This window comes from Oscillibacter valericigenes, from assembly GCF_021531435.1.
GTDB classification, from domain to species: Bacteria; Bacillota; Clostridia; order Oscillospirales; family Oscillospiraceae; genus Oscillibacter; species Oscillibacter valericigenes_B.
This window is the reverse complement of the sequence record NZ_JAFBIS010000014.1, coordinates 1-56,354: the sequence shown is the minus strand read 5'-3', so window position 1 is coordinate 56,354 and position 56,354 is coordinate 1. Positions and strand designations below refer to the sequence as shown.

At 59.2% G+C, this 56,354-nt stretch carries 57 protein-coding genes, 1 tRNA gene and 1 other annotated feature (1 of these 59 running past the window's edge); of the genes, 48 read left to right on the top strand and 10 right to left on the bottom strand.

From position 1 onward, the window contains the following. The 6 genes from JQM68_RS09170 to JQM68_RS09145 all read left to right on the top strand — a co-directional run. Positions 1–799, top strand: the 3' portion of a protein-coding gene (locus tag JQM68_RS09170; protein ID WP_235222709.1) for a phosphatidate cytidylyltransferase. 8 nt of this gene lie to the left of the window's left edge; the window shows 799 of its 807 coding nt (coding positions 9–807); the start codon falls outside the window, past its left edge; its stop codon occupies positions 797–799. A 9-nt stretch (positions 800–808) separates the two neighbouring features. After that, entirely contained in the window at positions 809–1,951 is a 1,143-nt protein-coding gene (locus JQM68_RS09165) for a 1-deoxy-D-xylulose-5-phosphate reductoisomerase (RefSeq protein WP_235222708.1), read from the top strand. Positions 1,952–1,969: 18 nt separating this feature from the next. After that, complete coding sequence (locus JQM68_RS09160) at positions 1,970–3,043, top strand: M50 family metallopeptidase (protein WP_235222707.1); 1,074 nt, start codon at positions 1,970–1,972, stop codon at positions 3,041–3,043. Between the two features lie 12 nt (positions 3,044–3,055). Further along, positions 3,056–4,093, top strand: a complete 1,038-nt coding sequence (gene ispG, locus JQM68_RS09155; RefSeq protein ID WP_235222706.1) for a flavodoxin-dependent (E)-4-hydroxy-3-methylbut-2-enyl-diphosphate synthase — start codon at positions 3,056–3,058, stop codon at positions 4,091–4,093. Between the two features lie 69 nt (positions 4,094–4,162). Continuing rightward, positions 4,163–8,161: a PolC-type DNA polymerase III gene (locus tag JQM68_RS09150; RefSeq protein ID WP_235222705.1), complete on the top strand. Its 3,999-nt coding sequence runs from the start codon at positions 4,163–4,165 to the stop codon at positions 8,159–8,161. 103 nt (positions 8,162–8,264) lie between these two features. Then, a complete protein-coding gene (locus tag JQM68_RS09145) occupies positions 8,265–8,777 on the top strand; it encodes a ferritin (RefSeq protein ID WP_235222704.1) in 513 nt (170 codons plus the stop codon). 58 nt (positions 8,778–8,835) lie between these two features. Here the strand turns inward: JQM68_RS09145 and JQM68_RS09140 are convergent, their stop codons facing one another. The 6 genes from JQM68_RS09140 to JQM68_RS09115 all read right to left on the bottom strand — a co-directional run bounded on the left by JQM68_RS09140 (position 8,836) and on the right by JQM68_RS09115 (position 14,494). Continuing rightward, positions 8,836–9,231 (bottom strand): thioesterase family protein, encoded by a 396-nt coding sequence (locus JQM68_RS09140; protein ID WP_235222703.1) that lies wholly within the window; start codon positions 9,229–9,231, stop codon positions 8,836–8,838. A gap of 98 nt (positions 9,232–9,329) precedes the next feature. Further along, positions 9,330–10,418, bottom strand: a complete 1,089-nt coding sequence (locus JQM68_RS09135; protein WP_235222702.1) for an ABC transporter substrate-binding protein — start codon at positions 10,416–10,418, stop codon at positions 9,330–9,332. A 65-nt stretch (positions 10,419–10,483) separates the two neighbouring features. Next, positions 10,484–11,353: an ABC transporter permease gene (locus JQM68_RS09130; protein WP_412758465.1), complete on the bottom strand. Its 870-nt coding sequence runs from the start codon at positions 11,351–11,353 to the stop codon at positions 10,484–10,486. Further along, a complete protein-coding gene (locus JQM68_RS09125) occupies positions 11,350–12,204 on the bottom strand; it encodes an ABC transporter permease (protein WP_235222701.1) in 855 nt (284 codons plus the stop codon). The genes JQM68_RS09130 and JQM68_RS09125 overlap by 4 nt, the downstream gene beginning before the upstream one ends. Next, a complete protein-coding gene (locus tag JQM68_RS09120; RefSeq protein WP_235222700.1) occupies positions 12,194–13,378 on the bottom strand; it encodes an ABC transporter ATP-binding protein in 1,185 nt (394 codons plus the stop codon). Before JQM68_RS09120 ends, JQM68_RS09125 begins: the two co-directional genes overlap by 11 nt. Positions 13,379–13,519: 141 nt before the next feature. Continuing rightward, positions 13,520–14,494 carry an RluA family pseudouridine synthase gene (locus JQM68_RS09115; RefSeq protein WP_235222699.1) on the bottom strand — a complete coding sequence of 325 codons (975 nt, stop codon included), beginning with the start codon at positions 14,492–14,494 and terminating at the stop codon, positions 13,520–13,522. A 99-nt stretch (positions 14,495–14,593) separates the two neighbouring features. Here JQM68_RS09115 and JQM68_RS09110 point away from each other — a divergent pair, with 99 nt between their 5' ends. The 8 genes from JQM68_RS09110 to JQM68_RS09075 all read left to right on the top strand — a co-directional run bounded on the left by JQM68_RS09110 (position 14,594) and on the right by JQM68_RS09075 (position 20,223). Beyond that, on the top strand, positions 14,594–14,917 hold the full coding sequence (locus tag JQM68_RS09110) for a hypothetical protein (RefSeq protein WP_235222698.1): 324 nt from the start codon (positions 14,594–14,596) through the stop codon (positions 14,915–14,917). After that, positions 14,914–15,387, top strand: a complete 474-nt coding sequence (locus JQM68_RS09105) for a hypothetical protein (protein ID WP_235222697.1) — start codon at positions 14,914–14,916, stop codon at positions 15,385–15,387. The genes JQM68_RS09110 and JQM68_RS09105 overlap by 4 nt, the downstream gene beginning before the upstream one ends. Positions 15,388–15,469: 82 nt before the next feature. Further along, positions 15,470–15,964, top strand: a complete 495-nt coding sequence (locus tag JQM68_RS09100) for a YceD family protein (RefSeq protein WP_235222696.1) — start codon at positions 15,470–15,472, stop codon at positions 15,962–15,964. 57 nt (positions 15,965–16,021) lie between these two features. Next, a complete protein-coding gene (rpmF, locus tag JQM68_RS09095; RefSeq protein ID WP_235222695.1) occupies positions 16,022–16,216 on the top strand; it encodes a 50S ribosomal protein L32 in 195 nt (64 codons plus the stop codon). Between the two features lie 120 nt (positions 16,217–16,336). After that, a complete protein-coding gene (gene der / locus JQM68_RS09090; RefSeq protein WP_235222694.1) occupies positions 16,337–17,662 on the top strand; it encodes a ribosome biogenesis GTPase Der in 1,326 nt (441 codons plus the stop codon). Between the two features lie 3 nt (positions 17,663–17,665). Further along, the gene (gene plsY, locus JQM68_RS09085) at positions 17,666–18,304 is read left to right on the top strand and encodes a glycerol-3-phosphate 1-O-acyltransferase PlsY (RefSeq protein ID WP_235222693.1); all 639 of its coding nucleotides are present in this window, start codon (positions 17,666–17,668) and stop codon (positions 18,302–18,304) included. Between the two features lie 11 nt (positions 18,305–18,315). Continuing rightward, positions 18,316–19,320 carry an NAD(P)H-dependent glycerol-3-phosphate dehydrogenase gene (locus tag JQM68_RS09080; protein WP_235222692.1) on the top strand — a complete coding sequence of 335 codons (1,005 nt, stop codon included), beginning with the start codon at positions 18,316–18,318 and terminating at the stop codon, positions 19,318–19,320. 21 nt (positions 19,321–19,341) lie between these two features. Next, entirely contained in the window at positions 19,342–20,223 is an 882-nt protein-coding gene (locus JQM68_RS09075; RefSeq protein WP_235222691.1) for a hypothetical protein, read from the top strand. A gap of 88 nt (positions 20,224–20,311) precedes the next feature. On the opposite strand, the gene rpmB is transcribed toward JQM68_RS09075, so the two are convergent. Next, complete coding sequence (gene rpmB / locus JQM68_RS09070) at positions 20,312–20,500, bottom strand: 50S ribosomal protein L28 (RefSeq protein WP_091130221.1); 189 nt, start codon at positions 20,498–20,500, stop codon at positions 20,312–20,314. 289 nt (positions 20,501–20,789) lie between these two features. Here rpmB and hprK point away from each other — a divergent pair, with 289 nt between their 5' ends. The 8 genes from hprK (at position 20,790) to JQM68_RS09030 (ending at position 30,697) form a co-directional block, all read left to right on the top strand. After that, complete coding sequence (gene hprK / locus JQM68_RS09065; RefSeq protein ID WP_235222690.1) at positions 20,790–21,728, top strand: HPr(Ser) kinase/phosphatase; 939 nt, start codon at positions 20,790–20,792, stop codon at positions 21,726–21,728. 21 nt (positions 21,729–21,749) lie between these two features. Continuing rightward, positions 21,750–22,688, top strand: a complete 939-nt coding sequence (locus JQM68_RS09060; protein ID WP_235222689.1) for an ROK family protein — start codon at positions 21,750–21,752, stop codon at positions 22,686–22,688. A 20-nt stretch (positions 22,689–22,708) separates the two neighbouring features. Next, positions 22,709–23,629 (top strand): UDP-N-acetylmuramate dehydrogenase, encoded by a 921-nt coding sequence (murB, locus tag JQM68_RS09055; protein WP_235222688.1) that lies wholly within the window; start codon positions 22,709–22,711, stop codon positions 23,627–23,629. 14 nt (positions 23,630–23,643) lie between these two features. Continuing rightward, complete coding sequence (gene rapZ / locus JQM68_RS09050) at positions 23,644–24,507, top strand: RNase adapter RapZ (RefSeq protein ID WP_235222687.1); 864 nt, start codon at positions 23,644–23,646, stop codon at positions 24,505–24,507. A gap of 15 nt (positions 24,508–24,522) precedes the next feature. After that, a complete protein-coding gene (locus JQM68_RS09045; protein ID WP_235222686.1) occupies positions 24,523–25,575 on the top strand; it encodes a gluconeogenesis factor YvcK family protein in 1,053 nt (350 codons plus the stop codon). A 13-nt stretch (positions 25,576–25,588) separates the two neighbouring features. Then, the gene (gene whiA, locus JQM68_RS09040) at positions 25,589–26,488 is read left to right on the top strand and encodes a DNA-binding protein WhiA (RefSeq protein ID WP_235222685.1); all 900 of its coding nucleotides are present in this window, start codon (positions 25,589–25,591) and stop codon (positions 26,486–26,488) included. 132 nt (positions 26,489–26,620) lie between these two features. After that, positions 26,621–27,067, top strand: coding sequence for a C-GCAxxG-C-C family protein (locus JQM68_RS09035; RefSeq protein ID WP_235222684.1), 447 nt, complete (start codon positions 26,621–26,623; stop codon positions 27,065–27,067). 138 nt (positions 27,068–27,205) lie between these two features. Beyond that, positions 27,206–30,697 (top strand): DNA polymerase III subunit alpha, encoded by a 3,492-nt coding sequence (locus JQM68_RS09030; RefSeq protein ID WP_235222683.1) that lies wholly within the window; start codon positions 27,206–27,208, stop codon positions 30,695–30,697. 44 nt (positions 30,698–30,741) lie between these two features. Here JQM68_RS09030 and JQM68_RS09025 read toward each other — a convergent pair whose 3' ends face one another. Beyond that, the gene (locus JQM68_RS09025) at positions 30,742–31,275 is read right to left on the bottom strand and encodes a DUF4364 family protein (protein ID WP_235222682.1); all 534 of its coding nucleotides are present in this window, start codon (positions 31,273–31,275) and stop codon (positions 30,742–30,744) included. 156 nt (positions 31,276–31,431) lie between these two features. On the opposite strand from JQM68_RS09025, the gene JQM68_RS09020 reads away from it, so the two are divergent. After that, entirely contained in the window at positions 31,432–32,526 is a 1,095-nt protein-coding gene (locus JQM68_RS09020; RefSeq protein WP_235222681.1) for a DUF3048 domain-containing protein, read from the top strand. Positions 32,527–32,642: 116 nt separating this feature from the next. Further along, positions 32,643–33,482, top strand: a complete 840-nt coding sequence (locus JQM68_RS09015; RefSeq protein WP_235222680.1) for a hypothetical protein — start codon at positions 32,643–32,645, stop codon at positions 33,480–33,482. A 44-nt stretch (positions 33,483–33,526) separates the two neighbouring features. Here the strand turns inward: JQM68_RS09015 and JQM68_RS09010 are convergent, their stop codons facing one another. Next, complete coding sequence (locus JQM68_RS09010) at positions 33,527–34,417, bottom strand: LysR family transcriptional regulator (RefSeq protein WP_235222679.1); 891 nt, start codon at positions 34,415–34,417, stop codon at positions 33,527–33,529. A 113-nt stretch (positions 34,418–34,530) separates the two neighbouring features. On the opposite strand from JQM68_RS09010, the gene JQM68_RS09005 reads away from it, so the two are divergent. From JQM68_RS09005 to JQM68_RS08895, 23 genes are all read left to right on the top strand, one after another. After that, positions 34,531–35,517, top strand: a complete 987-nt coding sequence (locus JQM68_RS09005) for a D-isomer specific 2-hydroxyacid dehydrogenase family protein (protein WP_235222678.1) — start codon at positions 34,531–34,533, stop codon at positions 35,515–35,517. Positions 35,518–35,618: 101 nt separating this feature from the next. Continuing rightward, positions 35,619–36,533, top strand: a complete 915-nt coding sequence (locus JQM68_RS09000) for a stage III sporulation protein AA (RefSeq protein ID WP_235222677.1) — start codon at positions 35,619–35,621, stop codon at positions 36,531–36,533. After that, positions 36,527–37,024: a stage III sporulation protein AB gene (locus JQM68_RS08995; RefSeq protein ID WP_235222676.1), complete on the top strand. Its 498-nt coding sequence runs from the start codon at positions 36,527–36,529 to the stop codon at positions 37,022–37,024. Before JQM68_RS09000 ends, JQM68_RS08995 begins: the two co-directional genes overlap by 7 nt. Positions 37,025–37,034: 10 nt before the next feature. Next, positions 37,035–37,229: a stage III sporulation protein AC gene (spoIIIAC, locus tag JQM68_RS08990; protein ID WP_235222675.1), complete on the top strand. Its 195-nt coding sequence runs from the start codon at positions 37,035–37,037 to the stop codon at positions 37,227–37,229. Positions 37,230–37,231: 2 nt separating this feature from the next. Then, positions 37,232–37,621 carry a stage III sporulation AC/AD family protein gene (locus tag JQM68_RS08985; RefSeq protein WP_235222674.1) on the top strand — a complete coding sequence of 130 codons (390 nt, stop codon included), beginning with the start codon at positions 37,232–37,234 and terminating at the stop codon, positions 37,619–37,621. After that, positions 37,618–38,697 (top strand): stage III sporulation protein AE, encoded by a 1,080-nt coding sequence (locus JQM68_RS08980; RefSeq protein WP_235222673.1) that lies wholly within the window; start codon positions 37,618–37,620, stop codon positions 38,695–38,697. Before JQM68_RS08985 ends, JQM68_RS08980 begins: the two co-directional genes overlap by 4 nt. After that, a complete protein-coding gene (locus JQM68_RS08975; protein ID WP_235222672.1) occupies positions 38,694–39,173 on the top strand; it encodes a stage III sporulation protein AF in 480 nt (159 codons plus the stop codon). Before JQM68_RS08980 ends, JQM68_RS08975 begins: the two co-directional genes overlap by 4 nt. A 4-nt stretch (positions 39,174–39,177) precedes the next feature. Next, positions 39,178–39,666, top strand: coding sequence for a hypothetical protein (locus JQM68_RS08970; RefSeq protein WP_235222671.1), 489 nt, complete (start codon positions 39,178–39,180; stop codon positions 39,664–39,666). 20 nt (positions 39,667–39,686) lie between these two features. Continuing rightward, a complete protein-coding gene (locus JQM68_RS08965) occupies positions 39,687–40,250 on the top strand; it encodes a SpoIIIAH-like family protein (RefSeq protein ID WP_235222670.1) in 564 nt (187 codons plus the stop codon). A gap of 88 nt (positions 40,251–40,338) precedes the next feature. Next, entirely contained in the window at positions 40,339–40,716 is a 378-nt protein-coding gene (locus JQM68_RS08960) for an Asp23/Gls24 family envelope stress response protein (RefSeq protein ID WP_235222669.1), read from the top strand. A gap of 42 nt (positions 40,717–40,758) precedes the next feature. Beyond that, on the top strand, positions 40,759–41,208 hold the full coding sequence (gene nusB / locus JQM68_RS08955) for a transcription antitermination factor NusB (RefSeq protein WP_235222668.1): 450 nt from the start codon (positions 40,759–40,761) through the stop codon (positions 41,206–41,208). Positions 41,209–41,299: 91 nt separating this feature from the next. Then, positions 41,300–42,502, top strand: a complete 1,203-nt coding sequence (xseA, locus tag JQM68_RS08950; RefSeq protein ID WP_235222667.1) for an exodeoxyribonuclease VII large subunit — start codon at positions 41,300–41,302, stop codon at positions 42,500–42,502. Next, a complete protein-coding gene (gene xseB / locus JQM68_RS08945) occupies positions 42,499–42,735 on the top strand; it encodes an exodeoxyribonuclease VII small subunit (protein WP_235222666.1) in 237 nt (78 codons plus the stop codon). Before xseA ends, xseB begins: the two co-directional genes overlap by 4 nt. A 5-nt stretch (positions 42,736–42,740) precedes the next feature. Then, positions 42,741–43,616 carry a polyprenyl synthetase family protein gene (locus JQM68_RS08940; RefSeq protein ID WP_235222665.1) on the top strand — a complete coding sequence of 292 codons (876 nt, stop codon included), beginning with the start codon at positions 42,741–42,743 and terminating at the stop codon, positions 43,614–43,616. Positions 43,617–44,432: 816 nt separating this feature from the next. Continuing rightward, positions 44,433–44,996, top strand: a complete 564-nt coding sequence (locus tag JQM68_RS08935) for a DUF21 domain-containing protein (protein WP_235222664.1) — start codon at positions 44,433–44,435, stop codon at positions 44,994–44,996. A 17-nt stretch (positions 44,997–45,013) separates the two neighbouring features. Next, complete coding sequence (dxs, locus tag JQM68_RS08930) at positions 45,014–46,873, top strand: 1-deoxy-D-xylulose-5-phosphate synthase (protein WP_235222663.1); 1,860 nt, start codon at positions 45,014–45,016, stop codon at positions 46,871–46,873. After that, entirely contained in the window at positions 46,863–47,684 is an 822-nt protein-coding gene (locus JQM68_RS08925) for a TlyA family RNA methyltransferase (RefSeq protein ID WP_235222662.1), read from the top strand. The genes dxs and JQM68_RS08925 overlap by 11 nt, the downstream gene beginning before the upstream one ends. Next, the gene (locus JQM68_RS08920; RefSeq protein ID WP_235222661.1) at positions 47,681–48,565 is read left to right on the top strand and encodes an NAD(+)/NADH kinase; all 885 of its coding nucleotides are present in this window, start codon (positions 47,681–47,683) and stop codon (positions 48,563–48,565) included. Before JQM68_RS08925 ends, JQM68_RS08920 begins: the two co-directional genes overlap by 4 nt. Continuing rightward, the gene (locus JQM68_RS08915; RefSeq protein ID WP_235222660.1) at positions 48,555–49,004 is read left to right on the top strand and encodes an arginine repressor; all 450 of its coding nucleotides are present in this window, start codon (positions 48,555–48,557) and stop codon (positions 49,002–49,004) included. The genes JQM68_RS08920 and JQM68_RS08915 overlap by 11 nt, the downstream gene beginning before the upstream one ends. Positions 49,005–49,026: 22 nt before the next feature. Further along, positions 49,027–50,709, top strand: coding sequence for a DNA repair protein RecN (gene recN / locus JQM68_RS08910; protein ID WP_235222659.1), 1,683 nt, complete (start codon positions 49,027–49,029; stop codon positions 50,707–50,709). 103 nt (positions 50,710–50,812) lie between these two features. Continuing rightward, positions 50,813–51,060: a binding site (T-box leader), on the top strand. Positions 51,061–51,132: 72 nt separating this feature from the next. Further along, entirely contained in the window at positions 51,133–52,356 is a 1,224-nt protein-coding gene (gene tyrS, locus JQM68_RS08905) for a tyrosine--tRNA ligase (protein ID WP_235222658.1), read from the top strand. Positions 52,357–52,423: 67 nt separating this feature from the next. Then, complete coding sequence (locus JQM68_RS08900; protein ID WP_235222657.1) at positions 52,424–54,037, top strand: ABC-F family ATP-binding cassette domain-containing protein; 1,614 nt, start codon at positions 52,424–52,426, stop codon at positions 54,035–54,037. An 89-nt stretch (positions 54,038–54,126) separates the two neighbouring features. Continuing rightward, positions 54,127–55,317, top strand: coding sequence for a hypothetical protein (locus JQM68_RS08895; RefSeq protein ID WP_235222656.1), 1,191 nt, complete (start codon positions 54,127–54,129; stop codon positions 55,315–55,317). A gap of 40 nt (positions 55,318–55,357) precedes the next feature. Here JQM68_RS08895 and JQM68_RS08890 read toward each other — a convergent pair whose 3' ends face one another. Continuing rightward, complete coding sequence (locus JQM68_RS08890; RefSeq protein ID WP_235222655.1) at positions 55,358–55,981, bottom strand: hypothetical protein; 624 nt, start codon at positions 55,979–55,981, stop codon at positions 55,358–55,360. A gap of 159 nt (positions 55,982–56,140) precedes the next feature. Between JQM68_RS08890 and JQM68_RS08885 the strand changes: the two genes are divergently transcribed. Further along, a tRNA-Arg gene (locus tag JQM68_RS08885) sits at positions 56,141–56,217 on the top strand. Positions 56,218–56,354: the final 137 nt, after the last annotated feature.

The window sequence follows — 56,354 nt, the reverse complement described above, 5'->3', positions numbered from 1 at the left end:
CTTGCAGTCCCGCGTATTGGTGGCCATCATCGGCGTGCCGGTGCTGGTGTGGGTGGTGCTGTGGGCGCCGTCCATCGTGATGATGGCGGCGCTGGCGCTGCTGGCGGGCATCGCGGCGCATGAACTGACGCGATGCGTCGGCGTGGAAAAGACGAACTTCCTCCATATCTGGTCAGTGATCGCCGCGGCTTTCTCCGTGGAGTGGTACTATGACCGCCCGGACTATGTGGCGATTTGGTGGATCATTTATGTGGTGGCGGTCTTTATCTATGCGATCGTGAAGGCGGGAGAGGTGAAATTTGTCCAAACCCTGGCGGGCATTTTCGCTGTGGTGGCGATTCCGTACTCTTTCGCGGCGTTCCTCCGCATGCAGGCCGCCGGCATCCACCGGGCCTATCTGCTGCTGCCTTTCATCCTGAGCTTTGCCTGCGACACCTTTGCCTATTTTGCGGGCCGGGCATTCGGCAAGCACAAGCTGGCCCCCAAGGTCAGCCCGAAAAAGACCGTGGAGGGCTCCATCGGCGGCATGGCGGGCAACGTGGTGTGCGGCTTGATCTTTGCTTTTGTAATGGACCGGGCTTTCGGCGCGGGCATCGGCTACGGCGCCATGGCGCTGCTGGCGCTGCTGTGCGGCATCGTGGCCCAGGTGGGCGACCTGAGCTTCTCCCTTATCAAGCGGGAGTTCGGTATCAAAGACTACGGCCATCTGTTTCTGGAGCACGGCGGGGTCCTGGACCGGTTTGACAGTGTGCTGTTCGTGACCCCGGTCATTGAGATGATTTTAAGTTTTGTGAAATAAGATACGTGTATGAGTCATACGATTTCTATACTGGGTTCCACCGGCTCCATCGGCCGTCAGACCCTGGATGTGGCGGAGCAGATGGGGCTGCGGGTTGCGGCCATTACCGCCAACTCCAGCGTGGAGAGAATAGAAGAGCAGGCGCGGCAGTTCAAGCCGCGTCTTGCCGTGCTGACTGACGAGGCGGCGGCGAAAGATCTGGCCGCCCGGCTGGCGGATACCGATACCCGGGTCCTGGGCGGCTTTGACGCTTTGCTGGAGGCCGCCACGGTCCCGGAGGCGGACACCGTTGTCACCGCCGTGGTGGGCATGGTGGGCTTGAAGCCTACACTCGCCGCCATCAAAGAAAAAAAGCGCATTGCCCTTGCTAACAAAGAGACGCTGGTCTGCGCCGGAGAACTGGTGATGGACGCGGCGGACGCTGCCGGGGCGGAGATCGTTCCGGTGGATTCCGAGCACTCTGCCATTTTTCAGTGCGTCCAGGGCTGTGCCGACCGCCGGGAGATCAAGCGGCTGATTTTGACCTGCTCCGGCGGACCGTTTTATGGCATGACTTACGACGAAGTGGGTAAAATGACAAAGGCGGACGCCTTGAAGCACCCCAACTGGAAGATGGGGCCCAAGATCACCGTGGACTGCGCCACGCTGATGAACAAGGGCCTGGAGGTCATTGAGGCCATGCGGCTCTACCGCCTGCCTTTGGAGCAGGTGAGCGTGGTCATCCACCGCCAGTCCATCGTTCACTCCCTGGTGGAGTACCGGGACGGCGCGGTGCTGGCCCAACTGGGGACACCGGATATGCGCCTGCCCATTCGCTATGCCATGACCTACCCGGAGCGGGGCGTGAATCCGGCGGAGCCGCTGGACTTACTGACCTGCCCGCCTCTGACGTTCGCGGCACCGGACCGGGAAGCATTCCCGTGCCTGCGGCTGGCGGAGGAGGCGGCCACGCAGGGCGGTACCGCCTGCGCCATTCTGAACGGCGCCAACGAGGAAGCCGTCCGGCTGTTCCTGGCGGACAAAATTGGCTTCCACGACATTCCCAGGCTGGTAGCGGAGGCCCGGGCGAAGGTGCCTGTGGTGCAAAGTCCAACACTGGAGGAGATTTTGGAAGCGGACCGGGCGGCACGGCAGGCCGTTCTCGGAGATTGATGTTTTAGGAGCTATCGCATGAAACCTGTTTATATCCTGGCGGCAATTCTGATTTTCGGCGTGCTCATCGCCGTCCATGAGCTGGGCCATTTTGTGGCCGCCAAGCTCTGCGGCGTGAAGGTCAATGAGTTTTCTATCGGCATGGGCCCTCTGCTCTGGCAGAAGCGAAAGGGGGAGACAGAGTATTCCCTTCGGGCGCTGCCCATCGGCGGATACTGCGCCATGGAAGGGGAGGATGAGGATACCGGCGACAGCCGCTCCTTCGTCCGCCAGGGCTTCTGGAAAAAGTTCATCATTCTGGCCGCCGGGTCACTGATGAATTTTGTGGCCGGTGTGGTCATCATTCTGTTGCTGTACGCCGGCGCAACGGGCTTCTACACGGATAAGCTGGTAGGCTTCGCGCCGGAATTTGCCCTCCGGGGTGAGGACGGCCTGATGGAAGGCGATATTTTCTATAAAATTGACGATTACCGTACCTATCTGCGGGGAGACGCCTCTCTATTCCTCAGCTACCACAAGGGTGACACGATTGACCTGGAAGTCATCCGGGACGGCGAGAAGGTCATTTTGAAGGATTTCCCCATGGCCCGGCAGACCTATTCCGGCAGTGACGGTACGCCCTACACCGGATTCGGCATCTATTTGGGCGCGGAGCTTCAGGAGGCCACACTTGGAGCCAAGCTGAAATACACCTGGAACACCGCTCTGGACTTCGTGCAACTGGTGGTGTTCAGCCTGAAGCAGCTCTTTACCGGCGGCGCGTCCGTGGCAGACCTCAGCGGCCCGGTGGGCATCGTTTCCACGATCACGGAGGTCGGTTCAACGGCGGCGACCACCCGGGACGCCTGGAGCCAGATCTTCTATTTCGCGGCTCTGCTGGCGGTGAACCTGTCCGTTATGAATATGCTGCCGATTCCGGCTTTGGACGGCGGCCGTATCTTCTTCTTGCTGGTGGACGCCGTGGCGCTGCTGCTGTTCAAGCGGCGGGTGCCGGAGAAGTACCAGGCGGCTGTGAACGCCGCGGGCTTTGTGGTGCTGATGGGCTTTATGCTGCTGGTGACGTTCCAGGATGTATTCAAGCTGTTCCGTTAGGGAGGACGTTTTATGACAAAGCAATTATTCGTGGGGAAGGTCCCCGTGGGCGGCGGCGCCCCGGTGTCCATCCAGTCCATGTGCAATACAAAGACCGACGATGTGGCCGCTACCGTGGCCCAGATCAAGGAACTGGAGGCTGCCGGATGCGAGATCATCCGGGTGGCCATCCCCGACCAGGCCGCGGCGGAGGCAGTTGACAAAATCAAGGAGCAGATCGACATCCCGCTGATCGCCGACATCCATTTCAACTACAAATATGCCCTGGAGTGCGCCGAGCGGGGCATTGACGCCATCCGCATCAATCCCGGCAACATCGGCGCCGAGGAGAACGTGAAGGCCGTGGCGGACATGTGCAATCGCAAACACATCCCCATCCGCATCGGCGTCAACGGAGGTTCTTTGGAAAAGGAGCTGCGGGCGAAGTACGGCGGCGTCACTGCCGAGGCCCTGGTGGAGAGCGCCATGGGCCACGTACATCTGCTGAACAAGTTTGATTTCGACGACATCTGCATTTCCGTGAAGTGTTCCGATGTGCCCCTGACCATGAAGGCCTATACGCTGCTGAGTCAGCAGACGGATTATCCGCTGCACCTGGGCATCACCGAGGCGGGTACGCCGTCTATGGGCATGGTGAAGTCCGCCATGGGCATCGGCGGGCTGCTCTGCATGGGCATCGGCGACACCATCCGGGTGACGCTGACCGCCGACCCGGTGGAGGAAATTTATGCGGCCCACAAGATTTTGAAGGCCGCGGGCCTGCGAAAAGAGGGGGTCAACCTCATTGCCTGCCCCACTTGCGGACGGACCCGCATCGACCTCATTCCCATCGCGGAAGAGGTGGAGCGCCGTTTGGCGAACTGCCATAAAAACATCACCGTTGCTGTCATGGGCTGTGCGGTAAACGGCCCCGGTGAGGCCTCCGCAGCCGATATTGGCATTGCCGGAGGCAAGGGAGAAGGCCTGCTGTTCCGAAAAGGAGAAATCCTTTACAAGGTGCCACAGGAGCGGCTTGTAGACGCTTTGATGGCGGAGATCGAGAAACTGTGAGAGGGTTTCAAACTGCGGCGCGGGATGCGCCGCAGTTCTATGATACGTGAGACTTTCCGGGAGGAAACCATGTCGAGAAATATCCCATTTTTTGAAATGTTCGCGGAGCTGCAGCTCTCAGGAGAGCTGCGGCTGAAGCTGGCGGGCGCGGAGCTGACAGGGGCCCGCATTGACCAGGTGGCCATGACCATCCAACTGCGGCTGACGGTCAAATCCGCCCTGTCGGAAGAAGACCTGGAAAGCGTCAAGGATGCCATCCGGGCGGTATATGGCTTTGCCAGCGTGGACATTGACGTGACCTGCAAGGCTCCGGCGGAACCCATGAAGTCCGCACCTGTGCAGGCGGCGTCTGCCGGCGGCAGCTCCAAAGAGGGAAAGCCCGTGGTGGGGAAGGTGCTGATGGGAAATCCCATCAAGGCCCGGCCCGGCCCCATGAAGGACCTGAATGTGAAAATGGGTACCGCCACGGTCAGCGGCAAGGTATTTGCCTTTGAGTGCCGGGAGACCCGGCGGCCCGGCATGTGGCGTCTGAGCTTTGACATGACGGACTACACCAACTCCGTCACCGTTCAGAAGAACCTGACCACCAAGGAGGCCCAGGGGCTGGAGAGTGCCATCAAGCCCGGCATGTGGCTGTGCGTCCAGGGTAAGATGGAACCTACCTGGGACGGCAAGGACATCCAGCTGAATCCTTACCACATCAATGTGATTGAGCACAAGGAACGCCAGGACACCGCTCCGGTGAAGCGGGTGGAGCTGCACCTCCATACGAAGATGAGCAACATGGACGCCCTGACGGACACCAAGGAGGTCATTCAGGAGGCCATCCGCTGGGGGCATCCCGCCATTGCCATCACCGACCACGGTGTGGCCCAGTCCTTCCCGGACGCCTGGCACGCCGCGGGGGATAAAATAAAAATACTTTACGGCGTTGAGGGTTATTTCATCAACAATATCGACGACCGGGTGGTGGTCCACGGCACCCAGGACTGCGGTCTGGACGACGAGTTCGTTTGCTTCGACATCGAGACCACCGGTTTGAAGGTGGACCGGGAGGCCATCACGGAGATCGGCGCGGTGGTTCTGAAAAACGGAGAGATCGCGGAGCGGTTCCAGACCTTTGTGAATCCCAACCGCCGCCTGACGCCGGAGATCATCGGTCTGACGGGCATTACCGACGAAATGCTGAAGGACGCGCCGTCTCTGAAAGAGGCTCTGACGGACTTTTTGAAGTTCGTGAACGGCCGTCCTCTGGCAGCCCACAACGCCGAGTTCGACATCGGCTTTATCCGGGCGGGCTGTAAGCAGGTGGGGCTGGAGTTCCATCCAACCTATGTGGACTCTCTGATTCTGGCGCAAAACCTGCTGCCTGACCTGCATAAGTATAAGCTGGACATCGTGGCGGAGCATCTGGACCTGCCTGCCTTTAACCACCACCGGGCCAGCGACGACGCCGCCACGGTGGGCTATATGCTGATCCCGTTCTGGAAGATGCTCCATGAGCGGGGCGTTCATACCCTCCAGGCGGTGAACCCGGAGATGGAGAAGCTGCGGCCTTTGGGCAGCAAGTCCAACCGCTTTCCCAAGCATATTATCCTCATTGCACGGAACAAAACGGGCCTGAAAAACCTGTATCAGATGATTTCCGCCTCCAACCTGAAATATTTCAAGCGGGTACCCACCATCCCCAAGAGCCTTTTGAACGAGCACCGGGAAGGCATCATCGTGGGCGCCGCCTGTGAAGCGGGCGAGCTGTTCCGGGCCATTGTGGACCACAAGGACTGGGACGAGCTGAAGCGCATCGCTTCCTTTTATGACTATCTGGAGATTCAGCCCCTTTGCAACAACCGTTTCATGCTGCGCAACGGCGAGGTGCAGTCGGAGGAGGATTTGCGGGAGTTTAACCGTACGGTCGTCCGGCTGGGCGAGGAACTGGGCAAGCCCGTCTGCGCCACCGGTGACGTCCACTTCCGGGAGCCGGAGGACGAGGTGTACCGCCACATCCTGCTGGCGTCCAAAAAATTCCCGGACGCCAACGAGTCCCTGCCAATTTACTTCAAGACCACCGACGAGATGCTGGAGGAGTTCAGCTATCTGGGGGAGGAGAAGGCCTACGAAGTGGTGGTGGAGAACACCCGGCTGGTGGCCGACCAGGTAGAGACCTTCGAGCTGCTGCCCAGCGAGCTGTTCCCGCCCCGCCTGGAAAACTCCGAGGAGGACCTGAACCGCCTGGTGTGGGAGAAGGTCCACCGCCTCTATGGTGAAAACCCGCCGCAGCTCATTGTGGACCGTCTGAATGTGGAGCTGGGCGGCATTTTGGGCAAGTATGACGTGGTGTACATGTCCGCCCAGAAGCTGGTGCAGCGGAGCCTGGAGAACGGCTATCTGGTGGGTTCCCGTGGCTCCGTGGGCTCGTCCCTGGTGGCCTATATGTCCGGCATCACGGAGGTCAACTCCCTGCCGCCCCACTACCGCTGCCCCAATTGCAAAAACAGCGAGTTTATCATGGACGGAAGCTACGGCTGCGGCGCCGACATGCCGGACAAGGTGTGCCCGGTCTGCGGCACGAAGTACATCAAGGACGGCTTTGACATTCCCTTTGAGACCTTCCTGGGCTACGGCGGCGGCAAGGTGCCGGATATTGACCTGAACTTCTCCGGCGAATACCAGGCCAAGGCTCACCGCCACGCCATTGAGATGTTCGGCGAGACCCAGGTGTTCCGTGCCGGAACCATCGGTACGCTGGCGGAAAAGACCGCCTACGGTTTCGTCAAGAAGTATCTGGAGGAGAACGGCATCACGGCGGGCCGGGCGGAGGAGAACCGCCTGACCCTGGGCTGCGTGGGCGTTCGGCGTACCACGGGTCAGCATCCCGGCGGCCTGGTGGTGGTCCCCGACGACAAGGACATGGAGGATTTCTGTCCTGTCCAGCATCCGGCGGACGATGACGGCTCCGACACCATCACCACCCATTTTGAATACCACTCCATGGAAGCCAATATCCTGAAGCTGGACATGCTGGGACACGATGACCCCACCATGGTCCGTATGATGCAGGACCTGACCGGCGTGGACCCCCACGATATTCCGCTGGATGACCCGGACACCATGTCCATATTTACCTCCAGCAAGGTGCTGGGGTATGAGAATGACGAGATTCTGGGGCCCACCGGCGCCGTGGCCATCCCGGAGTTCAACACCCGTTTCACCCGGCAAATGCTGATCGATACCCAGCCCAAGGACTTCAACACTCTGGTGCGGCTGTCCGGCTTTTCCCACGGCACCGATGTGTGGATGGGCAACGCCCGGGAGCTGATCGTCAGCGGTACGGCAAGCGTTTTGGAGACGGTGGGCTGCCGTGACGACATCATGCTGTACCTGATCTCAAAGGGTCTGGACCCCAAAATGAGCTTCAAGATCATGGAGAAGGTCCGAAAGGGCAAGGTGAAGAAGGGCGGCTTCGACGAGGGCTGGGTGGAGGCCATGCGGGAACATGATGTTCCCGAGTGGTACATAGAGTCTCTGGCGAAGATCGGCTACCTGTTCCCCAAGGCCCACGCCGTAGCCTACGTGATGATGGCTTTCCGCATTGCCTGGTACAAAGTCCATGAGCCGCTGGCGTTCTATGCCACCTTCTTCTCCGTCCGGGCCAAGGCCTTTGACGCGGAATACTGCTGCGCCGGCAAGGACGCGGTGAAGCGGAAGATCCGGGAGATCGAGAACAACAAGGACGCTACCGCTGTGGAACAGAACCTGCTGACCACGCTGGAGGTCTGCTATGAGTTTTATCTCCGCGGCTTCCACTTTGACACCATCGACATTTATAAGTCCGACGCCACCAAGTTTATCGTGACGGAGAACGGCCTGCTGCCGCCCTTTGTCACCGTCCACGGCCTGGGTGAGGCGGCGGCCATTGACACGGTGGAAAAGCGGAAAGGGAAGACCTTTGTCTCCATCGAGGAGTTTGCCATGTGCTGCAACAAGCTGTCCAAGACCCACATTGAGCAGCTCAAGGCGCTGGGCGCTTTCGCGGGCATGGCGGAGACCAGCCAGATCACGCTGTTCTGATGCGCCGCAAGGAAGTTTTCCTTGTGTTTTGAAGTAAGTGTGGTATGATGAGAGTGGTAAAATCGACCGAATGGCCGAGAATTTTCAAATGGAGGAATGACATATGCTGAACGCAAAAGTGAAAGAGCTGCTGAACCAGCAGGTGAACAAGGAGTTCTACTCCGCTTATCTGTATCTGGACTTCTCCAACTACTTTGAGGCCCGTGGACTGGACGGCTTTGCCAACTGGTACAAAATTCAGGCCCAGGAGGAGCGGGACCACGCCCTTCTGTTCTATCAGTACCTGCACAATAACAACGAGACCGTGACCCTGGATGCCATCGCCAAGCCCGATAAGGTGCTGGACAGCGATATGACGGTCCTGAAGGCCGGCCTGGAGCATGAGGAGTATGTGACCTCCCTCATCAACGACATCTATGCCGCCGCTTACGAGGTGAAGGACTTCCGTACCATGCAGTTCCTGGATTGGTTCGTCAAGGAGCAGGGTGAGGAGGAGACCAACGCCAATGATCTGATCTCCAAGATGGAGCTGTTCGGCTCCGATCCCAAGAGCCTGTATATGCTCAACAGCGAGCTGGCCGCTCGGGTGTACAACGCACCTTCTCTGGTACTGTAAGATACATAGCATCAAAAAAGGACACCGCCGATGGCGGTGTCCTTTTTGCGTATCGGATTTATTTCTCCAGCTTGGCGTTGCACTTCGTCAGGAAGCGGTCAGGGGAGATGATGGCCCGGGTATGGGTGCCGGAGCCGATGGGACCTTTTTCGTCCCAGGCGGAAACTTTAAAGTCCACCATCTTGCCGTTTTCAGACACGCCCACGATCTCGGCCTCGACCCAGACCTTCATGCCTACGGGAGTGGGGGCATCGTGGCTGATGTCCAGGTGGGTGCCCACGCTGCCCTTATCGTCGTCCAGGAAATTCTGGAGGGCGGTCTGGGCAGCGTTTTCCATCATGGCGGCCATGAAAGGCGTGCCGAATACCGGCAGCAGGCCGGAGCCGATCTTGGCGGCGGTCAGGTCTTCGGTGACTGTCTGTTCCAGCTGACACTTGGTTCCAATCAAAATCATAGGGAATTCCTCCTTTTTTCTATCAGGAATAGTGTATCTGATTTGATGCTGTTTGGCAAGAGCAAGCCCGGCACCATTCGGCGCCGGGCTTTGCGGCATCAGATACCCAACTCCGTCCAGAGTTCGTTGTACAAAGCTAATGTTTCGGCAGGCAGGTTCTCATACAAGGTGCAGCGGTCCAGCACACCGGCGGGAGCGGCCATGATCTCAAAGGTCTCCTGGTCCAGGGGCTCGCCGTAGGACTCCTCGTAATAGGCGGGATACTGCTCCAGGGCTTTGGCGTTGGGGGAGGCGTACCAGATATAGTCCATGTTGGCGAGACTGGCGTCGGTGCCGGCAATGAAATTGATCCAGGCTTCGGCTTCTTCCTTATGCTGTGCGTTTTTCAGGACACACATGGCGTCCACGAACCAGTTAGAGCCCTCCTCAGGCACAACATATCGCAGATCCTCGTTATTCTCCAGCATAGTCAGGTAGTCACCCGCGTAATACATGGCGATCGCAGCGTTGCCGCCTTCCATTTTGGTGTAGATCTCATCCATGACGAAAGCCTGGTAGATCCCGTTGTTCTTGGCGGTGGACAGCAGATCATAGGCTTCCCGGATCTGGGCTTCGTCGGTGGTGTTGATGTCATAGCCCAGGTCCAGCAGGGCGGCGGCCAGAGCATCACGGGAGTTGCGGATCATCAGGACCTGTCCGGCATACTTCTCGTCAAACATGGCGTCCCAGCTGGTGATCTCCTCATCCACCATAGCGGAGTTATAGATAATACCCAAAGTTCCCCAGGTATAGGGGACGGTATACTTGTTGTCAGGATCATAGCTCAGACCCTTGTACCGATCGTCAATCAGGGCGTAGTTCGGAATATTGTCATAGTTCAGCTCCGCCAGCATATCCTCCGCAATCAGGCGGCCAATCATATAGTCAGAGGGAACGATAACATCATAGTCGCCGGCGCCGGTTTTGAGCAGGGAGTAAAGAACCTCATTGCTTTCGGCGGTCTGATAGTTGACTTTGATGCCGGTTTCTTCTTCAAATTGATAGATCAGATCTTCATCAATGTATTCGCCCCAGCTGCATACGTTGACGACCCGGTCTTTGCTTTCGCTTCCGCTGCTGCTTCCGCCGCAGGCGGTCAGGGTCAGGGCAGTCACCATTATCATGACAAGGGCAAGTGTCTTTTTCAATTGATCATTCCTCCAGTAAAACTTTTTGCTTTTATTTCAAGGCTCTGGGCCATGAAACGATTATTTTATATTCGATTTTGCTCCACGATGCGGCGTCTCTCCTGCCGGACTTCCCGGATATTGATGATGGCAAGCAAAATCAGCACAGTGACAAACAGCAATGTGGAGACAGCGTTGATCTCCGGCGTCACCCGTTTTTTGGTCATACCGTAGATGGTCATTGCCAAAGTGGAGGAGGTGCCGGCGGTGAAGTAGCTGATAACAAAGTCATCAATGCTCATGGTAAAAGCCGTCAGAGCGCCGGACACGATGCCGGGCTTGATCTCCGGCAGGATGACCTTCCAGAAGGCCTGCATCCAGGTGCAGCCGAGATCCATGGCGGCATCCACCAGGTTCTTGTCCATTTGCCGCAGCTTGGGGCTGACAGACAGAATGACATAGGGAATGTTGAAGGTGATGTGGGCGATCAGCAGGGTGCCGAACCCCAGGGTCAGACGGGTAGGCAATACAAAGAACGACTGGATACCGTTGACCCAGGAGGCAAAGCTGCTCCACTGGGAGAAAAAGGCCACAAAAAACAGGCACAGACTGACGCCGGTGACAATATCCGCGTTCATCATGGGAATGTTGTTGACGGTCATCAGCGGCTCCCGTGTGCGCCGCCGCATGGCGTAAAAGCCGATGGCAGCAAAGGTGCCGGCAAAGGTAGAGATGACCGTGGCCAGCAGGGACACTAGTATCGTGGTATACACGCTCTGTATAATGAGCCGGTCATGGAGCAGCTTTTGATACCAGTCCAGGGAAAAGCCCTTCCAAATCGTGTTGCTGCTGCCTGCGTTGAAGGAAAAGATGATCAGCAGGAGGATGGGGGCATACAGGAATACGAAAACCAGAACCATAAACAGGCGGTTTACAAAAGAATTGTTCTTGTTCACAGCATCACCGCCTGTTCCTCGCCCTCACCGAAGCGATTCATAACCACCATGCAGATGACCACAATGACCATCATGACCAGGGAAATGGCGGAACCCAGATAGGGGTTGTATGCGCCGCCCAGGAACTGCTGCTCGATCAGGTCGCCCAGCAGGATCTCCGTGCCGCCGCCCAGCATTTTGCTGATGGCGAAGGTGGACACGGAGGGGACGAACACCATGGTGATGCCGGACAGCACGCCGGGCAGGGAAAGAGGCAGGATGACCCGGCGAAACACATTCATGCTGTTGGCGCCCAGGTCCCGCGCGGCCTCGATCAGGCTGTTGTCCAGCTTTACGATGACGGAATAGATGGGCAGGATCATAAAGGGCAGATAGTTGTACACCATGCCCAGCACGACGGCGCCCTGCGTGTTCATCATGCGGAAAAACTGAAGGTCTGTTCCGAAGATATTGTTGTAGAGCGCGATCAGGCCGATCTTCTGAAACAGCTGATTCAGAAGGCCGTTATTCTCCAGAATGGACATCCAGGAGTAGGTCCGCAGCAGAAAGTTCATCCACATGGGCAGCATAATGAGCACCATGGCGATGCGCTGGAACCGGGGGCCTTCCTTGCTCATCATATAGGACACGGGATAGCCGATAGCCAAGCAGATGACGGTGGCAATGATGGCCAGCTTGAAGGACCGGCCGAACACCACGGCATACGTGCCGATCTTGCCGAAATTAGCCAGGGTGAACCCGCCGTCCGCGGAAGAAAACGCGTAAATGACCACCATGATGATAGGGGCCACCACAAACAGCGCCATCCAGATCACATAGGGGATGGCCAGGTGGGAGAGCTTATTCTTCATCCCCGCTCTCCTCCTCATCCGACGCGAGGCTGGCGTCGTCCAGTTCGTCGTATTCATCGGAGAAGGAGGAATAATCGCCGAACATACCGGAGTACTTACTCTTTTTCATAATGTGGATGGCATCCGGGTCGATCTTGATGCCGATGCGGGAACCGGCGGGGGAGTGGTCCGTGGTCTGGATGAGCCACTTGAAGCCCTTGAAGTCCACGATGATATCATATTGCAGCCCTTTGAAGGTCACGTTGGTGACAGTGCCAACCAGCTGCCCCTGCTCCACGGGGACGATGTCGATGTCCTCGGGGCGGATGACCACGTCCACCGGCTCGTTTTCGGCGAAACCGCCGTCCAGACAGGCGAACTCCCGGCCGTACATTTTCACGCACTTGTCCCGGAGCATGACGCCGTCGATGATGTTGGACTCGCCGATGAAGTCGGCAACAAAGGCGTTTTTCGGCTCGTTGTAGATGTCCTCGGGGGTGCCAATCTGCTGAATGGTGCCCTTGTCCATGACCACGATGGTGTCGGACATGGTGAGGGCTTCCTCCTGGTCGTGGGTCACGTAAATAAAGGTGATGCCCACCTGCTGCTGGATGCGCTTCAGCTCGATCTGCATATCCTTGCGCAGCTTCAGGTCCAGGGCCGCCAGCGGTTCGTCCAGCAGCAGGACCTTGGGGCGGTTCACCAGGGCGCGGGCAATGGCAACCCGCTGCTGCTGGCCGCCGGAGAGGGCGTCTGGCTTGCGGTGCTCAAAGCCTTTCAGACTGATGACCTCCAGCATCTCCATGACCCGCTCCCGAATCTCCTCCTCGGGGATCTTCACCATCCGGCGGCCGGAAGGATCGTTGGGATCGGGACGCTTCTGCATCCGCAGGCCGAAGGCGATGTTTTCAAACACGTTCAGGTGCGGGAACAGGGCGTATTTCTGGAAGACCGTGTTGATCTGCCGCTGATAGGGCGGAACGTCATTAATCCTCACACCGTCAAAGAGGACGTCTCCGCTCGTAGGTGTCGCGAAGCCGCCAATGATCCGCAGCGTGGTGGTCTTGCCGCACCCGCTGGGCCCTAACAGTGTGAGGAATTCTTTGTCTTTGAAATACAGGTTTAAATGATCGAGAACCAGCTCGTCGTCGAAGGCCATGCAGATATTCTGCAGGCGAATCAACTCTTTGGACATGTATCCTCCCCCATTTCAATAGTAATTTTGATAAAATCAATACGCCTCTTTTCTCTGTTGAGGGGGAACCTTTCTCGTCGAAATTCAGCAATTTTGAATATATAGGAAGTGTCCTGAAATGTCAAGGGAATTACCAATTTTTCATTTTGAATTTGTTTTTGACGAAAAATACTTCTCCCGGAAGGGGACCTCGTCAACGGTGAACACCTTGCCCCGCAGGTAGTTCAGCATTCCCGCGTCGGTGGGCAGGTCGAAGTGCAGCTTGTAGGAATAGAGAGCCTGACGGGTCTCGTGGTAGCGCTTGTTGACGGCGCCGTTGCCGTATTTGCCGTCGCCCAGCAGGGGACAGCCGATCTCCGCCATGGAGACACGGATCTGGTGCGTCCGCCCGGTGAGCAGGCGGCACTCCACCAAAGACAGTTCTCCCCGGTTTTCCAGCGTTTTATAAAGGGTAACGGCGGTTTTGCCGCCGGGGACGGGGCGGCGGTAAAACGACACCAGCTTTTTGGCCTCGTCCTTCAGCAAAAAGCCCTCGATCTTTCCCTCCGCGGGCCGGGGATGGCCCACAGTGACGCAGAGGTAGGACTTTTCCAGCTCATGGTCCCGAATTTTCTCATTGATGATGCGCAGCGTCTCGGCGTTTTTGGCGGCGATGACGATGCCGCCGGTGTTCCGGTCGATGCGGTTGCACAGGGCGGGTGTGAAGGCGTTCTCCCACTTGGGGTTCCACTCTTTTTTCTGATACAGGTACGCCTGGATGTGGTTGATGAGGGTGTTGACCTTTTCCGTCTCGTCGGCATGGACCACCATGCCGGGACGCTTGTCCACAAGAAGCAGGTTCTCGTCCTCGTAGACGATGTTCAGCACCGGCTTGAACACCGTCAGAAAGAGATTTTCCTCGTTGGGCTTGTCAAAGAACTCGTCGTTGATATATAATTGTAAAATATCGCCCACCGCGAGACGCTGGTCCCGCTTGGAGCCTTTCCCGTTGACCTTGATGCGCTTGAGCCGGATATATTTTTGCAGCAGGGCAGGGGGCAGCAGGGGCAGGTTCTTGGATACGAACCGATCCAGCCGCTGTCCGGCGTCATTTTTCCCAATCGTAAACTCCCGCATATCTGCCCCTCCCGCAAGTTCATAAATCGTTATCATCATACCTGTTTACCGGCGGGTTGTAAAGGCCGGAATTTTTTCACTGGATTAGGAGAATCTTTTATGGAAAACAATCAGAAGCAGACCGGCAAGGTGAATATCGTCCGGGCGCTGGCGGCCATTTATCTGCTGTTCCTGGCGTTCCGGATGCTGCGGTCGGTCGTCAAAGGCGAGACGGGCATGGTTGCTGTGAGCATCGCCGGCGCATTGGTCTTTGCAGCTGTGGGCGGGTATCTGGCCTACTGCGAGTGGAAGGCGTACCGCTTCGGCCTGGCGCACAAGGACGACCCGGAGACCTGGAACGACGACCCGGATTTGCCGGAGCCCGCCGGGGAAGAGCCGGAAGAAGAAAACTTTGAGCTGGAAGGACCGGAGGATGAGCCATGAATGACGAGCTGCTTGCCGCCGTGCAGACCGGCAGGGAATGGATGGACCGTTTTACCCGGAAAGAGTATACCCGGGCTTTCCGGGAATACACCCAGCGCTTCGGTCCCCTTTATATGGAAGCCGTCCGTGCCGCCGGAGAGAAGGGCCTGGGCGCCCTGGCCGGAAGCTTGCTGGACGGGCTGGAGGAGGGGTGGAAACGCCAGCGGTTCTGGAACCGCGCCGCCGTCCGGACCACGGAGAAGCAGATGATGGTGACCTACCTGTCCCCGATGCTGCTGGGGCTGGAGGAGCCGGGCTGCCAGCGTCTGGCGGAGCTGCTGCGGGACGGCTGGGCCGCCCGCTGGCCCAAGGACGCCTATGGGATCACGGATTACAAAACCATTCGCGGCGGCTTCCGCAATGTGATCCTGGGTGTGGACCTGGGGAGCCTGAACCGGGACCCGGAGGATGACGGGGAAGAGCCGGAATAATTTTATGCGGATTTTGAAAAAACTGTTTGACAATAGCCTTTCCATCCCTTATAATACTAACCGTGTCATTGCGAGGTAGCTTATGCTTTTGAACGTAAAACCCATCCTGAACACCCCCGGAAAGCAGTTGGATTTCCAGTTTGAACTGGACCTTTCCGACATGGAATTTTCCGGCCGGTATCCGGTCAGCCGCCCGGTGGCCGTCCGCGGAGAAGTCCGCAATACGGCGGGTATCCTGGAGCTGACATTGAATGCCCGGACCACGCTGGACGCCGTGTGCGACCGCTGCGGCAAGGCGTTCAAACAGGACAAGGATGTGCCCTTTGCCTGTATGCTGGCGGAGGAACTCCAGAACGAGGACAACGACGAGATCGAGCTTCTGGAGGACGGCATGGTGGATGTGGGCGAGTTGGCCCGCACCGCGTTCATCCTCGACATGGACACGAAAACTCTGTGTTCAGAAGATTGCAAGGGACTCTGCCCCCGGTGCGGCGCCGATCTGAACCTCGGCCCCTGCTCCTGTAAAAAGGAGACCGATCCCCGGCTGGCGGTCCTGGCCAAGCTTTTGGAGAAATAAAGTAAAAATAAGGACGGGCACGGTTCCGGGCCTTTGAAAGATCAAGGAGGTGTCACAATGGCAGTACCTAAGGGAAAAGTATCCAAAGCAAGACGCGACAAGCGCCGCAGCTCCGTTTGGAAGCTGGAGGCTCCCGGTCTCGTTGCTTGCCCCAAATGCGGTGCGCTGCACCTGCCTCACAGAATGTGCCAGGAGTGCGGTTACTACAATGGCCGCGAGGTCAAGGTTGTCAAGTCCGTCGTCGCAAAATAAGGAAGCTTGCTTTAGGAGGGAAGACATTCTTCCCTCCTTACTTTTTGTCTTGCTAACCTGCCTGTGGGCGGGTATAATATACTTGCTTTACTATGAAATCAAGAAAGGATGTGAGAGCCGATGAAACCCATCGTTGCCATCGTGGGCCGCCCCAATGTGGGCAAGTCCATGCTGTTCAATAAGCTGATCGGCAAGCGGCTTTCGATCGTGGAGGATACCCCGGGCGTCACCCGGGACCGCATTTACGGGGAGACCGACTGGAACGGCCGGAAGTTTACCCTCATCGACACCGGAGGCATCGAGCCCCGTACGGATAACCAGATTTTGGAATTCATGCGGGACCAGGCCCAGATCGCCATTGAAAACGCCACCGTTATCGTGTTTCTGACGGATATTAAGACGGGCCTCACCGCCTCCGACCATGAAGTGGCCAACATGCTGCTGCGCAGCGGAAAGCCCATCGTGCTGGCGGTGAACAAGATGGACTCCACCGGCGTGCCGGACCCCGATTTTTACGAGTTTTATAACCTGGGCCTGGGCGACCCCATCGCCGTTTCCGCTGTCCACGGTCACGGCACCGGAGACCTGCTGGACGCCTGCGTCCGGTATTTCCCGCCGGAGGAGGAAGAGGAGGAAGAGGACGATGCCATCAAGGTGGCGGTCATCGGCAAGCCCAACGCGGGTAAATCCTCCCTGGTGAACAAGATCTTGGGGGAGAACCGGGTCATCGTCTCCGACGTGGCGGGCACCACCCGGGACGCTATCGACTCCCGCTTTGAAAACGACAAGGGCAAGTTCGTCTTCATCGACACCGCCGGTATCCGCAAGAAGTCCAAGGTGGAGGAGGACATCGAGAAGTACAGCGTCCTTCGCGCTACCATGGCCATTGAGCGCAGCGATGTGTGCCTCATCATGATCGACGCCACCGAGGGCGTCACGGAGCAGGACACCAAGGTGGCTGGCCTGGCCCATGAGGCGGGCAAGGCCAGCATTATCGTCATCAACAAGTGGGACCTTGTGGAAAAAGACGACAAGACCATGGACAAAATGCGGGAAAAAGTCCGGCAGGACCTGGCCTTTATGACCTATGCCCCCATTATGTTCATCTCTGCCAAGACCGGCCAGCGGGTGGACAAGCTGTTTGACATGATCGACTACGTGTCGAACCAGGCCAGCGTCCGCATCACCACGGGGATGCTGAACAACGTCCTGGAGGATGCCCAGACCCGGGTGCAGCCTCCCACGGACAAGGGCCGCCGGCTGAAAATTTATTATATGACCCAGGTGGGCATCCGTCCGCCCCATTTCGTCATCTTCTGCAACGATTCCCGGCTGTTCCACTTCTCCTACCGGCGGTATCTGGAGAACTGCATCCGCAACACCTTTGGTCTGGAGGGCACCCCTGTGATCATGTCCATCCGGCAGAAGGGCGATAAGGAGGAGTGAGTCATGGGCGAAAATTGGTGGCTGACCATTTTCATTTACTATGGCGGCCTCGCGATTGTTTCTTATTTCCTTGGCTGCTTTAACGGCGCTGTCATCGTATCCAAATATATCCTGCGGGATGATGTGCGCACCCATGGCAGCGGCAACGCGGGACTGACCAACTTTTACCGGACCTTCGGAGGCCCTCTGACCGCTGTGGTGATCTTGTGCGACGTGCTGAAGGCGGTGATTGCCGTCCTGATCGGCGCATGGATTTTTGGAATGATGGGAAATGCGCTGTTAGGCAAATACTGGGCTGCTCTGTTCTGCCTGCTGGGTCATATGTTCCCCTGCATGTTCCACTTCAAGGGCGGCAAGGGCATCCTCTCCGGCGGCACCATCGCGCTGATGATCGACTGGCGCATTGCCCTGGTGGTCTGGGGCGGGTTCCTGATTTTGACCGTCCTGACCCGGTACGTATCCCTGGGCTCCCTGTGGGCCGGGGCCAGCTTCCCGTTTATCTCCTGGTACTGCTACACTGATCCTCTTATCGTCGTTTTGGCTTTCGCCTGCGGCGGACTGGTGGTCTGGCAGCACCGGGCCAATATCAAGCGGCTCCTGAACGGTACGGAAAATAAGTTCAGCCTGCATCATAAAAAATAGGAGGAACGGCCATGAAAGCAGTGGTGTTAGGCAGCGGCGGCTGGGGCACGGCCCTGAGCCAGGTCCTCTGCGACAACGGTCACGACACATATCTCTGGTCCCACAGCCCGGAGAAGGCCGCTCAAATGGCCCGGACACGGGAAAATCCTCTGCTGAAGGGGGTCCGCCTGCCGGATGGCCTCCAGATCACCAGCGACCTTTCCTGCCTGGAGGGGGCGGATATGGTGGTGTCCGCGCCGCCGTCCTTTGCCGTCCGGGAGACGGGCAAAAAAATGGCGCCCTATCTGCGGCCGGACAGCATTTTGGTCACGGTCTCCAAGGGCATCGAGCGGGATACGAACCTGCGCATGAGCCAGGTTCTGCAGGAAGTGACCGGGAATATCTGTAAAGTAGTTGCGCTTTCCGGCCCCTCCCACGCAGAGGAAGTGGGGATTCGGATGCCCACCGGCTGCGTGTCTGCCTGCCCGGATCGGACGGCAGCCCGTTTTGTCCAGGACACCTTTATGAACGACTACTTCCGCATCTATACCAGCTACGACATCGTGGGCGTGGAGCTGGCGGCGGCGCTGAAAAACGTGGTGGCCCTGAGCTGCGGCATCTGCACCGGCCTGGGATTCCAGGACAACACCAAGGCCCTGCTGATGACGCGCGCTATGGCGGAGCTGACCCGTTTGGGCGAGCAGCTGGGCGGCACCCGCCGCACATTCGGCGGCCTGGCGGGGATGGGCGACCTGATCGTCACCTGCACCTCCATGCACTCCCGGAACAACCGGGCGGGCATCCTCATCGGCCAGGGCAGGACCGTCCAGCAGGCCATGGAGGAGGTCGGCGCGGTGGTGGAGGGCTACTACGCCGCCGAGAGCATCCACCAGCTGGCGGAGCGGGAGGGCGTGGACATGCCCATCTGCCGCTGCGCTTACGAGGTGCTGTACCAGGGCAAAAATGTCCGGGAAGTGGTGACGGAGCTGATGACCCGCGCCAAGAAGGACGAATTGCTGGAAACCACCTGGATGTAAGGGAAAAGGGGGGTTCCGGATATGCGAGTTTCAGAATATGATGCTTTTGGCCCATGGGTCTATGAGATCGATGGGGACCATCCGCTGCCGCCGCTGTTCGTGCCCTATGTGGACAGCAGCCGGGCGTATCGGATGCTGTTCAAGATCCCCCGGAATATTGAGCGGCGGAAGGCCACCCCGGACATGGACCTCTATGACCAGGTGGTGGGAGCGGATGATGAAGCCGTTTACGTCTGGACCCGGCGGGAAAAAACGGTGGAGAGCACGGTTGTTCCCCTGAGGGAAGTCACCGGCGTCCGGCTGTACCAGAGGCTGCTTCTCGGTATCTGCACGATTTATGGGCAGGATGGCGGCACGGAGATCCGCTACAACACCGTGTCCGCTTCGGTCATGCGGAAGTTCGCGGAGCTGCTCCGCGGAGAGTACCCGGCGGAAAACGCGGCTCCGGCCGGCCTCCGGGGCGACCCGGACCTGCGGGAGGAGCAGGTGGATATCTGGCTTTATAACCAGATGCGGGATCTGCGGGAACAGGGAACGGCCTTTGCGCTGGACGCCTACCAGCCCTGCTGGAGCGCGGTTCGGACGGGGAAACGGTTTCCCTGGACAAAGCCGGAGGAATTTGCCGGGACGCTGTATCTCCACAATGACCGGGAAATGCTGCTGCTGCGCAGCGGCAAGCCGGAGCGGAAAGGAGAGCAGAAGTACAGCGCCGAGTTTACCTCCATCCCGTGGACATCGTTACAGGGTGTTTCTCTTACGCAGAATCCCCAGTATACGGACTGCCTGATGGCGGAGTTTTCTCTGCCCGGTACGGTCCTGCGGACAGAGGTGCCGTCTTCCAATCGCGGCGCGGTCCATTTCCTGGAAGAGCTGGCGGAGCGCCGGCCCGCCGTACATCCTTAAAATAAAAAACCCGTGGAAGCGGCGTTTCCACGGGTTTTTGAAAAAAAGAAATCCCGGACAAATGTCCGGGATTTTTGTTTGTCCAACGTTAGATCGCTCTGGTGACCTTACCGGAACGCATACACCGGGTACAAACATACACATGGCGGGGGGAACCGTTGACGATCGCCTTCACACGCTTCACATTGGGCTTCCAGGGACGATTGGAACGCCGATGAGAGTGAGAAACCTGAATACCGAAGGTCACGCCCTTGTCGCAGAACTCGCACTTTGCCATCCGTTGCACCTCCTTGCTGTTGCGTACTTCCATGCCAACTTTCATAGGCACGTTTGATATAATAACAGAATCATTCCCAAAATGCAAGAAGAATTTTCAAAAAATATGAAGAAATTTTGCGGGTATTTTGCTGCGGCCGAAAATGGGGAAGGTGTTGCGGAATCAGGGAAATTCATATATAATAAAAGCAATTTTAAACGACTGATTTTCTGCCACCCCAGCCGGGTGTTCGCAGGAGTGTGGAAACGGGTGCGGTGGACTCCGCGCCGGAAAGACGAGGGAAACTTTTATGAGTGAAAACGGATTGAAGATCACAGAATTTGTCAAGACCTTTGACCTGGAAGTGCTGAACCAGGGGAGCGGCTATGATTCCGCCCGGCTGACCATCACGGATGTCAACCGGCCGGGGCTTCAGTTCCACGATTTCTACGATTATTTCGATCCCCGGCGTTTGCAGGTCATCGGCAAGGCCGAGGTCACCTACCTGGGAAGTCTGACGGCAGAACAGCGCCGCAAATGCTTTGACGACCTGTTTCAGTATGACATTCCCGCGCTGGTGATCTCCCGGGGACTGGACTGCTTCCCGGAGTGCCTGGAGAGCGCCCGGGAGCATGAGCGGACGCTGCTGCGTACCCAGGAGACCACTGTGGATTTCACCAGCCATACGATCGAGTATTTGAACCGCGTATTGGCCCCCTGCGTTACCCGGCACGGCGTCCTGCTGGATATTTACGGCGAGGGCGTCATGATCACCGGCGACTCCGGCGTCGGCAAGAGCGAGGCGGCTATCGAGCTGATCATGCGGGGCCACCGTCTGGTGGCGGACGACGCGGTGGAGCTGCGGCGTATTTCCAACCAGCTGATCGGCACCGCCCCGGAGGTCATCCGGCACTACATTGAACTGCGGGGCATCGGCGTTATCGACGTGCGGCAGCTGTTTGGGATGCGGGCGATCAAAGTGGAGTCCCAGTTGGATCTGGTGGTCCACTTTGAGCAGTGGGACCAGACGAAGTTCTATGACCGCCTTGGCATTGAGGACCACTTTACGGATATTCTGGATGTTCAGGTGCCTATCGTCACCATTCCGGTGCGGCCGGGCCGGAACCTGGCCAGCATTGTTGAGGTGGCGGCGATGAACAACCGGCACCGGAAATTCGGCTATAACGCCGCCCGGGACCTGGCCCAGCGGGTGGATCTGCGGGCGGATCTTGGCAGCGGAAAGATTTGATGACTTTGGAGGAGAGAAAACGTGTATATTGGGATCGATGTGGGCGGCACAAATTTAAAGGCCGGCCTTGTGGATCAGAGCGGGACGATTCTGGCAGTAGAACGCACGCCCCTGGACTTCCGGGGGCCGGAGAGCTTTGCAGACACACTGGCGTCGCTGGCAAAAGCGGTCATGGCCTCCGGCGGCGCGGCGGCACAGGATGTGGAATATGTGGGCATTGGCATTCCCGGCGCCGTGGCCGGCGGAGATATTTTATATACCGCCAACATCCCCATGAAGAATGTACCGCTGGAGAAGCTGTTCCGGCAGCATCTGAACCTGCCTGTGCTGTTGGGCAACGATGCGGACTGCGCCGCCGTGGGCGAGTGGAGCTGCGGCGTGGGCCGGGGCACCAAGCATTTTATTGTTATCACCCTGGGCACCGGCGTGGGCGGCGGCATGATCCTGAACGGCAAGCTGTACAGCGGATGCGGCGCCGGAGGCGAGGTGGGCCACATCGTCGTGCAGAAGGACGGTGTCCCCTGCAACTGCGGACGCCGGGGCTGCTGGGAGGCCTACGCCTCCGCCACCGGCCTGATCCGGGAAACAACAGAGGCGATGAAGGCCCATCCTGAGAGCCTTCTCCACCAGGTGGCCGCCCAAAACGGCGCCGTGGACGGGCGGACGTCCTTTCAGGCGGCGGAGCAGGGTGACGAGACCGCCCTGGCGGTGTGCCGCAGCTATGCTGAATATCTGGCTTCCGGTTTGACAGACCTGGTGAACATCCTGCACCCCGAGGCCGTGGCACTGGGCGGCGGCGTGGCCGCCGCGCCGGAGTATTTGCTGCTGGACCCTGTGCGGGAGATCGTGGCCAGGGAATGCTATGCCCGACATGTGGGCCAGGTGCCCCATATCGTGCGGGCCGAGCTGGGCAATGACGCCGGCATCATCGGCGCGGCCATGTTGGGCCGGGCAATCTGATTTTTCTGGGAGGTCTTTCCATGTCTTGGGAGACAGAACTTGACCAATGGACGGCGGAGTATCTGCCGGACCTGAAGATCACCAATGACGAGCCCATGAGCCGCCATACCTCTTTCCGGGTGGGCGGTCCGGCGAAGCGGATGGCGTTTCCTGCCAGCGGTGAGCAGCTGGTACTGCTGCTGGACCGTGCCCGGGAATGCGGCGCGCGGCCGCTGGTCATCGGCAACGGCACGAACCTGCTGGCCCCGGACGAGGGCCTGGACCGCCTGGTGATCGATACCTCCGCCGGGCTGAACCGGCTGGAGCCGGGCACAGAGCCGGACACCCTGACGGCGGAAGCGGGGGTATCCCTGGCGCGCCTCGCGGACTTTGCCTGCAAACAGGGTTTGACGGGACTGGAATTTGCCCACGGCATCCCCGGCACGGTGGGCGGCGCGGTGTGCATGAACGCCGGCGCTTACGATGGGGAGATGAAGCAGGTCATCGAGCGTGTGACCGTCCTGTTCCCGGAGGAGGGCATTAAGACCCTCTCCTGCGGGGAGATGGACTTTTCTTACCGCCACAGCCTGCTGTCCGACCATCCTGACGCGGTGGTGCTGCGGGCGACGTTCCGTCTGGTCCCCGGTGACCGGGAGACCATTCGGGCCAGGATGCGGGAGCTGATGGCCCGCCGCAAGGCCAGCCAGCCGCTGGAATATCCCAGCGCGGGCAGTACCTTCAAACGGCCCGCAGGCTATTTTGCCGGGACGCTTATCGAGAGTAGCGGACTGAAGGGCCTGACCGTGGGCGGCGCCCAGGTCAGCGAGAAGCACGCGGGCTTCGTCATCAACACCGGCACCGCCACAGCAGCGGATGTTCTGGCGGTCATCCGGCAGGTGCAGGACCGTGTATACGCGGAAAAGGGCGTCCGGCTGGAGCCGGAGGTCCGTATCATCCATTGAGAGAGGCGTTAAACATGGATATTCTTATCATCTCCGGACTGTCCGGCGCGGGAAAGAGCAAGGCGGCGTCCTATCTGGAGGACATGGGCTTTTATATCGTGGACAACATGCCTGCCGCCATGATTTTGAAATTCGCCGAATTCTGCGCCGGGGGCAATGGCCGGTATGACCGGGTGGCCCTGGTGTACGATGTGCGGACGGCCAATTCCTTCACGGAGCTGTTCGATGTGCTGGATAAGCTGCGGGCCATGGAGGGCGCCTGCCGGATGCTGTTCCTGGAGGCGGCGCCGGAGGTCATCATCAAGCGGTACAAGGAGACCCGCCGCCGTCATCCCCTGGCGGACCAGACGGACTCTCTGGCGGAGGCTGTCCACCGGGAGCGGGAGCTGATGCAGCCGGTGCGGGAGCGGGCGGATTACGTGATCGACACCTCCCACACCTCTACTGCCCAGCTCCGGGGCGAACTGCTGCGATTGTTCGGAGAGGCGGGGGAGAAGGGCGGCATGACCGTCAGCGTCACCTCCTTCGGCTACAAATACGGCCTGCCCCTGGAGGCGGACCTGGTTTTTGATGTGCGCTTTATGCCCAATCCCTTTTACATGGAGGAACTGCGCCCCCAGACGGGCTTGGATCAGGCGGTCAGCGACTATGTGTTTTCCTTCCAGCAGACCCAGGGGTGCATGAAACGTCTGGAGGACCTGCTGTCCTTCACCCTGCCGCTGTATGCGGAGGAGGGGAAAACCTCGCTTGTTATCGCGGTGGGCTGCACCGGCGGCCACCACCGCTCCGTGGCGGTCACACACGCTTTGGCGGAATTTATCAGGGGCCTTGGCTATCAGGTGACGGAGAACCACCGGGACATGAGCCGCGGCAGCTGACGGGAAAGGAGCCACATGGAAAGACTGCGCGGTCTGTCCCCCAAGGCGAGAGGGCCCAGGATCGCCGTCATCGGCGGCGGACATGGGCTGTCCAATATGCTGCGGGGCTTAAAACGCTATACGGAAAATATCTCCGCCATCGTCACGGTGGCGGATGACGGCGGCGGCAGCGGGATGCTGCGCCAGGACTTGGGGATGCCTCCTCCGGGGGACATCCGCAACTGCCTGGAGGCCCTGGCCAACACGGAGCCGCTGATGAGCGAGCTGATGCACTACCGCTTTACCGAAGGGTCCCTGGCGGGACAGAGCTTCGGAAACCTGTTTTTGGCTGCTCTTAACGGGATCTCTCCATCCTTTGACACGGCGGTGCGCCGGATGAGCGAAGTCCTGGCGATCACGGGCCGGGTATTGCCTGTGACCACCGCCGACGTGCAGCTGGAAGCGGAGTTTGAAAACGGTGCGTCGGTGGTTGGGGAATCCAAAATCTTTTACTGCAAAAAGAAAGAGGACTGCCGGATCACCAAGGTGCACCTGATTCCGGAGCATCCCAAGGCGCTGCCGGAGGCCATGGACGCCATCCGGGAGGCGGACCTGCTGATCCTGGGGCCAGGGAGCCTTTATACCAGCATCATCCCCAATCTGCTTGTGGACGGCATCGTGGAGGCAATCCAGTCGTCCCAGGCGCTGAAGGTCTATGTCGCCAATGTGATGACCCAGGAGGGGGAGACGGAGGGCTATACCGCCTCCGACCACATCGCGGCGATTTTCCAGCACTCAGCGCCGGGACTGTTTGACCTGTGCCTGACCAATTCCTCGCCGATCCCCCGGGATGTGGCGGCCCGGTATGCCCAGGAGGGGGCGGAGCCATTGCGGTATGACGCGGGGCGCTGCGCCGCGCTGGGCGTGGAGCTGGTGAGCCGGCCCATCGCCACAGTGGAGAACGGCTACGTCCGCCACCATTCGGAAAATCTGGCCCGGGAGCTGATCCTGCTTCACGCGGAGCGGAGCGTTCGCATCGCCGGAGAGGACTTCCGGAAGGACAGCTACCGTCTTGAGCGAAAACAGTGACGAAAGGGAACTTATGTCATTTTCATTCGATACAAAAAATGAATTATGCCGCCTGCCGGTTCAGAAGCTGTGCTGCGCCCGGGCGGAGGCCTACGGTATCCTGCTCTACTGCAACACGTTCAGCTCCACGGAGGTCCGTATCATCACGGAGAATCCCAACTTTGCCGCACGCCTTCCGAAGCTGTTCCACCGGGCGTTCAATCTTCACTTTGACCGCCAGCCGGAACCTGGGGCAGAGGGCAAGATGGTGTTCCAGATCACGGACCGAAAGAAATTGGATCATATCACAAACCTGCTGGGCTATGATCCCCGGCAGAATCTGGTGCTGCACGTCAACTTCGCCATGCTGGAGGAGGAGTGCTGCCGCGCTTCCTTCCTGCGGGGCATCTTCTTTGCCGGGGGGAGCATTACCGATCCTCTGAAGCGCTATCATTTGGAGCTGACGACATCCCATGCACAGGCCAGCCGGGAGCTGGATGTGCTGCTGCGGGAGTGCGGCTATCCACCGAAAAGCGTGTCCCGAAACGGCAGCTTTGTGACCTATTTCAAGCAGAGCGACCAGATCGAGGACTTTCTCACGATGATCGGCGCTCCGGTGGCGGCCATGAACGTGATGAGCGCCAAACTGGAAAAGGACCTGCGGAACAGCGTGAACCGGCGGCTGAACTGCGACAGCGCAAATCTGGACAAGGCGGTCCTGGCCTCCCAGGAACAGCTGGAGGCCATCCGCGCCCTTCAGACGGCCGGCCTTTTGGAGCAGCTGCCGGACAAGCTGCAGTTGACGGCGGCGCTTCGCCTGGAAAATCCGGAGCTGACCCTCAGTGAACTGGCGGAAGAATTTGACCCGCCGGTGAGCAAATCCTGTTTGAACCACCGGCTGCGAAAAATTTTGGAGCTGGCAAAAGGACTGTAAAGCTGATAAACTTGCTGCCGTGCGTTTGCCTTTCCCTGACGCTGATCTGTACATACGGCAAGGCGGACGCATCTGACTGTTTATTTGCGGAAAGCGATTTCTGAAAGAATGTTTTAAAGGAGAGAATCAGGCATGCATACAAACCGGTGTGAATTGGCAGACAACTATCATAAGCAGGGCTATAACTGCTGTCAGAGTGTGCTGGCGGCGTTTTCTGATTTAACGGGCCTGTCCGAGCAGGCCAGCTTTGACCTGGGCGGCGGTTTCGGCAGCGGCGCGGGTACGGGAGAGCTGTGCGGCGCGCTTTCCGGCGCTATCATGGCGCTGGGCCTTCTGACGCCTGTTGACATGACGGATCCTGTGGGCAGCAAAAAGCGGACGGTGGCCCAGGCAAAAGAGCTGCAAAAGCGGTTTTCCGAGAAATTCGGCGCGCTCCGCTGCCAGGATCTGCTGAAAAACAAATTTACCCCGGATGACACCACGCCTGCCGCCAAGACGCTGGGTCTGACGGGCCACTGCGCCATTATGGTCGTCACCGCTGTGGAGATCGTTGAGGCAATGCTGGCAGAGCGTGGCTGAAGATGCGGAAAAGAAAGCGGGCAGAACGGTGAATTGCTTTCACGCGGCGCGGACCGGTGATCGCTTGATCCTGGCCGGATCGTTCGGCGTGCGGCTTTTCGGACTGCTGAGAGAAGAATAAAAGAACAGGAGCGTACCATGTCCTTCGTCCATTTACATGTTCATACGGAATACAGCCTGCTGGACGGCGCCTGCCGCATCCGGGACCTGCCCAAGGTGGTGAAGGAGCTGGGACAGACCGCCTGCGCCATCACTGACCACGGCGTGATGTACGGCGTCATTGACTTTTACCGCGCCTGCAAGACCGAGGGCGTCAAGCCCATCATCGGCTGTGAGGTGTATATGACGCCCAAAGGCCGCTCCCGGTTTGAGAAGATCCACGAGTTCGATGCGGAGAGCCGTCATCTGGTGCTGCTGTGCGAGAATGAGGAGGGCTACCGCAACCTCTCCTACATGGTCTCCATGGCCTGGACGGAGGGCTTTTATATCAAGCCCCGTATCGATCTGGCCCTTTTGCGGGAGCACAGCAAGGGCCTGATCGCCCTGTCCGCGTGTCTCGCGGGTGAGATCCCCCGGATGCTGCGGAACGGCGAGTATGAGAACGCCAAGAATTACGCCCTGCAAATGCAGGAGATTTTCGGCCCGGAGCATTTCTACCTGGAACTTCAGGATCATGGTATCCGGGACCAGGCAGTCGTCAACCAGAGTGTTTTGCGCATCCACCGGGAGACCGGCATCCCCATGGTATGCACCAATGACGCGCACTATCTGCGCAAAGAGGACGCCGAGGCCCATGATGTGCTGCTGTGCATCCAGACCGGAAAGACCCTGGATGACGAGAACCGGATGCGCTATGAGCCACAGAACTTTTACCTCCGCAGCGAGGCGGAGATGGCGGAGCTGTTTGAGGATTATGAAGGCGCCATGGAAAACACCGCCAAAATCGCGGAGATGTGCAATCTGGAATTTACCTTCGGCAAGTACCATCTGCCGGAATTCCAGCTTCCTCCGGGCTATGACAGCTTTTCCTATCTGAAAAAGCTCTGCGACGAGGGCTACAAGGAGCGGTACGGAGAGAACGACCAGTACCGGGGCCAGCTCCAATACGAGCAGGATATGATCGAGAAGATGGGCTTTACGGACTATTTTCTGATCGTTTCCGACTTCGTTCGCTATGCCAAGAGCGTCGGTATTCCCGTGGGCCCGGGCCGCGGCAGCGCGGCGGGCTCCATGGTCAGTTATTGCCTGCATATCACGGACATTGACCCCATGCAATACAGCCTGTACTTCGAGCGCTTTTTGAATCCGGAGCGGGTCAGTATGCCGGATATTGACATGGATTTCGGCGACACCCGCCGGGGCGAGGTGGTGGATTACGTCCGCCGCAAGTACGGCGATGACCATGTGGCCCAGATCGTCACCTTCGGCACCATGGCCGCCCGGGGTGTCATCCGGGACGTGGGTCGGGTCATGAACATTCCCTACGCCGAGGTGGACCAGATCGCCAAGCAGGTGCCCAATACCCTGCATATCACCCTGGACGACGCCCTGCGGCTGAGCAAGCCCCTGTCTGACCTCTACGATACCGACGAGCGGGTGAGAAAGCTCATCGACACCGCCAAAGCCCTGGAGGGAATGCCCCGCCACGCATCCACCCACGCCGCCGGCGTGGTCATTACGAAACGGCCGGTGTACGAGTATGTGCCCCTGGCGAAAAACGACGAGGCGGTGGTGTGTCAGTACGTCATGACGACACTGGAGGAGCTGGGCCTGCTGAAAATGGACTTTCTGGGCCTGCGGAACCTGACGGTGCTGGACGACGCGGTGAAAATGGTGCAGGAGCACCAGCCAGACTTCCGGCTGGAGGACATCCCCGAGGACGACAAGGAGACCTTTGAGATGATCTCCCGGGGCCAGACCAGCGGCGTGTTCCAGATGGAATCCACCGGCATGACCGGGGTCTGCGTGGGATTGAAGCCCCAGAACATTGAGGACATCACCGCAATCATCGCCCTGTACCGTCCCGGGCCTATGGACTCCATTCCCCGGTTTATCGCCTGCAAGCAGAATCCCAAGCTCATCACCTACAAGCACCCGTCTCTGGAGCCGATTTTGTCCATCACCTATGGATGCATCGTGTACCAGGAGCAGGTCATCCAAATCTTTCAGCAGCTGGGCGGCTACTCCCTGGGCCAGGCGGACATGGTGCGCCGGGCCATTTCCAAGAAAAAGGCCGCCCAGATCCAAAAGGAGAAGGACGCCTTCATCCACGGCGACCCGGAGCGGGGTATTTCGGGCTGTGTTGCAAACGGCATCCCGGAGGCGACTGCCGAGGCCATTTACCAGGAAATTTACGATTTTGCCAACTACGCTTTCAACAAGGCCCACGCCGTCTCCTACGCGGTGGTGGCCTACCAGACGGCGTACTTCAAATGTCACTTTACAAAGGAGTATATGGCGGCACTGTTGACCTCTGTGCTGGACAACTCCGACAAGGTGGCGGGCTATATCAACGAGTGCAAGGATTGCGGCATCGCCCTGCTGCCGCCGGACATCAACCGTTCCTCCGACCGCTTTACCGTGGAGGAGGGCGGTATCCGCTTCGGCTTGGTGGCAATCAAAAACATTGGCCGGGGCTTCATTCAGGCTGTCATGCGGGAGCGGGAGAACGGGCCTTTCACATCCCTCCACGACTTCTGCGCACGGATGATGGGCAGCGACATGAACAAGCGGGCGGTGGAGAACCTCATTCGGGCGGGGGCCTTTGACTCCACCGGAGCCCGCCGCTCCCAGCTTGTCAAGGTCTACGAGACGGTGATGGACTCCATCGCCGCCCAGCAGCGGCAGAACCTAGAAGGGCAGATGGACTTTTTCTCCATGGCCGCCGGCAATTCCACCGCAAACACTGTGAAGGAGATCCCCTTGCCGGACATTCCGGAGTATACCGCCCAGGAACTGATGACCATGGAGAAGGAGACCACAGGCCTCTACCTTTCCGGCCACCCCATGGACCAGTACCGGGACATTGTGCGGAAGCTGAACGCGCCGTCCATCGGCTCGATTCTGGAGGATTTTGCCCAGGAGGGCGGCCCGGTGCGCTTTGCGGACAACCAGCGCATCACCATCGCCGGCGTGGTGACCTCCAGCAAGACCAAGACCACCAAAAACAACAGCCTGATGGCCTATGTGACGGTAGAGGACGATACCGCCGCCATGGAGCTGCTGTGTTTTTCCCGGGTGCTGGATACCTGCGGCGCCTATTTGAAGGAAAATCAGGCCGTCGTGGTGAAGGGGCGGCTGTCCGTCCGGGATGAAAAGGCACCCCAGATCATGTGCGATTCCGCCTATCCGCTGTCCACGGTGGAGGGCGGCCTGCCGCCCAAGCCCCAGCCGCAGCCCAAAGGGGAGAAGCGGGTGCAGGGGAGCACACTGTATTTGAAATTCCCCAGCATCGACGACCCGGCGGTACGGCATATGAAGCTGGTGTTCAACATGTTCCCCGGTACGACCCAGGTCAAAATGGTGATGGCGGATACCCGGAAGGTCTACGCAACCCAGGTGCTGCTCCACAAAGCCTTGGTCGAGGAGGCACGGGAGACGCTGGGGGCGGAAAATGTAGTCGTAAAATGAGAGACATAAAGAAAACAGCCGCTTCGACGGCTGTTTTCTTATCTTTACTGTTCACTGTCTTCCATCAGCAGTTTCATGATCTGGCTGTAAATGCGCTCCGGCTCCTTCTGAAAGCGGTCCGCCAGGAGCTTTGCGATGTCCTGCCGCACTGCCATGAGCCTCAGATCCATGACGTTGCCCATGTCGTCGTCCAGGCTCATCCGCACGGTAAAGGTGCCGTTGGAGCGCTGGTCCACCGAGGTTTTCACCTGATTTTTCCGCCGGAGCTTCCGGTTCCAGGCGGCCAGGTTTTTGTCGCACCGAAGCCGCACAGAGTAGGGAATGGAGGATTCGCAGATCTGGCTGTTCCGCAGGCCTTTGTCGGTAATGGCATACAGCCCCGTGTCAGACAGCGTCAGATGCCCGGTATCCACCAGATCCCGCAGGCATTCGGAAAAATCAAAATAGCCCACGCCGTCGTCGCACATGGTCAAATCCAGCATCGTGTCAAAGGGGATAGGCTCAATGACACGGGCGGCGATATAGAGAATGAGAAATTTGATCTCCAGTTTGTCGTGGATAAAGCCGCGGCCTTCCATAAAAGACACCTCCAGATGTAGATTTTCCTTTGAACATAGTATACCGCATCTGGTGGCGGTTTGTACAGAGTGAAATCGAAAAAGGGCGGAGACTCGCTTGACGGAGCCTGACGGTGCTGGTATCATATGGTTATTATGAGGAGAGGCGGCGTCTGTATGAAAAAGCGGGTCCTGGCGATGTTCCTGGCAACGATGATGCTTCTGTCCCTGGTTGGCTGCGGAAAGCAGGAAGAACCGGCGGTCCCGGCGGCAGAGCCGGAACCCATTGAGGAGCCCGAGCCTGTCATAGAACCGGAGCCGGAGCCGGAAGAACCGTCCGGTCCAGCGGGAACAAATCCTTTGACGGGCCTTCCGATGGAGCCGGAGCAGGAGAACGACCGCCCGGTGGCCGTCATGTTCAATAACCTGAAAGCGGCTCAGCCCCAGCTTGGCATCAGCCAGGCGGACATCATCTATGAGGTCCCCGCCGAGGGCGGCATTACCCGGATGCTGGGGGTGTTCCAGAGCCTGGAGGGTGTGGGGACCTTAGGCAGTATCCGTTCGTCCCGGCCCTATTATCTGGAGCTGGCGCTGGGCCACGACGCCCTGTACGTCCACGCCGGCGGCAGCCCGGAGGCCTACAAGGATATTCCCGCCTGGGGCGTGGACAATATGGACGGCGTCAACGGCGGCAGCGATGCCAAAATCTTCTGGCGGGACGCGGAACGCAAGAAGACCATGGACTATGAGCACACCCTGGTGACCTCCGGCGAGAAGATCCAGGAGTATGTGGACGGCCATTTCCGCACGGAGCACGAGGACGGCTATACATACACCCAGGCCTTTGCGGAGGATGGAACCCCAGTAAACGGCACGGCCGCGGAGCACATCAAGCTGGTCTATTCGGCTTACAAGACCGGCCTGTTCGACTACGACGCCGCCTCCGGCAAGTACTTGGTGAGCCAGTACGGCGGGCCGTATACAGACGGCAGCACCGGCGAACAGGTGAGTGCGACCAACGTGCTGCTTTTGGAGACGGCCATCTCCATAATCCCCGGCGACAAAGCGGGACGGCTGACGGTCAAGCTGACCGGAGAGGGAAAGGGCACCTACTTCTGCGGAGGAAAGTCCGTGCCGATCCAATGGAGCAAGGCGGACCGCAGCAGCCAGTTTGTCTACCGCCTGGAGGACGGCACGCCCCTGACTCTGGGCCAGGGCAACAGTTATGTTTGTATTATCAGTCCTAAGACCAGCACGGTGACGATCACCTGATTTTTGAAAAGGACGCCCCGATCAGGGGCGTCCTTTTTTCACCCATTTCCCGGGCGCGCATACACTGGATTGAAAGCAAACTGCTTTCATCCAGTTACTTATTAGGAGGTATTGCAATGCCCGAGAAAGTCATGCCCGGTCCCATTGAGGACCCTAACGGCATCCGAGAGGCGGTTTGCATCCATACCAGGAAGATCTATGATTCCTGCCGTGATAAAGACTGCATCGAGGACCTGCGCTTCTATCCGAAGATGCAGTATGTGGACGTCATCAACCGCGCGCTGTCCGTGAAGGGCGGCAGCGCCAGACTGCTGTATGTGTACGTGGATGTGGAGCCCGTCAGCTTCAACCGGGGCTTCTACACCGTGGATATGCGCTTCTTCTACGCGGTGACCCTGCAGGCGTACCTGAGCTGCCCCGCGCCCGTCACCGTGGAGGGGCTGTGTGTGTTCGACAAGCGGGTCATCCTGTTCGGCAGCGAGGGGAACGCCAAAATTTTCTCCTCCGAGCTGCGGGTCGGGGAGCCTGACATGCAGATGATGCGCCGGGCCAACGCGCCCGTCGCCGTCGTGGAGGCCGTGGACCCTATCGTCCTGGACGCCCGTATCATGGACTGCTGCGGTAAGCGGGACTGCGACTGCGACCTGTGCGAAGTGCCGTCCTTTGTCAACAGCTGCTTTGACGGCGAACTGTCCAGCGGCGATGACAACCGCCGGGTGTATGTCACCCTGGGCCAGTTCTCCATCGTCCGCCTGGAGCGGGACACCCAGCTCCTGATCCCGGTGTACGACTACTGCATGCCCGACAAGGAGTGCGCCTGCGGCAGCGGCGGCAGCGAAGACCCCTGCGGCATTTTCCGGAACATCTCCTTCCCGGTGGGTGAGTTTTTCCCGCCCAACACCGTGAAGATGCCGGAGAATTACGAGGACGCCAAGAGCTGCATCTTCAGCAAGTGACGCAAGGCTCAAAACAGCCGGCCCACGGGCCGGCTGTTTTGCTGTCAGATCGCTTCTTCTGTGAAATGCCGCAGAGCGGGGCTTATGTCATCCTTCCGCCAGACTGCCAGAATTTCCTCTGTTTCCTCGTCACCCAGGAGGGGGAGGAAGGTCAGGTTGTCGGCGTTGGTCAGCTTGTCGGTGCAGTAGGCGGGCAGGATGGAGATGCCCTCCTCCGCCGCCACCATCATCAAGATGCTCTCTACATCGTTGGAGCGCAGCAGAATGTTGGGCTGATACCCGGCCTTCTGGTACAGGGCCATGAAGTGAGCGTCGCCAAAGGAGGAGCCGGTGGCGGAGGGGGTCATGTATAAAATCGTTTCGTTTTTCAGTTCCTCCCGCCGCAGGGCCGTCCGCTGTGCCAGGGGATGGCCGTTGTACAGTGCCACCGCCAGCCGGGCGTGCTCCACCAGGCGGTATTCCACCTGGTCATCCTGGCGGATATTCGTGCTGTCCCAGGTGAAAATAATGTCGTACTCCTTGTTCAGCAGGCCTGCGGCCAACTCGTCGGTGTCACAGCGGTAGCAGGTAAGGAGAATGTTGGGGTGGTCCCGGTGAAAGAGACGGAGCTTGTCGGACAGTGTGCTCCGCTCGTAGCCTTTCGTGTAGCCGATGCGCAGGGAACCAACGACACCTGTGGAGGCGTCCCTGGCACGACTGACAGCGGTGTCCATCCGCACCAGGATGGCCTTGGCCTCTTTCAAAAACACAGCGCCGGCGGGGGTCAGAGACACTGGACGGCTGTTGCGGTCCAGGAGCTGGACGCCCAGGCTTTCCTCCAAAGCCCGTACCTGCTGGGTGACAGCGGTCTGGGAGAGGTAATATTGGGTGGCGGCTTTGGTAAAGCTGCGCTGCTCCGCCACGGCAACAAAGTATTTCAATTGGTTGATGTTCATAAGTGGCCCCTAAATATAAGATATACTTATTTTAACATGAAAAATCAGAGGTTGCAAGCGATATTGACCTGTATTAGAATAACGAACAATGATTCAACGGAAGGGTGATGCACATGAAGATCATGGTGTATGAGGTCCGGGAGGACGAGCAGGCGGAGCTGGCGCGCCAGGCGGAGAAGCTGGGTGTTTCCCTGGAGATAAGCTGCGAGGTGCCCACGATAGAAAACGCGGCGCTGGCGGCGGGCTGCGAGGGTGTTTCCATTCTCGGACAGGGAAAAATCGACGAGCCGCTGCTGGACGCCTGGTACGGCCTGGGTGTGCGTTACCTCTCCACCCGGACAGTGGGCTATGATCACATTGACCTGGCCCATGCGAAAGAGCTGGGGATCCGCGTGTGCAGCGCCAGCTACGCCCCTAACGGTGTGGCGGATTTTGCCGTCATGCTGATCTTGATGTGCCTGCGGCATTACAAGCAGGCTATGTGGCGGGGGCAGGTCAACGATTTCTCCCTGAACGGACTCCAGGGCCGGGAGATGAAGGATCTGACCATCGGCATCATCGGCACCGGGAAAATCGGCGCCCAGGTCATCCGGAACCTGTCGGGCTTCGGCTGCCGCATTCTCGCCTATGACCTGCGTCGGAACCCGGCGGTGGAGAAATTGGTGACCTATGTGGATTTTGACACCCTGCTGGCCCGGGCGGATGTCATCACCCTGCACATGCCGCTGCTGGACAGCAACCGGCACATCATCAACCGGGAGAGCATTGCCAAAATGAAGGATGGCGTGGTCATCGTCAACTGCTCCCGGGGCGAACTGGCGGACATTGAAGCCCTGGTGGAGGGCATCGAGAGCCAGAAGATCGGCGCCCTGGGTATGGACACCTGCGAGGGGGACGAGGGCATCGTTCACGCCGACCACCGGGTGGACATCCTTCCCAACAGGAACTGGTTCTATCTCCATCAGTTTCGCAATGTCGTGATGACCCAGCATATGGCGTTCTACACCGACGCGGCAGTAGCCAGCATGGTAGAATGCGGTATCCGGGGCATCTGGGAGATGGCCAATGGAGTACCCTGCGAAACAGAATTGAACAGGTGACGGGGCTGGAAACAGCCCCGTCAATTTTTTTGGACAAACCCGGCATAGCGGAGGACGAGCCGTCATAGAGTGTGGTGAAACAGGAAAGGGGGAGACGACCCTTGGAAAACAATCAGAATGTCACCTGCTATGAGGCTGCCGCGGCCATTTTGCCGAACCGCCTGCGGAAGCTGGCCCTGGCCCTGCCGGCGGAACAAAAAGAAGTCGCGGAGGAGCTTCGTCTCCGGGCAGGGCGGCCCATGACCGTACTGCTGCCGGAGGGTGAAATTTCGCTGGACGCCGTGGTGGACACGGCGGAGCTGGAGACGCTGTGCGACCTGGCTACGGAGTTTTCCCGCTACGCGGCGGCGGAGACACTGCGGGAGGGCTTTGTGCCTGTCCGGGGCGGGTTCCGCCTGGGGCTGTGCGGGACTGCGGTGATGAAAAACGGCATGAATACGAATTTAAAAAACCTGTCCTCGGCGGTCATCCGCATCGCCCGGGAACGGAAGGGGATCGGAGAGCCGGTGGTGCCCCGCCTGTTCCGGGAGGGCGTGTTTCAAAGCACACTGATTTTGTCCCCACCCGGAGGCGGCAAGACCACGCTCCTGCGGGACCTGGTGCGGTGCCTTTCCGACGGGACGGCGGATACGCCGCCTTTGCGGGTGTCCCTCATCGACGAGCGGGGCGAGGTGGCGGTGATGTACCGGGGGGAGCCCCAGATGGATGTGGGCGGCCGCACGGATGTGCTGGACGCCTGTCCGAAAGCACTGGGCATCCCCATCGTCCTGCGTGCCATGAATCCCCAGGTGATCGCTGTGGACGAGATCACCGCCCGGGCGGATCTGCGCTCAGTCGTTATGGCGGCAGGCTGCGGCGTGGGGCTGCTTGCCACCATCCACGCCGCTGACACGGCGGAGCTGCTCCAGCGGCCGCTGTACCGGGAGCTGCTGGCGGAGGGCGTGTTCCGGCAGGCGGTGTGCATCAGCTCGGCGAACGGAGAGCGGACTTACCAGGTGGAGGAACTGCCATGCTGAAATTGCTGGGAAGCGCCTGTATCCTGGCGGGGGGCTTTCTTGTTCAGGGAGCCCGGCTGTCGGAACGCCGCCGCCAATGGGACACGCTGTCCGATGTATTGACCGCCCTGCGGCGGATGGGGGAGGAAATTCGTCTGGCCCGGACGCCTATGCCGCTGCTGCTGGAGTATCTGGCGAAAGACCGGTGCCCGGATGCCGCCGCCTTTTTCTCCGAGACGGCGGAGTGCCTCCGCCGGGGTGAGAGCCTGGAGGAGAGCTGGCGGCGGGAGGTGTCCCGCCTGCCCCTGCCGCCGGAGGACGTCCGGACGCTGGAGCCGCTGGGTGCCGCCCTGGGCGGCGATGAGGAGGAAGCATGTAAAGCGATTTCCCTTGCTGCTTATGAGCTGGCAAAGCACGCGGAAGAGCGGGCGGCGGAGCGAAAGGGGGAGGACAGGCGGGCGGCGGCGCTGTGTTTCTCCGCCGCGGCGCTGCTGGTGATCTTACTGATATGAGGAAACGGCAATGGATGTGGATTTGATTTTCAAGATCGCCGCCATCGGTATCCTGGTGGCGGTACTGAACCAGCTTTTGGTGCGCTCCGGCCGGGAGGAACAGGCCATGATGACGACGCTGGCGGGACTGGTGGTGGTTTTGATGATGATGGTACAGCAGATCAGCCAGCTGTTCGACCTCATCAAGACCCTGTTCAACTTTTAGCCATGGAGCTGGCGTCACGGGTGACGGCGCTGTGCGTCGTGGGGGTGATTCTGGCCCTGGTGCTGAAAAAAACCAGCCCGGAACAGGCGCTGCTGCTGGTGCTGTGCGCCGCCGTCGCGGGGCTGGCCCTGTTGACGGACGGGCTGGGAGAGCTGGTGGAGTTTCTGCGGGAGCTGGGGGAGCGGAGCGGCGTTTCGGAGACGCTGTTCGTCCCTTTGTATAAAACTGTAGGGATCGGACTGGTGGCAAAGGTGGGCGGCGACCTGTGCCGGGACGCGGGAGGCGCGGCTCTGGCGTCGGTGGTGGAGACGGCGGGGGCGGTGTGCGCGCTGCTGGTCGCCATGCCCTTGCTGCGGGCAGTGCTGGAGCTGCTGATGGAGCTGATGGGATGAAACGAATGCTTTGTTTGCTGGGGGCGGTTTTGATGCTGACGGTGGGCGTTTGTGCGGCGGAGCTGCCCAAAGACCTGACCCACGCCGTGCCGGACGGTGCAAAAGAACTGCTCCGTGGAGAGGATTTTTCCGGCACGGAGGGCTTTACCGGCGGCATTTCCGCATTGCTGGAAAAGGTGGGCGGACAGGTCGGCACGATCCTGCGCCAGCGGGTGCAGGGGGCGGCGTCTGTTTTGCTGGTGGTCATCCTCTGCGGCGCGGTGGAGGGCTTTCGCGTCGGAGCGGGAGCCGGAAAAGCAGCGATATTTCTGCCGATGGCGGGGGCGCTGTCCGTGACGCTTCTGACCGCCGGGAGCCTGGACAGTCTCATCGGCTTGGGAGCGGAGACCATCGGGGAACTGGACACGTTTTCCAAAGCCTTGCTGCCCACCCTTGCGGCGGCGATGGCGGCCTCCGGCCAGGTCAGCGCCGCCGCCTTCCAGCAGGTGACCACCGTGTTTTTGGTAGACCTGCTGATGGACCTCATCAACGGATTGCTGCTGCCGCTGGTCTATCTCTACATCGGCGTTCTCACCGCGTCGGCCTGCCTGTCGGAAAGCCGTCTGACCGCATTGGCGGATGGCTTGAAAAAGGCGGTGACATGGATGCTGACCACGGCTCTGCTGGTGTTCACGGTATATCTGTCCGTTGCCCGGGTCATTGCCGGCACAGCCGATAATGCCACGGTAAAGGTGGCGAAGGCCGCCGTCTCCAGCGTGGTGCCGGTGGTGGGGAGCATCATTGCCGAGGCGTCGGAAACGGTGCTGGCGGGCGCGGGGATGCTGAGAAGCACCATCGGCGTTTTCGGAACGCTGGTGATCCTGGCCTCCTGTGCCTATCCGTTTTTGCAGCTGGGCATCCAATACCTCCTGTACAAGCTGACGGCTTTTTTGGCCGGGGCGGTGGGGGCGCCGGGGCTTGGCAAGCTCATTGACGGACTGGGCGGCGCCTTTGGCCTGGTGCTGGGAATGACCGGGAGCTGCGCGGTGCTGCTTCTGGTTTCCGTGCTGTCCTCCGTGGCGGCGGTGGTGCCATGATCGGGGCGCTGCGGGAGTGGCTCACCTCCATCGTGGTAGTGACGCTGCTGCTGTCCGTGGCCCAGATGCTGGTGCCGGAGGGGAGTATCCGCCGGGTGGCCTCCTTTGCCGGAGGGCTCATCCTGCTGGTCGCGCTGCTGCGGCCGGTACTTGGCGCCGACCTGGAGCGCCTGCGGCTGGACCTGGACGGATACGAACGGGAGCTTCAGAATGCCCGGGAGGAGCTGTCCTCCGCCGGCGATACCGAGATGGCGGAACGTATAGCGGAGCGGACAGCCGCATATATATCGGACAAAGCGGACGCTCTGGGGCTGGAGGTGACCGTCCGGGTGGAGACAGACACGGGGGACGACGGTGTGCCGGTGCCCGCTGCGGCGGAGGTCACGGGTCCCCGGTCAGAGGAACTGGCGTCGTATATGAAAAACGAGCTGGGGATACCGCGGGAGAGGCAGGTTTGGCATGAAAGGGAAAACTGAAGGAGTGCGAAAGCTATGGGACAGGTACAAATACGCGGCATTAGTGGTGCTGATCGGCGCAGGGCTGCTGTTATGGCCGAGTGGAAAAGGCGGTACAGAGACGACCTCGCGGCGGCAGACAGAGACGGCGGATATCCGGGATATTCAGACGGAGATGGAGGGTATTCTTGGCGCCATAAGTGGGGTGGGTCAGGTGAAGGTGATGCTGACGGTGGATTCCGACGGCGAGCGGCAGCTGGCCCAGGACACGGAACTGACGTACAGCGGCAGCGCCGCGGCGCCGGAGGACTATTCCCGCAGGTCCGAGACCGTTTTGACGGATGGCGGGGGAGACGGGACGGTAGTGACCCGGACCCTGTATCCGACGTACCGGGGGGCCCTGGTGGTCTGTCAGGGCGGAGACAGGGCGGATGTGCGGCTGACGGTGACAGAGGCGGTGGCGTCTCTCACCGGACTGAGCGCAGACCGCATCACCGTGGCAAAATGGCAGTGATCGTTTGGAGGAGGAAAAGTATGAGCGCAAAATGGAAGCGGAACACAGTGATAGCCACCATGGCGGTGCTGGTATGCGCGGCGGTGGCGCTGAACTGGAAATTCTCCGGCCGGGAGGCGGTGAAGGACGCGGAGGAAACGGGTACGAAGATCCTGGGGGAGGCCACCCTGGTCTCCGGCCAGGAGGACGGCGCGGCGGAGGCCGTGGATGAGACGGAAGTCTATACCGGTTCGGATTATTTTGCCTCCGCCCGGCTGACCCGGCAGCAGGCCCGGGACAACGCCATCAGCCTGCTTCAGGAGGCGGCGGACCAGGAAAACGCCGACCAGTCCGTTATCAATGAGGCCAGCCAGGGCATTCAGGTGCTGGCGTCCTACACCATGAAGGAGGCCCAGGTGGAGAACCTGGTGACCGCCAAGGGCTACAAGGAGTGCGTGGCCTTCATGGGGGACGACGGCATCAGCGTGGTGGTCTCCACCGACAGCGGGGAGCTGACGGAGGCGGACGTGGCGAAGATCACGGACATCGCCGTGTCGGAGACCGGGCTGCCGGTGTCCGACGTGAAGATCATGGCCGCAAATTAGCTGTTGTAATTTTCCGCATACCATGGTAAAATATCTATCCAGAATGAAGAAAATACGGTCCTGGATACCAAGGATAAGGAGAATCGCAATGGCTGATAGCAAGGAATACATGACGCTGCCGGAGGAAAACGGAAGCATCAACATTTCGGAGGAAGTCATCGCCGCCATCGCCGTGGGCGCCGTCCGCGAGGTGGAGGGCGTGTCCGGCATGATGACCAGCATGGGCAACAGCGTCACGGACCTGGTGAACAACCGCAAGAATGCCCAGAAGGGCGCCAAGGGTGTCAAGATCGACATGACCGGCACGGCTTTGGTGCTGGACCTGTACCTGACGGTGCAGTATGGCCACGCCATCCCCGAGGTGGCGGAGAACGCCCAGAAGGCCGTCGCCTCCGCTGTGGAGGCCATGACCGGCTGCCCTGTGGGCACCGTCAACATCCATGTGGGCGGCGTGACCCTGGCCTGACGGCCCAATGTGTGAACGAGAGAGAAAAGGACGAATTGCTGTATGGTACGGAACACCGCGCGGGAGATCGCGATCCATCTTTCCTATGAACTGAGCTTCACGGACAAGACCGTTGACGAGCTGCTGGACCAGCGGCTGACGGCGGACACCTTCGCTACTCTGGCGGAGGAGGACGCCCTTTATGCCGAGGCGCCCAACGCTAAGCAGGCGGAGTATATCCGCCGTCTGGTAAAGGGCGTGGAGGAGCACGCGGCGGAGTTGGACGGCTACATTGCCAAGTACGCCAAGGGCTGGAGCTTTGCCCGTATCCCCTTGGTGGCCTCCGCCATCATGCGGGTGGCCATGTACGAGATCTTGTACATGCCGGACATCCCCAACGGCGCCGCCATCAACGAGGCCGTGGAGATCGCCAAAAAGTACGAGACGCCGGAGACGGTGAAGTTCATCAACGGTATCCTGGGCAGCTTTGTGCGGCAGGAGATCGGCGAATAAGAAAACGGCAGAGCGGGGCAGGGGGAGAGACCCCGTCCGGCTCTGTCTTTTTGTTCCCGAAAGGGGACAAGCCTTAACATAGGAGGCGTTCATGGAACAGCATATCTTCGGCGTTACCGAAGTCAATGAATTGGTGAAGCTCCTGCTGGACAACGAGCCCATGCTCCAGAACATCTGCGTCCGGGGCGAACTTTCCAACTACAAAATGTACCCCTCCGGGCACCACTATTTCTCCCTGAAGGACCAGGAGGGCGCCATCCGCTGCGTCATGTTCAAGGGCAGCGCCATGCGCCTCCGGTTCCGGCCGGAAAACGGCATGAAGGTAGTGGTGACGGGCCGTGTCACCGTGTTTCCCCGTGACGGTGCCTATCAGCTCTACTGCAATACCATGACCCCGGAGGGCGTGGGCGACCTGGCGGTGGCTTTTGAGCAGCTGAAGGCCAAGCTGTACGCCGAGGGGCTGTTTGACCCCGCCCACAAAAAGCCGCTGCCCGCTTATCCGGAGAAGATCGCCATTGTGACTTCCTCGGCGGGCGCGGCGGTCCACGACATGATCCGCATTCTGCGCCGCCGGTATCCCATTGCGAAAGTCATCCTGCTGCCCGTCCGGGTGCAGGGCGCGGAGGCTCCGCCGGAGATCGCCGGAGCCATCCGGTACGCGGATAAATGGAAGATCGGTGACGTCATCATCACCGGCCGGGGCGGCGGCTCCATGGAGGATCTGTGGGCCTTCAACGACGAGCGAGTGGCCCGCGCCATCTATGCCTGCGAGACCCCGGTCATCTCCGCTGTGGGACATGAGCCGGACGTGACCATCTCCGACTTCGTGGCCGACGCCCGGGCCAGCACGCCCTCCAATGCCGCTGAAATTGCTGTTCCGGATCAGGTGGAGCTGCTGCGGTGGCTCCGGGGCGCGGAAGAGCGGATGGAGCAGAGCGAAACGGCCCGACTGGATACCCTGCGTCAGCGGCTGAAAACACTGGCGTCCAAACGGGTGATGACAGATCAGCTTGCCTACGTCCAGGACAAGCGGATGGCGCTGATTCATGTCCAGCAGCGGCTGGGTGATTTGGCAGACGGACAGTTGGCCCGGAAGCGGCAGAGCTTTGCTGCTCTGGCGGCTTCTCTGGATGCCATGAGTCCCCTGAAGGTGCTGGGCCGGGGCTATGCCATGGTTCAGAATGACGCGGGGCAAATATTGAAGAGCTGCCGGGATGTGACAGCCGGGGAGCGAGTGTCGGTCACACTGGGAGAAGGCGGTTTTTCCGCCACAGTTGAGGAGGTACGGAAATGAGCGCAAAAAAGGCGACTTTTGAACAGCAGCTTGCCCGTCTGGAGGAGATCGTGGCGGCTCTGGAGAAGGGCGATGCCCCTCTTGCGGACTCTCTGGCCCTGTTCGAGGAGGGAACAAAGCTGATCTCATCCTGTTCTAAGCAACTGGATCAGGCGGAGCAGCAGGTGGTCAAGCTGATGAAGGGCGCCGACGGTGCGCCCGTGGAGCTTCCCTTCGAGGATAAGGAGGACTGAAGAAAATGGAACAGAGAGAATTTGACGCGAAATACAGTGCTTATCGTCAGGCGGTGGAAGCATATCTGGACAGCCTGTTCATGGACAAGCCCCACTGGGCGGACCTGTACGAGTCCATGCGGTACAGCCTGCTGGCGGGCGGCAAGCGCATCCGCCCGGTGCTGACGCTGGAGTTTGCCCGACTTGCCGGGCTGGAGTGGGAGAAGGCGGTCCCCGTGGCCTGCGCGCTGGAGCTGGTGCATACCTATTCGCTGATCCACGACGATCTGCCCTGCATGGATAACGATGACCTCCGCCGGGGCAAGCCCACCAACCACAAGGTCTTTGGTGAGACGATGGCAGTCTTGGCGGGAGACGCCCTCCAGCCGGAGGCGTTCCGCCTCATCCTGACGGCCCCGGACATTGCCCCGGAGCAGCGGGCGGACTGCGCACTCATTTTGGCGGAGGCCGCCGGGGCAGACGGCATGGTGGCGGGCCAGGTCCTGGACACCCTCCACGCCCCGAAGACGGAAGAGGAGCTGAAAGAGGTGGACCACCTCAAGACCGGTGCCATGATCGCGGGGGCCTGCAAGCTGGGCGCTGCCGCCGGAGGAAGCCGGGAGCTGCTGGCTGCCGCGGAGGAGTACGGCTATCAGCTGGGTCTGGCGTTCCAGATCCGGGACGATATGCTGGATGTCATCGGAAACGTTGACGAGTTCGGCAAGCCCATCGGCTCCGACAAGGAGGAGGGCAAGGTGACCTACGTCGATCTGCTGGGTCTGGAGGGCTGCGACAAGATAGTTCTGGCCTGTACGGAACAGGCCAAGGCCGCCGTTCGTGACTGCGATTCCGATGGCTTTCTGGCTTTCCTGGCGGACAGCCTGGCGGAGCGGAATCATTAAATGGAAAATCAAGAGCCGGAGAGGGAAATTCCCCTCTCCGGCTTTTTCGCGGCACTCGAAAAATTCACAAATTGTATATACGGAATATGTTGTATATTTATGTGGGGTGTGCTATACTAAACCTCGCTAAGCGGCGGCGCAGTATTCTAGTCAGATCTGCCGTTTCCTAGGGAGGGCCTAAAAATCCTCTGAAGGGCACACCGATGAAACCTCTGGTGCCTGCTTGATACGCCCAGTTTTGGGTGGGTGCTGGGGGGAAGTGCGCCACGCGCGCTTGCGGACTCAGGGCGCTTTCCAATGGCATGGTTATCCCGACCCTGTTTCCGTGGAGACCTGTTCTTGTGCACAGTCGTACTCCCATCGTGGTATTTCCGAGCTGTGTACGAAGCAGATGATGAACCTGCAATGCGGTGCATCGGTCCTGCGGGGCCGTAACGCTGTGTGCAGATGTAGCCTGCCTTGCGTGGGTATGGCGAATGAGAGGCCAGGCCGAATTTGCTCCCGGCCGGAGCGAGAGGCCCCCTGCTCTCTGAAACCATGGCTGCAAAAGAGGCTAAAGAAGCGGACGGACTGTGGTGGAAATCACCTAGGCTGTTCCATTGAGACAAAAAAGGGATTGCAGTGCGGACTAAGTGGCAATCGGGTAGCGTGTTCGGGCAACGTCACGCCGCTGCGCCGAAGGGGGAACCGCCTCCATCGGCAACGAGAGGTGCGCCGCGGGGAAAACCAACCCGTACCTAAGCCGTAAGATTTACCTTTTTTGCCGCCGCCGGCTTAGCAGAATGAAGAATACCTTCCTGCATGGAGGAAATCCGTTTGAAACAAGCAAAAAATCAAAAATCAGAGAAGAAAAAGGGAGAAGAATCCTCCCAATACCGCTGGGCGGTCACGGTGTTTTTACTTGCGGTGGCTTTATCCGCTGCGCTGAGTTTGGCCTCAGAGTCCATGCTGAGCGGTGCGGGCATGGCCGTCGCCCTTTTGATTTTGGGGCTGTTCATTGCCCTGGGCATCGTGTTTGACATCCTAGGCGTGGCAGTAACGGCGGCGGACCCAAGGCCGTTCCACTCCATGGCCTCCCATAAAGAGCCCGGCGCCAAGGAGGCGCTGAATCTGCTGCGGAATGCCAGCCATGTCTCCAGTGTCTGCAACGACGTGGTGGGCGACATCTGCGGCATCGTCAGCGGCACCACCGGCGCCATCATTGTGGTGCGCCTTCAGGAGGCGCTGAGCCTGCGCTCGGTCCTGGTCTCCGTTGTGATCACAGCTTTGATCTCCGGTTTGACCATTGGCGGCAAGGCGCTTGGCAAAACCTTCGCCATGAAGCAGAGCACGAAAGTGGTCTACTGGGCGGGACGGTTCCTCCACATTTTTCACCGCTAAAGAGAAAGGCAGCAGATATGATTTTGGAAAGCATCCATTCTCCCGCCGATGTGAAGGCGCTGGAGAAAGACCAGCTTCCACAGCTCTGCGAGGAGCTGCGGTCGTTTTTGATAGAAAGCGTATCCCAGACCGGCGGACACCTGGCCTCCAATCTGGGGGCAGTGGAACTGACGGTGGCCATCCACCGGGTGTTCGACACCTCCGCGGACCGGCTGGTGTTCGATGTGGGCCACCAGTGCTATGTTCACAAGGCCCTGACCGGGCGGCAGGAGCTGTTTTCCACGCTCCGCCAGTTCGGGGGCCTTTCCGGTTTTCCCAAGCCCTATGAGAGCGAACATGACGCTTTTATCGCGGGCCATGCATCCAACTCCGTTTCCGTGGCACTTGGCATGGCAAGGGCAAGGACTTTACAGCATAAGGATTATCACGTTCTGGCTCTCATCGGCGATGGCGCGTTGACCGGTGGTCTGGCCTACGAGGGACTGAATGACGCCGGCGATTCCCATGAACCTCTGATCGTGATTTTGAACGACAACGGAATGTCCATCAATCCCAACGTGGGGGCTATGCCGGGGCATTTGAGCCGCCTGCGGTCCAAGCCTGCCTATTATCACTTTAAAAAGTGGTACAGGGGACTTTTTGGCAAGCACCCGGAGCAGAACCGTATTTACCGGTTCAACCACAAGCTGAAGACCTCGCTGAAAAAGACCCTCTGGCCGGGAAGTACCTTCTTTGAGAATATGGGCTTCACCTATCTGGGGCCTATCGACGGCCATGACCTGCCCCGGCTTTGTGTTGTGCTCCAGTGGGCCAAGGAGCTGAACAGCCCGGTGGTGGTCCACGTCAACACGGTGAAGGGGAAAGGATACCCCTTCGCGGAGAAGGACCCCGGCAAGTTTCATGGCATTAGTCCCTTCGACCCGGTGACAGGTCTTTTGAAAAAGCCTTCGGGTGAGAGCTTTTCCACTGTTTTCGGCAAGGCGCTGACAGACTGTGCCGCCCAGGACAGCCGGGTCTGCGCTGTTACCGCCGCCATGGCGGACGGCACCGGGCTCTCTGGTTTTGCCAAAGAATTCCCGGAGCGTTTTTTTGACGTCGCCATTGCGGAAGGGCACGGCGTATCCATGTCGGCGGGCCTGGCCAGCCAGGGGATGATCCCTGTATTCGCGGTGTATTCCACATTTCTGCAGCGGGGGTACGACGAGCTCATTCACGATGTTTCCCTGGAGCACCTCCATGTGGTGCTGGCGGTGGACCGGGCGGGGCTGGTCGGCGCCGACGGCGAAACACACCACGGCTGCTTTGATGTGCTGTTTCTGTCCGAAATTCCCGGCTTTACCGTCCTCTGTCCCTCCAGCTTTGGGGAGCTTCGGTCCATGCTGCGGCTGGCCCTCTTTTACCTGGATGGCCCTGTGGCGGTCCGTTATCCCCGGGGCGGCGAGGGTGCGTTCCGGGCGGATACGTCGGACAAGCCCATCGTGTGCCTGCGGCAGGGAGCGGATGTGACGCTGGTCTCCTACGGGATCCTGGTGAACCACATTTTGGAGGCCGCTGAACTGTTGGCCGGGCAGGGCATTCAGGCGGAAGTGGTAAAGCTGAACCGTGTTTCTCCACTGGACGATGAGACGGTCTGCGCCGCGCTGGGCGGTCGGAATCGGCTGCTGGTGCTGGAGGACTCCTTCGGCGCCGGGTGTGTGGGCCAGCGGCTGGCAGCGATTTTGGCGGAGCACGGCCAGGCTCCTGAAAAGTTGATTTTGAAAAATCTGGGAAAGACCTATGCCCCGGAGGGCAGCGTGGGCCAGCTTGAACACAGCCGCGGCCTGGACGTTGTCGGTGTTGCGGCGGCGGTACGGGAGGCGATGGACAGTGGCGAATAAAACACGGCTGGATGTGCTGCTGGTGGAGCAGGGCCTGCAGGAGACGCGGCAGAAGGCCCAGGCCACCATTATGAGCGGACTGGTATTTGTAAACGGCCAGCGGGTGGATAAGCCCGGCACTGCCGTTCCCAATGACGCGGCCATCGAAGTCCGGGGCAATGCGCTGAAATATGTGAGCCGGGGCGGCCTGAAGCTGGAAAAGGCCATGGCCACGTTTCCGGTAAAATTGGAGGGCGCCGTTTGCGGCGACATCGGCGCGTCTACCGGCGGTTTTACAGACTGCATGCTGCAAAACGGCGCCGCGAAGGTGTACGCCGTGGATGTGGGCTACGGCCAATTGGCCTGGAAGCTGCGTGAGGACCCCCGGGTGGTCTGTATGGAGCGGACCAACGCCCGGTATCTGACCCATGAGCAGATCCCGGATGAACTGGATTTTGCGTCCATCGACGTCAGCTTCATTTCCCTGAAGCTGATCTTACCCGCTGTCTGCGGCATTTTGAAGGGCGGCGGCCATGTGGCCTGCCTGGTGAAGCCCCAGTTCGAGGCAGGGAAGGAAAAAGTGGGCAAAAAGGGCGTTGTCCGGGACCCGGCGGTGCACCTGGAGGTGCTGGAGCACTTCCTGGAGCATGCAAAGGAATCCGGCTTTACAGTCCTTGGTTTAACATATTCTCCTATTCGCGGCCCGGAGGGAAATATTGAGTATTTAGGCTATTTGGAAAAGGGAGACTGGCAGCCAATGGAATTTGATTTGAAGGCTCTGGTGGAAGAATCCCACCAGACCTTGAAGGAACACGGGGAGGGCGGCTTATGAATCAGAAGAAGATCATCCTTTGTCCCAACCCCAACCGGGACCAGGGAATGCGGGCCACGAAAGCCGCCGAGAAGATCCTGCGGGAAATAGGCTTTCAAACGGTGGTGTGCTCACCGTTCAAGGATCAGAAGGATGGGGCTTTTGCCGACTATACCGTGCATTCACTGCCTCACGAGATGAAAGGCGCCGATCTGCTGGTCACTTTTGGCGGAGACGGTACTATCCTGCACCTTGCCAAGCTGGCGGCGCTGAATAAACTGCCGGTGCTGGGCGTCAACATGGGAGGGCTGGGCTTTATCGCCGAACTGGAAGCCGGGGAACTGGAGACTCTGCGAAAATTGAAAAGCTGGGATTTTGAAACCGAGTCCCGCATGATGCTGGACGTAACTGTGATCCGGGACGGCAAGCCGATTTACACGAATCTGGGCCTCAATGACGCCGTGATCCGGGAGGGGCCCATCTCCCATGTAATCCACCTGAAAATTTCCTCCGACGGACGCCACCTGGCTGACATTGCCGGTGACGGCGTTATCGTCTCCACACCCACTGGTTCCACAGCTTATTCCCTGTCTGCAGGCGGCCCTGTGGTGGAGCCGGTGGCGCAGACCATGGTGGTCTGTCCCATCTGTACCCACAATATGCGGTTTTCCTCTTATGTTCTCTCGCCGGAGCACACCTTGACGGTGGAACTGGAGCGGAATGGCCGGAAGCCCGTCTATCTGTTCGTGGATGAGAGCCGCGCCTTTGCCCTGAAAGCCGATGATAAGGTCCTGGTGCGCCGCAGCAAATATGTGACGAAACTGGTGCGCCTGACGGAAAAGAGCTTTTGTGAAATTTTCGCTCAAAAAATGCTGCCGGGAGGTTTGAATCATGAAGAATGACCGTCAGAATATGATCCTGGAGATCATTTCCCAGGAAAACATTGAAACGCAGGAGCAGCTTCTGTCCCGGCTTCAGGAGCGGGGCATCATCAGCACCCAGGCAACGATCTCCCGGGACATCAAGCAGATGCACCTCATCAAGGAACCGGTGGGCCAGGGCGTGTACAAGTACGCCGTCTCCGGCAACCGGACGAAGCTGAACTTTGCGGAAAAACTGCGGACCATTTTCCGGGAGAGCATCACCAGCATTGCGTATGCCCAGAACATTGTGGTGCTCAAAACCATGCCGGGTCTTGCCAGTGCCGCCTGCTCCGCTCTGGACAATATGGACATCACCTATATGGTGGGCTCGCTGGCGGGTGACGACACGGCCTTTCTGCTGATGCAGGACACGGAGTCCGCTGCGGCATTTTGCGAGGAAATCAAAGAGATGCTTTGAATAGCAAGGGGGAGTGCTTCCCATGCTGGAACTGCTTCATATAGAGAATATCGCCGTCATTGAGCAGGCAGATATCCAGTTCCGCCCGGGTTTTAATGCGCTGACCGGCGAGACCGGCGCGGGCAAGTCCATCGTCATTGACGCCATGGGCGCGGTACTGGGCGGCCGGACCTCCCGGGAGCTTATCCGCACGGGAGCGGAAAAGGCGTTTGTCAGTGCTGAATTTTCCCATGTCACGGCCAATTTGCCGGGATTGGCGGAAAATGGTGTGGCCCCGGATGAGGACGGGAACCTACTTCTCCAGCGGGAGATCGGCGGCGACGGGAAAAACATCTGCCGGGCCAACGGACGGCCGATCACGGTGGCCCAGCTTCGCCAAATCGGTGCGGACCTTCTGAACATCCACGGCCAGCATGACGGCCAGCAGCTTTTGGACGAAGAGCAGCACGGCGTATATCTGGACCGCTTTGGAAAAACAGAAGGCGCTCTTGCGGCTTACCGGAAAGAATATGACGCCATGGCGGATCTGAAAGCCCAAATCAGGGCTTTGCAGATGGACGAGGCGGAAAAGGCCCGCCGGGTAGACAGCCTGCGTTTTCAGATCGACGAGCTGGAGCGGGCGGAGCTGATACCGGGGGAGGAAGAGGAACTGAATGCCCGGCGCAATATCCTGCGGAACGGCGAGAAATATTTGTCCGCCTTGTCCGGGGCGGATTATTGCCTCAGCGGCGACGATGAAAGCGCCGGGGCAGTGGCACAGCTCCGGGATGCGGAGGATGCCATGGCCGGTATCCGCACCCTGGGTGACGACCTGGCTCAGCTGTATAAACGCTTGGAAGAACTGTGCTGTGAAGCCTATGACCTTGCCGAGACGATTCGGGACAAACGGGCGGAATTTGACTTTTCTCCGGCGGAGCTGGACGCGGTGGAGAGGCGTGCCGACCAACTGTACCGTCTGAAAAAGAAGTACGGCGCCACGGTGGAGGATATGCTTGCTTATCTGGACAAGTGCCGGGCGGAGCTGGACGCCATTGAGACGGCAGACGATACCTTGATTTTGCTGGAGCAGAAACTGAAAAAGGTGGAAACGGCTGTTCAGGCGGCCGGTGCGGAATTGACAAAAGTCCGAAAGGCGGCGGCGAAAACCCTGGAGGACCGCATCCAGAGGGAACTGCGGGACCTGGACATGAAAAAGATCCGGTTCGCGATCGACTTTGCGGAAAAAGAGCCGTCTCCGGACGGGTGCGACACGGTCCGCTTCCTGATGTCAGCCAACGTGGGCGAGGAGCTGCGGCCCATCGCCAAGATCGCCTCCGGCGGCGAGCTGGCCCGTATCATGCTGGCTCTGAAAAACGTGCTGGCGGAGCAGGAATCCATCGGGACGCTGGTATTTGACGAAGTGGACACCGGCGTTTCCGGCCGGGCGGCCCAGAAGGTGGCGGAAAAGCTGGCCCAGGTCAGCCGCCGCAAGCAGGTGCTTTGCGTCACCCATTTGCCCCAGCTGGCGGCCATGGCGGATACCCATTTCTCCGTGGAAAAAGGGGAGAGCAAGGGAAGGACCTTTACACGCGTTGTTTTGCTTGACCGGGAACAGCGAAAGGCGGAACTTGCCCGCATCACCGGCGGCAGCAAGGTAACAGATGCCTTGCTGGAGAGCGCCGGGGAGTTGCTGGATGAAGCGGAGGCCTATCGGAAGTCCATATGACGTTTTGCCCCGGTTCAGAGGATGCGAGCCATCCTCTGAACCGGGGAGCATTTTCGATATTCTCCATTGACAATCCTGACAAAATCGGATAAAATACCCGACGTATACAGCGTAGAAGAGGACCAGTACCCGTCATGGCGCTGCCAAGAGAACCCCTGGGTGGTGAAAAGGGGAGAGCGACAGACGGCGAATACACCTTGGAGCTGGCACCCCAACGGTTTATTCAGAACCCAGTAGGCGTGCTCCGGGAGCGCCCGTTAACGCGCGGGAGTGTGTTGGCACTCCATGAGGCCGTTTCCGCGAGGGGACGGCGAACCAGAGGTGGTACCGCGAAAGCATTTCGCCCTCTGTCCCAAAGCCGGGACGAGGGCTTCTATTTTGCCCCTTTCGGCCAATATTTTGTTCAGAACAGGAGAGACTACCATGCAGATTTACGAAGAACTGGTTGCCCGTGGCCTGATCGCCCAGGTGACCGACGAGAATGAGATCCGGGAACTTGTAAACAACGGCAAGGCCACCTTCTATATCGGCTTTGACCCCACCGCCGACAGCCTCCATGTGGGCCACTTCATGGCTCTGTGCCTGATGAAGCGCCTCCAGATGGCCGGCAACAAGCCCATCGCCCTCATCGGCGGCGGCACCGCCATGATCGGTGATCCCTCCGGCCGTACCGACATGCGCTCCATGATGACGAAGGAGACCATCCAGCACAACTGCGACTGCTTCAAAAAGCAGATGTCCCGGTTCATCGACTTCGGCGAGGGCAAGGCCCAGATGGTGAACAACGCTGACTGGCTCCTGAACCTGAACTACGTGGACTTCATCCGGGACATCGGCGCCTGCTTCTCCGTGAACAACATGCTGCGGGCCGAATGCTTCAAGCAGCGGATGGAGAAGGGCCTGAGCTTCCTGGAGTTCAACTACATGCCCATGCAGTCCTACGACTTCTACTACCTGTTCCAGCATTACGGCTGCAACATGCAGTTCGGCGGCAACGACCAGTGGAGCAACATGCTGGGCGGCACCGAGCTGATCCGCCGCAAGCTGGGCAAGGATGCCCACGCCATGACCATTACCCTGCTGCTGACTTCTGAGGGCAAGAAGATGGGCAAGACCGCCAGCGGCGCCGTGTGGCTGGACCCCAACAAGACCTCTCCCTACGACTTCTACCAGTACTGGCGGAACATCGAGGACGCCGACGTCCTCAAATGCATCCGGATGCTGACCTTCCTGCCCCTGGAGCAGATCGACGAAATGGACAAGTGGGAGGGCAGCCAGCTCAACACCGCCAAGGAGATTTTGGCCTACGAGCTGACCAAACTGGTCCACGGCGAGGAAGAGGCAAACAAGGCCCAGGAGACCGCCCGGGGCCTGTTCTCCGGCAAGGGCTCTTTGGAAAATATGCCTTCCTCCCAGCTCTCCGCGGACAAGTTCGAGAACGGCAAGATCGGCGCCATCAACCTGTTGGTGGCCTGCGGCCTGTGCGCCTCCAACGGAGAGGCCCGGCGGCTGATCCAGCAGGGCGGCGTGGCGGTCAATGACCAGAAGGTGGCCTCCATCGACGCGACCTTCGACCAGAGCGATTTTGAGGGCGACGGCCTGGTCATCAAGAAGGGCAAGAAGGTCTTCCACCGCGCTTATATCTAATCAAAAATGACCGGAACAGACGCGGGGCGTTCGCCCCGCGCCTGTTCTGTGTACGAAAGGAAACGACATGATCACTGTCAACGACATCAGCATGAATTTCAGCGGCCAGACGCTGTTCAAGCATGTGGACCTGAAGTTCGTTCCCGGCAACTGCTACGGCATCATCGGCGCCAACGGCGCCGGTAAATCCACTTTCCTCCGCATCCTCTCCGGCGACCTGGAGCCCACCACCGGCGAGGTCATCATCCCCAAGGAGGAACGTATGTCCATTCTGAAGCAGGACCACTTCCAGTATGACGCGTACACTGTGCTGGATACCGTCATTATGGGCAACCAGCACCTGTACGATGTGATGAAGGAGAAGGACGCCCTCTATGAAAAGGAGGACTTCACCGACGAAGACGGCGTGAAAGCCTCCGAGCTGGAGGCGGAGTTTGCGGAGATGAACGGCTGGGAGGCCGAGTCCGACGTGAGCCGCCTCATCCAGGGCCTGGGCCTTTCCAACGACATTCTGTACAGCGAAATGTCCACCCTGACCGCCAAGGAAAAGGTGAAGGTTTTGCTGGCTCAGGCGCTGTTTGGCAAGCCCGACATCATCCTGCTGGACGAGCCTACTAACCACCTGGACATCCAAGCCATCGAGTGGCTGGAGGACTTCCTGATGGACTGCGAGGCCCTGACCCTGGTGGTCTCCCATGACCGTCACTTTCTGAATACCGTGTGCACCAACATCGTAGATGTGGACTATGGCCAAATTAAAATGTACGTGGGCAACTACGAATTTTGGTACGAGTCCAGCCAGATGGTCCAGCGCATGATCCGGGACCAGAACCGGAAGAACGAGGAGAAGATCAAGGAACTGCAGCTGTTCATCCAGCGGTTCTCCGCCAACAAGTCCAAGTCCAAGCAGGCCACCGCACGCCGCAAGCTTCTGGACAAGCTGAGCGTGGAGGAGATGCCTGCTTCCTCCCGGCGCTACCCCTTTGTGGGTTTCAAGATGGACCGGGAGTGCGGCAAGGAAATTCTGGCAGTGGAGAACCTCTCAAAGACCGTGGATGGCCGCAAGGTGCTGGACAACGTCAGCTTCCGGGTGAACCGGGATGACAAGATCGCCTTTGTGGGCGAGGACGAGATTGCCAAAACGACGCTGTTTAAAATCATCATGGGCGAGCTGGAGCCCGACGAGGGCAGCTACAAGTGGGGCACCACCATCACCACCAGCTATTTCCCCCTGGATAACTCCGCATTCTTCAACGACTGCGACCTGAATCTGCTGGACTGGCTGGCCCAGTACACGGCGGACAACGCGGAGGAGAACACGGAATCCTTCAAACGCTCCTTCCTGGGCCGGATGCTGTTCTCCGGCGACGATGTGTTCAAGCCCGTCAAGGTCCTCTCCGGCGGTGAGAAGGTGCGGTGTATGCTGTCCCGGATGATGCTGTTTGGCTCTAACGTGCTGGTGCTGGACCAGCCCACAAACCATCTGGATCTGGAGTCCATCACAGCCGTCAACAACGGCCTCATCGACTTTAAGGGCGTGGTCCTGTTCTCCAGCCACGACCACGAATTCGTCCAGACCATCGCCAACCGTATCATGGAGTTCGAGAACGGCAGGCTTATCGACAAAATGGGCACCTACGAGGACTATATCGAATTCCGCCGTGCGGGCAACGCCGGCTGATACGATCAGGTTTTGTAACCGAATTGTAGTTGACATAAAATTTGCCACCCCTATACTGAGTGTATAATCAGTACAGGGGTGGCATTTTTATGCAGAAACAGCAGGTGATGGGGCTTTTCGTTCTGCTGGCGGCATCGGCGGCGGTGATCGGGTCGGCACAGCTTTGGACAGTAGAGAAAGCGGAGGCAGCACCGCCGCAACAGGAGACGACCTATGAGGAGATACTGGCGAATACGCCGACAGCCCCGGTCGAGGGGGAAACGATTTCCCCAAATGGCCGCTTTGAAGTTCGGGCAGAGGGAAGAAGCGGCCTTTGTGTCAGCGGTGTGGTGCCGCCGGAGACGCTCCAAATCTTGGATCGAAAGACCGGGGAAGTGAAATGGGAGGACCAGGGCTGGGTCACCCAGTCGGTGCTCTGGTCCCCAGCAAACAATTTGGTGGCTTTGGCATACGGAGGCAGGACCTGGACAGCGGTAAAAATCATTTCCACGGCCTATTGGACCAGCTGGGAGTTTACCTTGCCGGACGGCAGCCCCATCCCGGAATATACGTTCCTGCCGGAAGACTGGGGCGAATGGCTGGATATGGATACGCTGCTGCTGACGGTGGGCCGGGGCGGTGACGCCGGGGAGCAGCATACATACCGCTGTGTAGTCCATGCCGGCGAGGATGTGACCACCGGCAGTACCATGGAGCAAACCACAGAGATTTTGCCCGGCAACTATGACTTTGACCACGATGGAGAGTTGGAGACATTGGAGCTGGTGACGGTGCTGACCCCGGAAGATGCACCTGCTTTTCCGGCCTGGTACGAACTGCGGCTCAAGCGCCCGGACGGCAGCTTGCTGTGGAGCCAGGAGGCGGGACTATATCACGCGGGCTGGACGTCCGTCTTTTCTCTGAAACTGGACGGCCAGGACTATCTGCTGCGGTATACCCCCGCTGTGGGGCAGAGCTACTATGCCTATGCGTATCAGCTGTTTTCTCTGGACAGTACGGGGAAAAAGATGATGCTGCAAGAAAATAGTGTGGAGTTCGATATGATGTTCGACAGCGAGATGCACCATAGCTTTGACCCCGCCGCTATTGCCGCTTTTCTGGAGGAGGTCCACGACTATCTGGACAACAGCACGCTGCTGCTGACCACCGAGGGCAGCCAGTTCCGCACCGGCGGCAGCGGCGCGGATTTCCGCAGCGACCTGTGTTTTGTGACGGAGCGTTCGTCCTATGATGCATGCAAAAGCCTGGAAGAGAATCTCCGGGCATTAGAAAACCAATAAGCATAAGCCGCCCGGAAAATTCCGGGCGGCCTTGTTTAATTTACTCTTCGCCTTTGACGGAACGCTCCAGCCGGGCGGCCAGCTCGTTCAGTTCCGCGCCGGACTGATCCATGGCCCGGGGCAGCTGGGTGAGATTCACTTCAACCTTCCGAAGTTCGCTGTTGACATGGGACGCGGTGGTTTCAAAGGTGCTCATCAGGATCTGATACTGGGAGCGGAACAGGTCCACCGTCTGCTGAAGCTGAGCCACAGTCGCGGCTTCCAGGTCGGCGGCCCGCTTCCGGGCTTCGCACTCGATGGCACCGATGCGCTCCCGGAACTGGGCATAGGCCTCGGCGTCGGGCCGAAGGGCGTCTGCCTCCTGCTTTAGGCGGCTGACTTCCTCCTGCAGAGGCTTCAAGGGTTCCAGCTCCTGTCGGGCGGCGGATTCCCGGGCAAGCTCATCCCGAAGCTGATTCAGCGAAGCTGTGGATTCCTCAAGCTTGGCCTTCAGGGAGGAAACTTCCTGCTGCAGGTCGGATACCTGAGTCTGGAGGGAATCGTTCTCACTTTGCAGGGCTTCCTGGGCGGCGGCGGCCTGTTCAGCGGCCTGCTCGATATAACGGATCACATCCTGCTTGTCGAAACCGCCAAAGGCAACACTTTTGATGGAATAGGTGTCCATAGAACCCACCGCTTTCTTCTATATATATCAGTAGTCACTATAACACAAAGGATACCGTTTTACAAGGGCAGAAAAAAAGTGGAGAAAAAATGAAAAAAAGACTTGCATTTTAAAAAGAGGTATGCTATTATAAACAAGCTGTCCGGGAGGACAAGATGTGCGCCCTTAGCTCAGCTGGATAGAGCGTCTGGCTACGGACCAGAAGGCCGGGGGTTCGAATCCCTCAGGGCGTACCAAAAACCCCTCAAAGCTGTAAGGCTTTGAGGGGTTTTTGTATTGTCTTGACAAAGGCAACCCCGGCTATGCCGGGGGACAAAAAGAGCTTATAGCGAGGGGTGGAGTAGACAAGAAAAAGTCTCCAAGTTAGAGTGAA

What these genes read in the sequence shown, in the direction of transcription:
- JQM68_RS09115 (WP_235222699.1), bottom strand. Translation starts at nt 14,494, where the DNA reads ATGCGGGAGTTTACGATTGGGAAAAATGACGCCGGACAGCGGCTGGAT.
- JQM68_RS09015 (WP_235222680.1), top strand. Translation starts at nt 32,643, where the DNA reads ATGCCCGAGAAAGTCATGCCCGGTCCCATTGAGGACCCTAACGGCATC.
- rapZ (WP_235222687.1), top strand. Translation starts at nt 23,644, where the DNA reads ATGGATATTCTTATCATCTCCGGACTGTCCGGCGCGGGAAAGAGCAAG.
- JQM68_RS09110 (WP_235222698.1), top strand. Translation starts at nt 14,594, where the DNA reads ATGGAAAACAATCAGAAGCAGACCGGCAAGGTGAATATCGTCCGGGCG.
- JQM68_RS08960 (WP_235222669.1), top strand. Translation starts at nt 40,339, where the DNA reads ATGGCTGATAGCAAGGAATACATGACGCTGCCGGAGGAAAACGGAAGC.
- JQM68_RS08995 (WP_235222676.1), top strand. Translation starts at nt 36,527, where the DNA reads ATGCTGAAATTGCTGGGAAGCGCCTGTATCCTGGCGGGGGGCTTTCTT.
- JQM68_RS09075 (WP_235222691.1), top strand. Translation starts at nt 19,342, where the DNA reads ATGCGAGTTTCAGAATATGATGCTTTTGGCCCATGGGTCTATGAGATC.
- plsY (WP_235222693.1), top strand. Translation starts at nt 17,666, where the DNA reads ATGGGCGAAAATTGGTGGCTGACCATTTTCATTTACTATGGCGGCCTC.
- JQM68_RS08940 (WP_235222665.1), top strand. Translation starts at nt 42,741, where the DNA reads ATGGAACAGAGAGAATTTGACGCGAAATACAGTGCTTATCGTCAGGCG.
- JQM68_RS08985 (WP_235222674.1), top strand. Translation starts at nt 37,232, where the DNA reads ATGGAGCTGGCGTCACGGGTGACGGCGCTGTGCGTCGTGGGGGTGATT.
- JQM68_RS09045 (WP_235222686.1), top strand. Translation starts at nt 24,523, where the DNA reads ATGGAAAGACTGCGCGGTCTGTCCCCCAAGGCGAGAGGGCCCAGGATC.
- whiA (WP_235222685.1), top strand. Translation starts at nt 25,589, where the DNA reads ATGTCATTTTCATTCGATACAAAAAATGAATTATGCCGCCTGCCGGTT.
- der (WP_235222694.1), top strand. Translation starts at nt 16,337, where the DNA reads ATGAAACCCATCGTTGCCATCGTGGGCCGCCCCAATGTGGGCAAGTCC.
- xseB (WP_235222666.1), top strand. Translation starts at nt 42,499, where the DNA reads ATGAGCGCAAAAAAGGCGACTTTTGAACAGCAGCTTGCCCGTCTGGAG.
- JQM68_RS09035 (WP_235222684.1), top strand. Translation starts at nt 26,621, where the DNA reads ATGCATACAAACCGGTGTGAATTGGCAGACAACTATCATAAGCAGGGC.
- JQM68_RS08890 (WP_235222655.1), bottom strand. Translation starts at nt 55,981, where the DNA reads ATGGACACCTATTCCATCAAAAGTGTTGCCTTTGGCGGTTTCGACAAG.
- JQM68_RS09025 (WP_235222682.1), bottom strand. Translation starts at nt 31,275, where the DNA reads ATGGAAGGCCGCGGCTTTATCCACGACAAACTGGAGATCAAATTTCTC.
- JQM68_RS09120 (WP_235222700.1), bottom strand. Translation starts at nt 13,378, where the DNA reads ATGTCCAAAGAGTTGATTCGCCTGCAGAATATCTGCATGGCCTTCGAC.
- murB (WP_235222688.1), top strand. Translation starts at nt 22,709, where the DNA reads ATGTCTTGGGAGACAGAACTTGACCAATGGACGGCGGAGTATCTGCCG.
- nusB (WP_235222668.1), top strand. Translation starts at nt 40,759, where the DNA reads ATGGTACGGAACACCGCGCGGGAGATCGCGATCCATCTTTCCTATGAA.
- rpmF (WP_235222695.1), top strand. Translation starts at nt 16,022, where the DNA reads ATGGCAGTACCTAAGGGAAAAGTATCCAAAGCAAGACGCGACAAGCGC.
- JQM68_RS09160 (WP_235222707.1), top strand. Translation starts at nt 1,970, where the DNA reads ATGAAACCTGTTTATATCCTGGCGGCAATTCTGATTTTCGGCGTGCTC.
- recN (WP_235222659.1), top strand. Translation starts at nt 49,027, where the DNA reads ATGCTGGAACTGCTTCATATAGAGAATATCGCCGTCATTGAGCAGGCA.
- JQM68_RS09140 (WP_235222703.1), bottom strand. Translation starts at nt 9,231, where the DNA reads ATGATTTTGATTGGAACCAAGTGTCAGCTGGAACAGACAGTCACCGAA.
- rpmB (WP_091130221.1), bottom strand. Translation starts at nt 20,500, where the DNA reads ATGGCAAAGTGCGAGTTCTGCGACAAGGGCGTGACCTTCGGTATTCAG.
- xseA (WP_235222667.1), top strand. Translation starts at nt 41,300, where the DNA reads ATGGAACAGCATATCTTCGGCGTTACCGAAGTCAATGAATTGGTGAAG.
- JQM68_RS08915 (WP_235222660.1), top strand. Translation starts at nt 48,555, where the DNA reads ATGAAGAATGACCGTCAGAATATGATCCTGGAGATCATTTCCCAGGAA.
- JQM68_RS08900 (WP_235222657.1), top strand. Translation starts at nt 52,424, where the DNA reads ATGATCACTGTCAACGACATCAGCATGAATTTCAGCGGCCAGACGCTG.
- dxs (WP_235222663.1), top strand. Translation starts at nt 45,014, where the DNA reads ATGATTTTGGAAAGCATCCATTCTCCCGCCGATGTGAAGGCGCTGGAG.
- JQM68_RS09020 (WP_235222681.1), top strand. Translation starts at nt 31,432, where the DNA reads ATGAAAAAGCGGGTCCTGGCGATGTTCCTGGCAACGATGATGCTTCTG.
- JQM68_RS08920 (WP_235222661.1), top strand. Translation starts at nt 47,681, where the DNA reads ATGAATCAGAAGAAGATCATCCTTTGTCCCAACCCCAACCGGGACCAG.
- JQM68_RS09080 (WP_235222692.1), top strand. Translation starts at nt 18,316, where the DNA reads ATGAAAGCAGTGGTGTTAGGCAGCGGCGGCTGGGGCACGGCCCTGAGC.
- JQM68_RS09100 (WP_235222696.1), top strand. Translation starts at nt 15,470, where the DNA reads ATGCTTTTGAACGTAAAACCCATCCTGAACACCCCCGGAAAGCAGTTG.
- JQM68_RS09105 (WP_235222697.1), top strand. Translation starts at nt 14,914, where the DNA reads ATGAATGACGAGCTGCTTGCCGCCGTGCAGACCGGCAGGGAATGGATG.
- hprK (WP_235222690.1), top strand. Translation starts at nt 20,790, where the DNA reads ATGAGTGAAAACGGATTGAAGATCACAGAATTTGTCAAGACCTTTGAC.
- JQM68_RS09145 (WP_235222704.1), top strand. Translation starts at nt 8,265, where the DNA reads ATGCTGAACGCAAAAGTGAAAGAGCTGCTGAACCAGCAGGTGAACAAG.
- tyrS (WP_235222658.1), top strand. Translation starts at nt 51,133, where the DNA reads ATGCAGATTTACGAAGAACTGGTTGCCCGTGGCCTGATCGCCCAGGTG.
- JQM68_RS08965 (WP_235222670.1), top strand. Translation starts at nt 39,687, where the DNA reads ATGAGCGCAAAATGGAAGCGGAACACAGTGATAGCCACCATGGCGGTG.
- JQM68_RS09010 (WP_235222679.1), bottom strand. Translation starts at nt 34,417, where the DNA reads ATGAACATCAACCAATTGAAATACTTTGTTGCCGTGGCGGAGCAGCGC.
- JQM68_RS09030 (WP_235222683.1), top strand. Translation starts at nt 27,206, where the DNA reads ATGTCCTTCGTCCATTTACATGTTCATACGGAATACAGCCTGCTGGAC.
- JQM68_RS09125 (WP_235222701.1), bottom strand. Translation starts at nt 12,204, where the DNA reads ATGAAGAATAAGCTCTCCCACCTGGCCATCCCCTATGTGATCTGGATG.
- spoIIIAC (WP_235222675.1), top strand. Translation starts at nt 37,035, where the DNA reads ATGGATGTGGATTTGATTTTCAAGATCGCCGCCATCGGTATCCTGGTG.
- JQM68_RS08895 (WP_235222656.1), top strand. Translation starts at nt 54,127, where the DNA reads ATGCAGAAACAGCAGGTGATGGGGCTTTTCGTTCTGCTGGCGGCATCG.
- JQM68_RS09005 (WP_235222678.1), top strand. Translation starts at nt 34,531, where the DNA reads ATGAAGATCATGGTGTATGAGGTCCGGGAGGACGAGCAGGCGGAGCTG.
- ispG (WP_235222706.1), top strand. Translation starts at nt 3,056, where the DNA reads ATGACAAAGCAATTATTCGTGGGGAAGGTCCCCGTGGGCGGCGGCGCC.
- JQM68_RS09165 (WP_235222708.1), top strand. Translation starts at nt 809, where the DNA reads ATGAGTCATACGATTTCTATACTGGGTTCCACCGGCTCCATCGGCCGT.
- JQM68_RS08980 (WP_235222673.1), top strand. Translation starts at nt 37,618, where the DNA reads ATGAAACGAATGCTTTGTTTGCTGGGGGCGGTTTTGATGCTGACGGTG.
- JQM68_RS09150 (WP_235222705.1), top strand. Translation starts at nt 4,163, where the DNA reads ATGTCGAGAAATATCCCATTTTTTGAAATGTTCGCGGAGCTGCAGCTC.
- JQM68_RS08975 (WP_235222672.1), top strand. Translation starts at nt 38,694, where the DNA reads ATGATCGGGGCGCTGCGGGAGTGGCTCACCTCCATCGTGGTAGTGACG.